At 63.6% G+C, this 55,456-nt stretch carries 59 protein-coding genes and 1 riboswitch (2 of these 60 running past the window's edge); of the genes, 35 read left to right on the plus strand and 24 right to left on the minus strand.

What is annotated here, in order from left to right:
- From ACZ1JY_RS03870 to ACZ1JY_RS03885, 4 genes are all read right to left on the minus strand, one after another.
- Positions 1-169: the 5' portion of an NAD(P) transhydrogenase subunit alpha part 2 gene (locus tag ACZ1JY_RS03870; RefSeq protein ID WP_011445494.1), read on the minus strand. 116 nt of this gene lie to the left of the window's left edge; 169 of the gene's 285 nt are visible here — the first part of the coding sequence; its start codon is at positions 167-169; the stop codon falls past the left edge of the window.
- Between the two features lie 18 nt (positions 170-187).
- Positions 188-940, minus strand: a complete 753-nt coding sequence (locus ACZ1JY_RS03875) for a hypothetical protein (RefSeq protein WP_465130421.1) — start codon at positions 938-940, stop codon at positions 188-190.
- Between the two features lie 62 nt (positions 941-1,002).
- Positions 1,003-2,118, minus strand: a complete 1,116-nt coding sequence (locus ACZ1JY_RS03880; RefSeq protein WP_465130864.1) for an NAD(P) transhydrogenase subunit alpha — start codon at positions 2,116-2,118, stop codon at positions 1,003-1,005.
- Positions 2,119-2,137: 19 nt separating this feature from the next.
- A complete protein-coding gene (locus ACZ1JY_RS03885; RefSeq protein ID WP_118073712.1) occupies positions 2,138-2,260 on the minus strand; it encodes an aa3-type cytochrome c oxidase subunit IV in 123 nt (40 codons plus the stop codon).
- 168 nt (positions 2,261-2,428) lie between these two features.
- Here ACZ1JY_RS03885 and ACZ1JY_RS03890 point away from each other — a divergent pair, with 168 nt between their 5' ends.
- Complete coding sequence (locus ACZ1JY_RS03890; protein ID WP_118073711.1) at positions 2,429-3,847, plus strand: sigma-54-dependent transcriptional regulator; 1,419 nt, start codon at positions 2,429-2,431, stop codon at positions 3,845-3,847.
- Positions 3,848-3,866: 19 nt separating this feature from the next.
- Positions 3,867-4,634 carry an SDR family NAD(P)-dependent oxidoreductase gene (locus tag ACZ1JY_RS03895; protein ID WP_465130422.1) on the plus strand — a complete coding sequence of 256 codons (768 nt, stop codon included), beginning with the start codon at positions 3,867-3,869 and terminating at the stop codon, positions 4,632-4,634.
- Here the strand turns inward: ACZ1JY_RS03895 and folP are convergent.
- From folP to ACZ1JY_RS03910, 3 genes are all read right to left on the minus strand, one after another.
- On the minus strand, positions 4,631-5,737 hold the full coding sequence (gene folP / locus ACZ1JY_RS03900) for a dihydropteroate synthase (protein ID WP_465130423.1): 1,107 nt from the start codon (positions 5,735-5,737) through the stop codon (positions 4,631-4,633). The two genes, ACZ1JY_RS03895 and folP, sit on opposite strands and share 4 nt — an antisense overlap.
- Positions 5,737-6,879, minus strand: a complete 1,143-nt coding sequence (locus ACZ1JY_RS03905) for a DNA methyltransferase (protein WP_465130424.1) — start codon at positions 6,877-6,879, stop codon at positions 5,737-5,739. Before ACZ1JY_RS03905 ends, folP begins: the two co-directional genes overlap by 1 nt.
- Positions 6,880-7,086: 207 nt before the next feature.
- Positions 7,087-7,677, minus strand: coding sequence for a ribonuclease HII (locus ACZ1JY_RS03910; protein WP_118073708.1), 591 nt, complete (start codon positions 7,675-7,677; stop codon positions 7,087-7,089).
- A 49-nt stretch (positions 7,678-7,726) separates the two neighbouring features.
- Here ACZ1JY_RS03910 and ACZ1JY_RS03915 point away from each other — a divergent pair, with 49 nt between their 5' ends.
- Positions 7,727-8,860, plus strand: a complete 1,134-nt coding sequence (locus tag ACZ1JY_RS03915) for a PQQ-dependent sugar dehydrogenase (RefSeq protein WP_465130425.1) — start codon at positions 7,727-7,729, stop codon at positions 8,858-8,860.
- Between the two features lie 89 nt (positions 8,861-8,949).
- Here ACZ1JY_RS03915 and ACZ1JY_RS03920 read toward each other — a convergent pair whose 3' ends face one another.
- Complete coding sequence (locus tag ACZ1JY_RS03920; protein ID WP_465130426.1) at positions 8,950-9,129, minus strand: hypothetical protein; 180 nt, start codon at positions 9,127-9,129, stop codon at positions 8,950-8,952.
- A gap of 376 nt (positions 9,130-9,505) precedes the next feature.
- Complete coding sequence (locus ACZ1JY_RS03925; protein WP_465130427.1) at positions 9,506-11,824, minus strand: S8 family peptidase; 2,319 nt, start codon at positions 11,822-11,824, stop codon at positions 9,506-9,508.
- A 95-nt stretch (positions 11,825-11,919) separates the two neighbouring features.
- Here ACZ1JY_RS03925 and ACZ1JY_RS03930 point away from each other — a divergent pair, with 95 nt between their 5' ends.
- The 7 genes from ACZ1JY_RS03930 to ACZ1JY_RS03960 all read left to right on the plus strand — a co-directional run bounded on the left by ACZ1JY_RS03930 (position 11,920) and on the right by ACZ1JY_RS03960 (position 15,803).
- Positions 11,920-12,609, plus strand: a complete 690-nt coding sequence (locus ACZ1JY_RS03930; protein WP_465130428.1) for a pyrimidine 5'-nucleotidase — start codon at positions 11,920-11,922, stop codon at positions 12,607-12,609.
- 46 nt (positions 12,610-12,655) lie between these two features.
- Positions 12,656-13,507: a 2,3,4,5-tetrahydropyridine-2,6-dicarboxylate N-succinyltransferase gene (dapD, locus tag ACZ1JY_RS03935; RefSeq protein ID WP_168904493.1), complete on the plus strand. Its 852-nt coding sequence runs from the start codon at positions 12,656-12,658 to the stop codon at positions 13,505-13,507.
- Between the two features lie 110 nt (positions 13,508-13,617).
- Positions 13,618-13,776 carry a hypothetical protein gene (locus tag ACZ1JY_RS03940; RefSeq protein ID WP_162896020.1) on the plus strand — a complete coding sequence of 53 codons (159 nt, stop codon included), beginning with the start codon at positions 13,618-13,620 and terminating at the stop codon, positions 13,774-13,776.
- Positions 13,777-13,794: 18 nt separating this feature from the next.
- Positions 13,795-14,148 (plus strand): hypothetical protein, encoded by a 354-nt coding sequence (locus ACZ1JY_RS03945; protein WP_465130429.1) that lies wholly within the window; start codon positions 13,795-13,797, stop codon positions 14,146-14,148.
- Positions 14,149-14,210: 62 nt separating this feature from the next.
- Positions 14,211-14,645, plus strand: coding sequence for a cupin domain-containing protein (locus ACZ1JY_RS03950; protein ID WP_465130865.1), 435 nt, complete (start codon positions 14,211-14,213; stop codon positions 14,643-14,645).
- Positions 14,642-15,046 (plus strand): DoxX family protein, encoded by a 405-nt coding sequence (locus tag ACZ1JY_RS03955; protein WP_465130430.1) that lies wholly within the window; start codon positions 14,642-14,644, stop codon positions 15,044-15,046. The genes ACZ1JY_RS03950 and ACZ1JY_RS03955 overlap by 4 nt, the downstream gene beginning before the upstream one ends.
- Positions 15,047-15,050: 4 nt before the next feature.
- The gene (locus tag ACZ1JY_RS03960) at positions 15,051-15,803 is read left to right on the plus strand and encodes a sulfite exporter TauE/SafE family protein (protein ID WP_465130431.1); all 753 of its coding nucleotides are present in this window, start codon (positions 15,051-15,053) and stop codon (positions 15,801-15,803) included.
- Here the strand turns inward: ACZ1JY_RS03960 and ACZ1JY_RS03965 are convergent.
- A complete protein-coding gene (locus ACZ1JY_RS03965) occupies positions 15,796-16,398 on the minus strand; it encodes a GNAT family N-acetyltransferase (protein WP_162896019.1) in 603 nt (200 codons plus the stop codon). The two genes, ACZ1JY_RS03960 and ACZ1JY_RS03965, sit on opposite strands and share 8 nt — an antisense overlap.
- A gap of 79 nt (positions 16,399-16,477) precedes the next feature.
- Between ACZ1JY_RS03965 and ACZ1JY_RS03970 the strand changes: the two genes are divergently transcribed.
- The 4 genes from ACZ1JY_RS03970 (at position 16,478) to ACZ1JY_RS03985 (ending at position 18,359) form a co-directional block, all read left to right on the plus strand.
- Positions 16,478-16,783 (plus strand): alkylphosphonate utilization protein, encoded by a 306-nt coding sequence (locus ACZ1JY_RS03970; protein WP_118074748.1) that lies wholly within the window; start codon positions 16,478-16,480, stop codon positions 16,781-16,783.
- Positions 16,784-17,068: 285 nt separating this feature from the next.
- Positions 17,069-17,359: a hypothetical protein gene (locus ACZ1JY_RS03975; RefSeq protein WP_039332377.1), complete on the plus strand. Its 291-nt coding sequence runs from the start codon at positions 17,069-17,071 to the stop codon at positions 17,357-17,359.
- A gap of 208 nt (positions 17,360-17,567) precedes the next feature.
- Complete coding sequence (locus ACZ1JY_RS03980; RefSeq protein ID WP_118073699.1) at positions 17,568-17,882, plus strand: hypothetical protein; 315 nt, start codon at positions 17,568-17,570, stop codon at positions 17,880-17,882.
- An 81-nt stretch (positions 17,883-17,963) separates the two neighbouring features.
- Positions 17,964-18,359 (plus strand): hypothetical protein, encoded by a 396-nt coding sequence (locus ACZ1JY_RS03985; RefSeq protein ID WP_118073698.1) that lies wholly within the window; start codon positions 17,964-17,966, stop codon positions 18,357-18,359.
- On the opposite strand, the gene ACZ1JY_RS03990 is transcribed toward ACZ1JY_RS03985, so the two are convergent.
- The 3 genes from ACZ1JY_RS03990 to ACZ1JY_RS04000 all read right to left on the minus strand — a co-directional run bounded on the left by ACZ1JY_RS03990 (position 18,337) and on the right by ACZ1JY_RS04000 (position 19,462).
- Positions 18,337-18,501, minus strand: coding sequence for a hypothetical protein (locus ACZ1JY_RS03990; protein WP_162896017.1), 165 nt, complete (start codon positions 18,499-18,501; stop codon positions 18,337-18,339). The two genes, ACZ1JY_RS03985 and ACZ1JY_RS03990, sit on opposite strands and share 23 nt — an antisense overlap.
- Before the next feature lie 288 nt (positions 18,502-18,789).
- Positions 18,790-19,185: a YybH family protein gene (locus ACZ1JY_RS03995; RefSeq protein WP_465130432.1), complete on the minus strand. Its 396-nt coding sequence runs from the start codon at positions 19,183-19,185 to the stop codon at positions 18,790-18,792.
- A gap of 70 nt (positions 19,186-19,255) precedes the next feature.
- Positions 19,256-19,462 (minus strand): cold-shock protein, encoded by a 207-nt coding sequence (locus ACZ1JY_RS04000; protein ID WP_118073696.1) that lies wholly within the window; start codon positions 19,460-19,462, stop codon positions 19,256-19,258.
- A 409-nt stretch (positions 19,463-19,871) separates the two neighbouring features.
- Between ACZ1JY_RS04000 and ACZ1JY_RS04005 the strand changes: the two genes are divergently transcribed.
- Positions 19,872-20,339 (plus strand): YaiI/YqxD family protein, encoded by a 468-nt coding sequence (locus ACZ1JY_RS04005; protein WP_465130433.1) that lies wholly within the window; start codon positions 19,872-19,874, stop codon positions 20,337-20,339.
- A gap of 51 nt (positions 20,340-20,390) precedes the next feature.
- Here ACZ1JY_RS04005 and ACZ1JY_RS04010 read toward each other — a convergent pair whose 3' ends face one another.
- The gene (locus tag ACZ1JY_RS04010) at positions 20,391-20,855 is read right to left on the minus strand and encodes a glycine zipper 2TM domain-containing protein (protein ID WP_168904500.1); all 465 of its coding nucleotides are present in this window, start codon (positions 20,853-20,855) and stop codon (positions 20,391-20,393) included.
- Positions 20,856-20,900: 45 nt separating this feature from the next.
- Here ACZ1JY_RS04010 and ACZ1JY_RS04015 point away from each other — a divergent pair, with 45 nt between their 5' ends.
- Positions 20,901-21,623: a DUF2726 domain-containing protein gene (locus ACZ1JY_RS04015; RefSeq protein ID WP_465130434.1), complete on the plus strand. Its 723-nt coding sequence runs from the start codon at positions 20,901-20,903 to the stop codon at positions 21,621-21,623.
- Between the two features lie 75 nt (positions 21,624-21,698).
- On the opposite strand, the gene thiC is transcribed toward ACZ1JY_RS04015, so the two are convergent.
- Positions 21,699-23,582, minus strand: coding sequence for a phosphomethylpyrimidine synthase ThiC (gene thiC, locus ACZ1JY_RS04020; protein ID WP_118073694.1), 1,884 nt, complete (start codon positions 23,580-23,582; stop codon positions 21,699-21,701).
- Between the two features lie 47 nt (positions 23,583-23,629).
- Positions 23,630-23,737: riboswitch (TPP riboswitch) on the minus strand.
- A gap of 142 nt (positions 23,738-23,879) precedes the next feature.
- On the opposite strand from thiC, the gene ACZ1JY_RS04025 reads away from it, so the two are divergent.
- The 3 genes from ACZ1JY_RS04025 (at position 23,880) to ACZ1JY_RS04035 (ending at position 28,778) form a co-directional block, all read left to right on the plus strand.
- Entirely contained in the window at positions 23,880-25,970 is a 2,091-nt protein-coding gene (locus ACZ1JY_RS04025; RefSeq protein WP_465130435.1) for a TonB-dependent siderophore receptor, read from the plus strand.
- A complete protein-coding gene (locus ACZ1JY_RS04030; protein ID WP_465130436.1) occupies positions 25,970-27,253 on the plus strand; it encodes a PepSY-associated TM helix domain-containing protein in 1,284 nt (427 codons plus the stop codon). The genes ACZ1JY_RS04025 and ACZ1JY_RS04030 overlap by 1 nt, the downstream gene beginning before the upstream one ends.
- An 85-nt stretch (positions 27,254-27,338) precedes the next feature.
- Complete coding sequence (locus ACZ1JY_RS04035; protein WP_465130437.1) at positions 27,339-28,778, plus strand: flavin-containing monooxygenase; 1,440 nt, start codon at positions 27,339-27,341, stop codon at positions 28,776-28,778.
- Between the two features lie 36 nt (positions 28,779-28,814).
- On the opposite strand, the gene ACZ1JY_RS04040 is transcribed toward ACZ1JY_RS04035, so the two are convergent.
- The gene (locus ACZ1JY_RS04040) at positions 28,815-30,332 is read right to left on the minus strand and encodes a flavin-containing monooxygenase (protein ID WP_465130438.1); all 1,518 of its coding nucleotides are present in this window, start codon (positions 30,330-30,332) and stop codon (positions 28,815-28,817) included.
- Between the two features lie 140 nt (positions 30,333-30,472).
- Positions 30,473-31,066 (minus strand): DUF2585 domain-containing protein, encoded by a 594-nt coding sequence (locus ACZ1JY_RS04045; protein WP_465130439.1) that lies wholly within the window; start codon positions 31,064-31,066, stop codon positions 30,473-30,475.
- A gap of 104 nt (positions 31,067-31,170) precedes the next feature.
- Between ACZ1JY_RS04045 and crtY the strand changes: the two genes are divergently transcribed.
- The 6 genes from crtY to ACZ1JY_RS04075 all read left to right on the plus strand — a co-directional run bounded on the left by crtY (position 31,171) and on the right by ACZ1JY_RS04075 (position 37,092).
- Entirely contained in the window at positions 31,171-32,367 is a 1,197-nt protein-coding gene (crtY, locus tag ACZ1JY_RS04050; RefSeq protein WP_465130440.1) for a lycopene beta-cyclase CrtY, read from the plus strand.
- Complete coding sequence (locus ACZ1JY_RS04055; protein WP_168904508.1) at positions 32,364-33,842, plus strand: phytoene desaturase; 1,479 nt, start codon at positions 32,364-32,366, stop codon at positions 33,840-33,842. Before crtY ends, ACZ1JY_RS04055 begins: the two co-directional genes overlap by 4 nt.
- Positions 33,843-33,856: 14 nt before the next feature.
- Entirely contained in the window at positions 33,857-34,438 is a 582-nt protein-coding gene (locus ACZ1JY_RS04060; protein ID WP_465130866.1) for an LOG family protein, read from the plus strand.
- A 3-nt stretch (positions 34,439-34,441) separates the two neighbouring features.
- On the plus strand, positions 34,442-35,407 hold the full coding sequence (locus ACZ1JY_RS04065; protein WP_465130441.1) for a phytoene/squalene synthase family protein: 966 nt from the start codon (positions 34,442-34,444) through the stop codon (positions 35,405-35,407).
- 90 nt (positions 35,408-35,497) lie between these two features.
- Complete coding sequence (locus ACZ1JY_RS04070; RefSeq protein ID WP_465130442.1) at positions 35,498-36,346, plus strand: cytochrome b/b6 domain-containing protein; 849 nt, start codon at positions 35,498-35,500, stop codon at positions 36,344-36,346.
- Positions 36,343-37,092, plus strand: coding sequence for a molybdopterin-binding protein (locus ACZ1JY_RS04075; protein ID WP_465130443.1), 750 nt, complete (start codon positions 36,343-36,345; stop codon positions 37,090-37,092). The genes ACZ1JY_RS04070 and ACZ1JY_RS04075 overlap by 4 nt, the downstream gene beginning before the upstream one ends.
- On the opposite strand, the gene ACZ1JY_RS04080 is transcribed toward ACZ1JY_RS04075, so the two are convergent.
- From ACZ1JY_RS04080 to pgi, 3 genes are all read right to left on the minus strand, one after another.
- A complete protein-coding gene (locus tag ACZ1JY_RS04080) occupies positions 37,089-38,105 on the minus strand; it encodes an NAD-dependent epimerase/dehydratase family protein (protein ID WP_465130444.1) in 1,017 nt (338 codons plus the stop codon). The two genes, ACZ1JY_RS04075 and ACZ1JY_RS04080, sit on opposite strands and share 4 nt — an antisense overlap.
- A 175-nt stretch (positions 38,106-38,280) precedes the next feature.
- Complete coding sequence (gorA, locus tag ACZ1JY_RS04085) at positions 38,281-39,651, minus strand: glutathione-disulfide reductase (RefSeq protein ID WP_465130445.1); 1,371 nt, start codon at positions 39,649-39,651, stop codon at positions 38,281-38,283.
- An 88-nt stretch (positions 39,652-39,739) separates the two neighbouring features.
- Positions 39,740-41,263 (minus strand): glucose-6-phosphate isomerase, encoded by a 1,524-nt coding sequence (pgi, locus tag ACZ1JY_RS04090; RefSeq protein WP_465130446.1) that lies wholly within the window; start codon positions 41,261-41,263, stop codon positions 39,740-39,742.
- A gap of 168 nt (positions 41,264-41,431) precedes the next feature.
- Between pgi and lepB the strand changes: the two genes are divergently transcribed.
- From lepB to ACZ1JY_RS04115, 5 genes are all read left to right on the plus strand, one after another.
- Entirely contained in the window at positions 41,432-42,292 is an 861-nt protein-coding gene (lepB, locus tag ACZ1JY_RS04095; protein ID WP_240344610.1) for a signal peptidase I, read from the plus strand.
- Complete coding sequence (gene rnc / locus ACZ1JY_RS04100; RefSeq protein ID WP_465130867.1) at positions 42,265-42,963, plus strand: ribonuclease III; 699 nt, start codon at positions 42,265-42,267, stop codon at positions 42,961-42,963. The genes lepB and rnc overlap by 28 nt, the downstream gene beginning before the upstream one ends.
- Before the next feature lie 61 nt (positions 42,964-43,024).
- Positions 43,025-43,930, plus strand: a complete 906-nt coding sequence (era, locus tag ACZ1JY_RS04105) for a GTPase Era (protein ID WP_465130447.1) — start codon at positions 43,025-43,027, stop codon at positions 43,928-43,930.
- On the plus strand, positions 43,918-44,742 hold the full coding sequence (locus tag ACZ1JY_RS04110) for an SGNH/GDSL hydrolase family protein (protein WP_465130448.1): 825 nt from the start codon (positions 43,918-43,920) through the stop codon (positions 44,740-44,742). The genes era and ACZ1JY_RS04110 overlap by 13 nt, the downstream gene beginning before the upstream one ends.
- A gap of 185 nt (positions 44,743-44,927) precedes the next feature.
- Complete coding sequence (locus tag ACZ1JY_RS04115) at positions 44,928-46,478, plus strand: ArnT family glycosyltransferase (protein WP_465130449.1); 1,551 nt, start codon at positions 44,928-44,930, stop codon at positions 46,476-46,478.
- A 19-nt stretch (positions 46,479-46,497) separates the two neighbouring features.
- Here the strand turns inward: ACZ1JY_RS04115 and topA are convergent, their stop codons facing one another.
- The 3 genes from topA to plsY form a co-directional block, all read right to left on the minus strand.
- A complete protein-coding gene (gene topA / locus ACZ1JY_RS04120) occupies positions 46,498-49,113 on the minus strand; it encodes a type I DNA topoisomerase (protein ID WP_465130450.1) in 2,616 nt (871 codons plus the stop codon).
- A gap of 87 nt (positions 49,114-49,200) precedes the next feature.
- Positions 49,201-50,316, minus strand: a complete 1,116-nt coding sequence (gene dprA, locus ACZ1JY_RS04125; protein WP_465130451.1) for a DNA-processing protein DprA — start codon at positions 50,314-50,316, stop codon at positions 49,201-49,203.
- A complete protein-coding gene (gene plsY, locus ACZ1JY_RS04130; RefSeq protein WP_465130868.1) occupies positions 50,313-50,882 on the minus strand; it encodes a glycerol-3-phosphate 1-O-acyltransferase PlsY in 570 nt (189 codons plus the stop codon). The genes dprA and plsY overlap by 4 nt, the downstream gene beginning before the upstream one ends.
- 94 nt (positions 50,883-50,976) lie before the next feature.
- On the opposite strand from plsY, the gene murI reads away from it, so the two are divergent.
- The 5 genes from murI to ACZ1JY_RS04155 all read left to right on the plus strand — a co-directional run bounded on the left by murI (position 50,977) and on the right by ACZ1JY_RS04155 (position 55,316).
- Positions 50,977-51,789 (plus strand): glutamate racemase, encoded by an 813-nt coding sequence (murI, locus tag ACZ1JY_RS04135; RefSeq protein ID WP_465130452.1) that lies wholly within the window; start codon positions 50,977-50,979, stop codon positions 51,787-51,789.
- A 47-nt stretch (positions 51,790-51,836) separates the two neighbouring features.
- On the plus strand, positions 51,837-52,733 hold the full coding sequence (locus ACZ1JY_RS04140; protein ID WP_465130453.1) for an MBL fold metallo-hydrolase: 897 nt from the start codon (positions 51,837-51,839) through the stop codon (positions 52,731-52,733).
- Positions 52,734-52,873: 140 nt separating this feature from the next.
- Positions 52,874-54,094, plus strand: coding sequence for a 5-aminolevulinate synthase (hemA, locus tag ACZ1JY_RS04145; RefSeq protein WP_118073676.1), 1,221 nt, complete (start codon positions 52,874-52,876; stop codon positions 54,092-54,094).
- A gap of 117 nt (positions 54,095-54,211) precedes the next feature.
- Positions 54,212-54,895, plus strand: coding sequence for a nitroreductase (locus ACZ1JY_RS04150; RefSeq protein WP_118074741.1), 684 nt, complete (start codon positions 54,212-54,214; stop codon positions 54,893-54,895).
- Between the two features lie 37 nt (positions 54,896-54,932).
- The gene (locus tag ACZ1JY_RS04155; protein WP_206065720.1) at positions 54,933-55,316 is read left to right on the plus strand and encodes a YkvA family protein; all 384 of its coding nucleotides are present in this window, start codon (positions 54,933-54,935) and stop codon (positions 55,314-55,316) included.
- 57 nt (positions 55,317-55,373) lie between these two features.
- Here ACZ1JY_RS04155 and ACZ1JY_RS04160 read toward each other — a convergent pair whose 3' ends face one another.
- Positions 55,374-55,456 carry the final stretch of a type III PLP-dependent enzyme gene (locus ACZ1JY_RS04160; RefSeq protein ID WP_465130454.1) on the minus strand. 1,141 nt of this gene lie beyond the right edge of the window, so only the last 83 of its 1,224 coding nucleotides appear in the window; its start codon lies off the right edge, out of view — the gene reads right to left on this strand; it ends in the stop codon at positions 55,374-55,376.

The following is a 55,456-nucleotide window of genomic DNA, read 5'->3' on the forward strand; positions in this document are numbered from 1 at the left end:
GGCTACCCGCAGCCGCCGACGCGACCAGCGCGCCGACCACAATCACCGAGGAAATCGCATTGGTCACCGCCATCAGCGGCGTATGCAGGGCCGGCGTGACCGACCAGACGACGTAGTACCCGACAAAGCAGGCGAGCACGAAAATGCTCAGGATCGATATGAAGTCCATGTCAGGCCCCCCAAAAGCTTACTCGAAATACATGCCACGCATAAGTCTCGCGCCCATAAGACGTGGCACGACATCGAACCGCACTGCCAGTTCACGTTCCGGAGCAGCAATCTTCAACTCGTACTTAGGTTTGGTCATAGACCCAACAGACTTTCGGATTACTTGAAAGCCTGGATCGAGGCAGGAAAATATGTCCCCATCGCTCTGGGCCCTCTGTTGTTTCATTTCCAAGCATTGCGTTGAAAACGTGTGCTCATTCTCAATAACGACACTAAACCGAACGGTGCCGTCTCTCGGGGCAGTAAAACTAAAGTCAAGCTGCGGGCGTTCGGGCGCCCGCATACGGTCAACTTCTTTGAGTTGCGTCGGGCTGATGACTCCAACGGCCGGCGGAATATTGCTGTTCATCGCAAACCACATCTGGTCACCCGCCATGAATGATCGGCCGCGACTGCGAGTGAAATATGAGTCGAGTTTTCCATCCCCATCGGCATCGCGCAGGCAGACGCGGTCTTTCCTCGCAACGTAAGCTGCAGGCGCGACGCTCTGACTACACACCATGAATTCGTGGCCTAACATGGCATAAAGCGGAGAGTGCGCAGGGAGTAGTCTCAGGCCGGCAAGGGTAATGATATCTTCGTCCGACTCAAACATTCTTCGGGGCACAGGTTTAACAACGATGTGCTGGCTTGTTCCTGGGGTCAGTGCCTTCTCATCAATGCTGCCTACTGGGATAACCCAATCGATTTGCAGATCGTCGATAGCAGCCATGGCGCTGGCGGACCGAAAAAGTGCCGCTAATCCAAGGACCGTGGCTAAGGCGATCCGGACGTTCAACCCAACAACCTCTCGTTGACCACCTTGCCGCCCTGCGTCAGGCGGATGGCGTTGCCGATTTCCTCGTCCAGAACAGGCTTGCCCTGCTCCTTGTCCCAGAAGGCCGAGAGGAAGTTGTAGAGATTGCGGCTGAACAGCGCCGAAGCATCCGCCGGCAGGTGCGCAGGCGTGTTCGAATAGCCGACGATCTTGACGCCGTGCTTCTCGACCACCTGATCCGCCACCGAACCCTCGACATTCCCGCCCTGCGCCACGGCAAGGTCGAAGATGACCGAACCCGGCTTCATCGTGGCGATCTGCGCATCAGAGATCAGGCGCGGTGCGGCACGGCCCGGGATCAGCGCAGTCGTGATGACGATGTCCTGCTTGGCGATGTGCGCGCTCACCAGTTCGGCCTGGGCCTTCTGGTATTCCTCGCTCATTTCCGTGGCATAGCCACCGGCGCCTTCGCCTTCGATCCCGGCGACGTTCTCCACGAAGATCGGCTTGGCGCCAAGCGACTGGATCTGCTCCTTGGTGGCCGAACGCACGTCAGTCGCCGAAACTTGCGCACCCAAACGGCGCGCCGTGGCGATGGCCTGAAGCCCGGCAACGCCGACGCCCATGACGAAGCACTTGGCAGCAGAGACCGTGCCCGCCGCCGTCATCATCATTGGAAACGCGCGGCCATAAAGGTTGGCGGCGACCAGCACCGCCTTGTAACCGGCGAGGTTCGACTGCGAGGACAGGATGTCCATGCTCTGCGCGCGGGTGATACGCGGCATGAACTCCATGGCGAGGGCTTCAAAACCGGCCGCAGCGTACGCATCAACCCGCGCGCGCTTACCGAAGGGATCGAGCCCGGCAACAATCCATGCGCCCGGATTGGCGCCAGCCAGCAGCTCAGGCTCCGGACCCTGCACGCCTAGCACGATGTCCGCGCCCTGCACCGCATTGTCCGTCACCTCGGCTCCTGCCGCACGGTATTCATCGTCAGAGATCGAGGCGGTAATACCCGCCCCGGTCTCGACAGCCACCGTAGCCCCGAGGGCAATGAATTTCTTGCAGGTCTCCGGCGATGCCGAAACCCTGCTCTCCCCTGTCGCACGTTCCCGAAGGACGGCGATCTTTATTGCCCCCGCCACGGCGCTCTTACTGGATCACCAGGACGACCACGAAAACCAGCACGCAAATTGCTGGCGTGGCCCACTTTACCATGTTCACGAAGCCTTCGTAGGTCGACTTTGCAGCCTTGATGTCGTTTGCCGGAGCCATTTTCTTCCCCAAGAACCATGCGCCACTGGGGCGCGACGTGCATGCTCTAGCGGTGGCCGTCCCTGCGCTCAAGTGCGGAGCGGTCCTATCGCGCTTAATCGGGTCTTTACCCTATGACCTTAGACCGACGCTCCTGACGTATTTGCGGGGGAGTCAAAAGACTAGGTCATGCAGGAGCCCGAACAGCGCCTTCTCATGCTGATTGATGACGAACCCGCCCAGTGCCGCCTGATCTCGGCGCTGGCTTCGCGGGAGGGATGGCGCACGATCATCGCCCGCGATTCGGAAAGCGCAATCGCCACGCTCGGCACTCGCCAGGGCATGCAACTCGGCGCCATCATTCTCGACCAATGGGTTCCCGGCGACGATGCCTGCGCGCTGATCGCTGAATTGAAGGCACGCCGCCCTGCCCTTCCGATCCTGATGCTCACCACCAGCAACTCGCCACTGCTCGCGGTCGAGGCCATGCGCGCGGGCGCCACCGATTACCTGATCAAGCCGGTTGCGCCGGAACGCCTGCTCCAGGCCCTGCGCAGTGCAACTTCGCGCGAAACTGACGCCAGCGAACTGCAGCCCCTCACAGAGAAGTTCGGCACAGCGCTGGACTTCGATTCGATGATTGGTGCAACTCCAGCCTTCCGTGCCGCGCTGGCCGTAGCCGCGAAGGCAGCGCGGACCCATGGCAGTATCCTGATCGAAGGCGAAAGCGGCACGGGCAAGGAAATGCTGGTCCGCGCCATGCACGCCGCCAGCCCGCGCAGCCGCACCGCGCTCAAGACCATCAACATCGGCGGCATGCCTGCCAATCAGGTCGAATCTGCCTTGTTCGGACACGAAAAGGGCGCCTTCGCCGGAGCGTTTGAACGTCACGTAGGACTGCTCCAGCACGCCGATGGCGGCACCCTGGTGATCGACGAGGTCGATCGCCTGCCCGATACCGTGCAGGAGCGCATGATCCGCTTCCTCGAACGGGGCGACGTCCAGCCCATCGGCGCGCGTCATTCTTTCCGCGTCGATGTGCGAGTGATCGCCTGCGCCAATGCCGGCCTGCGCGACCTCGTCGAGACCCGCGACTTCCGCGCTGAACTCCACGCCTTGCTCAGCCAGACACAAGTCCTGCTGCCCGCCCTGCGCGAGCGCGCCGCCGATATTCCGGCGCTTGCAAGGCATTTCCTGACCCGCATCGGTGAACAGCCGGGCCTCAGGCCGCTGGGCATTACCGATGGCGCACTGGCACTGCTGTCGGCATACGATTGGCCCGGCAACGTCCGCCAGTTGCAAGCCACCCTGTTCCGCGCCGCCGTGTTCTGCGATGGCGAGGCCCTTACGGCACAGGACTTCCCCAGCCTTTCAAGCTTGATCGGGGAATCCAGCCGCCGTGCACCGAACGTCACCGATGGTGCCGGCATCACGTTATTCGCACCCGATGGCAACCTGCGACCACTCGAAGAGATCGAGGCCGATGTCATTCGCCTTGCCATCGGCCATTACCGGGGCCGCATGACCGAAGTTGCCCGCCGCTTGGGCATCGGCAGGTCCACCCTTTACCGCAAGCTTTCGGAACTGGGCATCGACAACGCCGCCTGACCCGCGCTAGCCTGCGGGCATGACGGGAACCACGGAATTTGCAGGGCGCGTCGCGCTCGTGACCGGCGCGGCATCTGGCATCGGGGCAAGCGCTGCCCGCTGGCTCGATGCGCAAGGTATCGAAGAACTCGTTCTGGTCGACATCGATCGTCCGGCGCTCGATCGCTTGGGTCTGGCCTGCAAGGCACGCCCCTTCGGCGGCGATGTCTCCGATCCGTCGCTGTGGAAACTGCTCGAGCGCGAAGTGCCGCGGATCGACTACGCCGTGCTCAATGCCGGCATTGCCAGCAATGGCGAAATCACGGACCTCGATATCACGGCGTGGCGCAAGACCCTCTCGGTCAATCTTGACGGGACGTTTCTCTCGCTGCGAACCGCCTTGCGCGCCATGAAGAAGGCCGAGAGCGGAGCCGTCGTGCTGACGGCGTCGGTGTCCGGTATAAAGGCGGCTGCCGGAACCGCTGCCTATTCAGCTTCGAAAGCGGCCACGATCCAGCTCGCCAAGGTCGCCGCTGCAGAAGCCGCTAGGTATGGTGTTCGCGTGAATGCCATCGCACCGGGCGGCGTCGACACCGGCATCTGGGACCGTGCCGAATGGTTTGCCCCCCTTGTAGAACAGCACGGTGGCCGAGCCGAAGCGCTTGCCGGAATGGCGAAGGATGCAACGCCGCTGGGCCGCTTCGCCAGTGCCGATGAAGTCGCCGCGCAGATCGGCTTCCTGCTGTCCGACGCGGCTGCCACCATCACCGGCACTTGCCTGGTCAGCGATGGCGGCGTTTCACTCTAGACGGCTTGCGCGAAGTCCGTCAGGGCCGCGTCACGCAAGCCGCGCCATACGTGTAGCGCCTGGACCGTTTCTGCAACGTCGTGCACCCGCACCATCTGGCAGCCCGCATCCATTGCTTTGAGCGCCAGCATCACCGAACCCGGCATGCGCTGATGCGCCGGCACCTCATTCGACAGCGCCCCGATCATCCGCTTGCGGCTCGCCCCGAACAGGATCGGCTGGCCGAGCGCATGGAACATTGGCAGGGCATTGATCAGCGCAAGGTTCTCGGCCAGCGACTTGCCAAAGCCTATGCCCGGATCCAGCAGCACCTTCTCCCGCGCGATCCCCGCCGCCACGGCTGCATCACGACGTTCGCGCAAGGCATCGAAGACATCGAGCACAACATCGTCATAATCGCCATCGGCGTGCAGATCGCCATCAGTGCCCGGCGCATGCATCAACACCACCGGCATACCTGACCGCGCCACGATCTCTGCGGTACGCGCGTCGTGACGCATGGCCGAAACATCGTTGACGATGTGCGCTCCTGCCGCCAGCGCTGCCTCGATCACCGTGGAGCGTCGGCTGTCTATGGAAATCGCCGCACCCGCTGCCGCCAGTTGCTCGATCACCGGCACAACGCGCTTGACCTCGTCGCCCTCCCACACCGCCGCTGCGCCGGGGCGGGTGGATTCACCGCCAACGTCGATCAGCGCCGCTCCGGCTGCCAGCATCGCGTGGGCATGATCCAGCGCGGCATCCGGCTTGTCGAGGAATTGGCCGCCATCGGAAAAGCTGTCCGGCGTGACGTTGAGAATGCCCATCACCACCGGTTGATCGATGCGCAGCGTCCGCTGCCCGCAGACCAGCGGCGCGTGCGTGCGGCGCAGGTTGTCCCACAGCTCCAAAGCATCGGCGGCAAGTGCATCGGGCAAAGTCGCAATCGCCGCCTGAATCTCGCCCGCGCCAAACCGCTGTCGCGAAACAACCTTGCCGCCCTTACGCACGATCAGGGCGAAGCGGCTGGCGTAGACCAACCCGCCACCCAACCTGATCGCCTCGCCCTCCTCCGCCTGCGGACTATCGCACAGCGCAATCGGGCGAATGTAGACGCTTTGCATCAGTCCTCGACAGCCAGCAGATAGAGTTGCCGCAGCGCATCGATCGGCTTGACCTCGCCCTCATGTTCAACATGCCAGAAGGTCCAGCCATTGCACGAAGGCGCACCCTGCAGCTTCGCGCCCAGGCCATGGATCGATCCGGTCTCGGCACCTGCCTGGAGCGAACCGTCCGCGCGCACCACCGCCTCGAACTTCGCCTTCTTCGCCGTCAGGCGTGTACCCGGCGCGAGCATGCCGCTCTCGACCAGCGCTCCAAACGCCACCTTGGGCGCACTGCGCTTGGACTGCATCGTGGTCAGAGCAGATTCGTCCAGCGGCAACGCCAGTTCGATCCGCTCCTGCGCGACCTCGATGTAATCGTCCTCGCGCTCGCAGCCGATCCAGTCGCGGCCAAGGCGCTTGGCCACCGCGCCGGTGGTGCCGGTGCCGAAGAACGGGTCCAGCACCACGTCACCCTTGTTGGTCGTCGCCAGCATCACGCGATAGAGCAGCGCCTCGGGCTTCTGCGTCGGGTGCGCCTTGGTACCATTGCGGCGCAGGCGTTCCGGCCCGGAACAGATCGGCAGAACCCAGTCCGAGCGCATCTGCAACTCGTCGTTCAGCGTCTTCATCGCGCGATAGTTGAAGGTGTACTTCGACTTCTCGCTTTTCGACGCCCAGATCAGCGTCTCGTGCGCATTGGTAAAGCGCGTGCCCTTGAAGTTGGGCATCGGGTTGGCTTTGCGCCAGATGATGTCGTTGAGGATCCAGAAGCCCAGGTCCTGCAGGATCGTGCCGACGCGGAAGATGTTGTGATAGCTGCCGATCACCCAGATCGAACCATCAGGCTTGAGCAGACGCCGGGCCTCGGTCAGCCATTCGCGGGTAAACTGGTCGTAGACCGCAAAGCTTGAAAACTTGTCCCAGTCGTTGGTCACCGCATCGACATGGCTGCCATCAGGCCGTGCCAGATCGCCGCCCAATTGCAGGTTATAGGGCGGATCGGCAAAGATCATGTCGATCGAGGCGTCGGGCAGCTTGCGCATCTCCGAAATGCAGTCGCCACGCAGGATCTGGTTCACCGGAAGCGCGACATCCGCCTTCAGCACCTTTGCCGGCGCCGCACGCAATGCCTTCGCGCGTTCCTTGACTGCAACTGCCATATCTAGTCCCTGACCCCTTGTGGATAAGGCCACCGTTTGAGTCATCAGGGACTCGCAGTCAAGCGGCGACTCGCCAGATTCCGGCGAGTCGCGCGGGGTTCAGGATGAGAACGAAAAGAGTCTATTTCGATATCTAGAGTCTTGGGACGGGCGCAGGACTCAATATCTGGTAGTGTGCCCAAGCGGACTCACCGCCGAATTTTTTCGTCAGAGCAACTGCAACTGCGCCACCGGAGCAAAGCTGCGCCGGTGCAGCGGCGTCGGCCCATGCTCGCGCAGGGCCGCGAGATGCTCGGGCGTACCATACCCGGCATTGCGCTCCCAGCCGTAGTGCGGATGCGCAAGAGCCGCTTCGCGCATGATCCGGTCACGGTGTTCCTTGGCGATGATCGAGGCGGCTGAAATGCACGGTTCCAGCGCATCGCCGCCGACGATCGGCCGTGCCGGCCAGCACCATTCCGGGCGACGCCCGTGAGGCGTCAGGTTGCCGTCCACCAGCACCTCGCCCACGCCCTCGTCATGCGCGATCTGCTCGCACAGCGCCTGCACCGCCAGCGTCATCGCCAGCATGGTCGCGCCGAAGATGTTGAGCCGATCGATCTCCTCCGGCTCGACCACGCCCACGGCCCACCGGCAGCGCCGCTTGATCTTCTCTTCCAGTTCCGCCCGCCGCGCCGCGCTCAGCTTCTTGGAGTCATCCAGACCCGAAGGCCGCGGCTTGCACAAGACCACCGCCGCCGCCACCACTGGCCCGGCCAGAGGCCCGCGCCCCGCTTCGTCCACACCGATGGTGACCATGGACGAAAAGGAGGTGGCACAACTGGCGTTCAGAGGCATTGTGGGCTGCATGACGAATCCGATCCTGCGCTCGCTATCGCCTCTCGCCCTGCTCCTCGCAAGCTGCGGCTCATCAATTTCCGCCCAGGACGCCGAAACGGCCAAAGCGGGCATCGCGATCGCCGATGTCGCCACGTTCGACGAGCCTTGGGCGATGACCTTCCTTCCCGGCACCAACCAGGCCCTGATCACCGAGAAGAAGGGCAAGCTCAAGCTCTGGACCGAAGGCACAAGCAAGACCGTCGACGTCTCCGGCACGCCCACAGTCGATTACGGCGGACAGGGCGGCTTCGGCGATGTCGTCGCCGCGCCCGATTTCGCACAGAGCGGCATGGTCTATCTCAGCTGGGTCGAAGCGGGTGAGAAAGACACGCGAGGCGCGGTCGTCGCCCGCGCCAGGCTGGTCATGGGCGAAGCGCCCCGCCTTGAAGGGCTGAGCGTAATCTGGCGGCAATTTCCCAAGGTCACCGGGCGCGGCCACTATTCGCATCGCATCGCCTTTTCGCCCGATGGCAAATACCTGTTCATCACCTCTGGAGACCGGCAGAAGTTCACGCCCGCGCAGGACTTGAACGCGAACCTCGGCAAGGTCCTCCGCCTCCTGCCCGATGGCACTCCTGCCCCGGGCAACCCGTTTGCGGGCAAGGGCGGCGTTTCGGCACAGATCTGGTCCTACGGCCACCGCAACCTGCTCGGCCTCGCCTTCTCACCCGATGGCCGGTTGTGGGACATCGAACACGGCCCGGCCGGCGGTGACGAGATCAACCACGTCGAGCCCGGTAAGAACTACGGCTGGCCATTGGTGTCAGACGGCGACCACTACGACGGCAAGCCGATCCCGCGCAACAAGACGCGCCCCGACCTCGCCCAGCCCGCAATCAGCTGGAACCCCGTCATCGCGCCGGGCGACATGATCTTCTACACCGGCAAAGCCTTCCCCCAATGGCAAGGCCAGGCCCTGATCGCCGGCATGGGTTCAGGCGGCATCGTCCGCGTGAAGATCGACGGCGAGAAAGCCACCGAACTCGAACGCATAGACCTCGGCAACCGCATCCGCGAGATCGAGCAGGCACCGGATGGGACGGTTTACGTGCTGGAGGATGGTGAGGGAGCGAAGTTGCGGCATGTGGTGCCGAAGGGGTGACTATATGTGGCGGCTTTGAACTTTATATGGCAATTGAATACACCAATAACTAAAGCCCCCCGGCGGACATTAGGAAGCGAGAGCATCTTTCAGTAGAGCGGACCGATGGCGAGTGCTAATAAATCCCTGAAGCACAGGGTCTTCGCTGCGACAGCTTTCTTAGCTTTGCTGGGGGCAATCCCGCTTGTATTTACCGGCATGACTGTCGTTGAACACAGCAGGCGATCAGCCATTCTATCTAGCGGCAACCGGGTGAATGCGTTGGTCATTGGATCAGACGACCGCGGCACCAAAAAGCTGTGCAAGGTCCGATACGTGTATGAAATTGGCCCGACAACTTTCAGTGGAGCGGTTTTAAGCTGCGATTTGATGCGTCGGTATCCCGTAGGAAGCAATCTTCCCGTGAGATACGACTTGAATGATCCTTCGCGACCGCTAGCGGAAGAGGAAACTACTTGGCCTGCCTATAGCATAGTGCCAATTCTTCTACTCATTCCATGGTCGATCGTGGCAATCATCATAGTGGTGAGCCTCATTAAGGAGGCCTTGGCGCAGCGACGAAAGCGAGAGCGACAACGCAACGGATAGGTCACCTAACCACCGCGTGCCTGTCGCGCTTTGGGTGGGTGGGTCCCATTGCCGGCCTCAAAACCCCCGCGACCACCGCACCGCAACCCCGCCATCACCCCCCGCACCGGCAAAATGCCCCGGCTCCTTGCGGAAGAACACGTTGGCCGAGGCATCGCCGCCCCACAGCGCCGTCGACCACGCCAGTTCCGCATCGAGTTCCCGCCCCTTCGGCGCCAGCGACAGCGGCACGCGGGCGAAAGTGGCGCTCTGCGTCGCGTAATCCCACGCCACTGGAAGGTTCAGATCCAGCCCACCGCGCTCCACCCGCAAGGGTTGCGAGACGCGCAAGGCCAGACGGTCACCGACCACCAGAACGCCTTCACGCGAAAGATCGACGCTCCATGATGACGATACCAATCGCGAACCGCCAGTCGCCACCGCCCCGCTGTCGATCCGAGTAAAGCTTAGACTGCCCGTCGCGCCCAACGCCCAGCCTTTCCCGAAGCGCCAGCCAAGACCCGGCGAAACCGTCGCCGTCGTCGCCCCGCCGCCGCCCAGCGCATCGGCAAAGCGCGCGCCCAGCACCGTGCGCTCCTCACGCATCAGGCCAAGGCCGAGCCGCCAATCCAACGCGCCACCCTGCCCGCCATCCAGCGCCAAGCCAAACTGCGTCATCCGGTCCTCGCGCCGCTCACGCAAAGGATCGGGCCGCACCAGCACGCTACGCTCCGCCGAAACCGTCAGCCCCAGGCTGCCCAACAGATAACGCGCCGCCAAGCCCATCTCGGGCCGGGTGAACACGCTACTCGCCATGCCGGCGACAAGGAATTGCGGCTCCCACCGCTGCTGCAATCGCGCGGTCAGGCTCTCGGCACTCACCTTCCACCCCAGCGCCAGATCGAGCGACCGGTCGAGCCGCGTGACCACCGAAGACGCCAGCACTCGCGCCTGCTGCCCCTCACTCGGTGCCAGCCGCAACGGCACCGCGCCGAACCGCCGGTCAACCGTGAACGCCAGCGCAAATCCCGAAGCATCCATCGCCACCGGCCTGCCCCCACCTGCCAGCGCTTCATGCAATGGCAATCGCGACTGCCCGGCGCGCAAACCCGCCGCAAGGTTCAATTTGTAAGCCCGCTGGTATCCATCCAGCATCACCGCGCCGAGCGATGCCCCGCTCAACGCATCCCCCATCGCCCCGCTGCTCGTTCCCGTCAGCCCGCCAAGCGACACCGCCACTTGCGTCCCTGCCAGCCCGGTCGAGCCCTGCGGCGAAAAGGCTCGCGCAATATCCAGAATACCGCGGCCATAAACAGCATCGGTGCCCGTGGCCCCCGCATCTCGCGCGGTGCGCAGCAACAGATCCACGATCTGCGTTCCGGTCAGGTTCGGGAAGGCCTGCGCAAGCAGCGCCACCGCGCCCGAAACCTGTGGCGCGGCAAAGCTCGTGCCGCTCACCACTGTCACGAATGTCCCCTGCGCATTCGTCTCGGTCTTGATCTGGCTCCCCTCATAGACGCAGCACACCTCTTCGCCCTGGGCCATCAGTACGGATGCCGCAGAGCTTCCCGGCCTGTTGCTGAAGGCCGAAGCCACGCCGCTGGCATTGACCGAGCCGACAATGATGACATTGCCGCCACCCGCCTGGAGCAGCGATTGCGCGAAAGGATCGGGATTGTTCGGGTCGATCGCCGGATCGGTGCTGTCGCCATCGTTCCCTGCCGAAACGACAACCACGACGCCGGCCGATGCGGCCCTCGCAACCGCTGACCGCAATGTCGTGTTGGCCGGGTCGCCGCCCAGCGAAAGATTGATGACCTTTGCGCCCGCGGCGACCGCTGCATTGATGCCCGCCGCGATCGCGCTGTCGGCAAAAGTGCAGCCGTCCGACGCAGCACATGACCCCGGCGTATCGGCCCGCAGCATCTGGATGGTTGCGCCCCATGCGGTCCCGACGATCCCGGAATTGTTCCGGGCTGCTGCCGCTGTCAGGGCAACCTGCGTGCCGTGGTCGTCATCTGCGTTGTTCAACCCGCGCGATTGCACCACGTCGGTCGATGATGACGCGATGCGTCCGGCAAATTCGGAATTGGACGTATTGATGCCGGAATCGACGATCGCAATCGTCGTCCCCGCCCCGCTCGCTCCTGATTGCCATGCCGTGATCGCGCCATGCAACGAAGGCCCATCCGACCGGCGATATTCCGCCGTATCGAAATTGACCGGAGTGGGAGTGGGTGTGGGAGTTGGGGCAGGCGTCGGAACTGGTGTCGGCGTGGGCGTCGGGGCTGGCGCAGGCGCAGGCGTGCTCGAGACACTGCCGCCCCCTCCGCATCCCGCCAAGGCAGCAGCCAGCACTGCCACTGCGGCATGACCAAACCAGCGAATTTCCGACATCACCGCACCCCGGCTCCGGTAGCTTTGCCCAAGTCTTGCTGATAACCCCATGGCCGTAAATGCCGAATGACACAGTTCCGGATTGGAATACGCAAATGCCCTTCGATCCCACGATTGTTGACTGCTGGATCTTCGATCTCGACAACACGCTCTATCCCCCGTCGACCCGCCTGTTCGACCAGATCGATGAGCGTATGGGCCTGTTCATCCAGCAATTGCTCGGTTGCGACGCCATGGAAGCGCGGCGCGTCCAGAAGCTCTACTTCCACGATCACGGCACCACGTTGTCCGGGCTGATGCATTACCACGCCACCGATCCGTACGAATTTCTCGGCTTCGTCCACGATATCGACATGAGCCCGCTTTCCGCCGCACCACGCCTTGCAAATCGTCTCGCCGCGCTCCCCGGCCGCAAGATCGTCTTCACCAATGGCGATGACGCCTATGCCGCCAAGGTGCTGGCCGGGCTCGATCTTTCGGGCAGCTTCGATGGCATGTGGGATATCCACGCCATGGCCTACAAGCCCAAGCCCGAACCCTCCGCCTACACGGGCATGATCACAGCATTGGGCATCAATCCCGAGACTTCGGTCTTCGTCGAGGACATGGCACGCAACCTCGCCCCGGCCAAGGCGCTCGGCATGCAGACCGTCTGGCTCGATCTCGCCACCGACTGGGGCGATCGCGCCAAGGACGACGCCGCGATCGACGTGGTCACCGATGACGTCGTCGCGTGGCTCGATCATACGATTGCGGCGCTTGCCGATCCGGCATCGCTCGGCTAGTCGCCACGCAATTTTGTTCCATACTGATCCGCCACGGAGAAACGCCATGACCGCCCAAGTCGAAACCGGGCAACTGCAAGCTGCCATCGAAGCCGCCTGGGAAGACCGCGCCAATGTCACCCCCGCCAGCGATGCCGTGCGCGAGGTGGTCGAGGCCGCGCTCGAACTGCTCGACAGCGGCAAGGCTCGCGCTGCCGAGAAGGTTGACGGCGAATGGCAGGTCAACCAGTGGCTTAAGAAGGCCGTGCTGCTCTCGTTCCGCCTCAATGACAATGCCGTGATCGAAGCCGGCTCGGGCGGCGCCCCTGCGTTCGACAAGGTGCCCTCGAAGTTCGCCGGCTGGGGCGAGAACCGCTTCCGTGACGCCGGTTTCCGCGTAGTCCCCGGTGCCGTGGCGCGCAAGGGCGCACACATCGCCAAGGGCGTGGTGCTGATGCCAAGCTTCGTCAACATCGGCGCCTTCGTCGATGAAGGCACCATGGTCGATACCTGGGCCACCGTCGGCTCCTGCGCGCAGATCGGCAAGAACGTCCATATCTCGGGCGGCGCCGGCATCGGCGGCGTGCTCGAACCGCTGCAGGCAGGTCCCGTCATCATCGAGGACGGCGCGTTTATCGGCGCGCGTTCGGAAGTGGCCGAAGGCGTGATCGTCGGCGAAGGCGCCGTGCTCTCGATGGGCGTCTACCTCGGCGCTTCCACCAAGATTGTCGACCGCGCCACGGGCGAAGTCCACATCGGCCGCGTGCCGCCCTATGCCGTCGTCGTGCCCGGCGCGATGCCCGGCAAGCCGCTGCCCGATGGAACACCCGGCCCGTCGCTCTACTGCGCCGTCATCGTCAAGACGGTCGACGCGCAGACTCGCAGCAAGACCGGGATCAACGAACTCCTGCGCGACTGATTCACCTCGATCAAGGTCCGTTCCGGTCATGTCCATGCGGACATTGCCGGAACAGGGCGGTTCCCTGCGCGTAGAGTCCCCAAGCACGGTTCTACCGAAGGAGAAGCGCCATGGAACGACGCGGCGAAGAAACGCACATCACCACCGACGAGGCTCGCGGCGGCGAAGGCCTCAACGTGGTACGCTGGGTCCTGCTGATCAGCCTGGTCCTTGCAATCGGTGCATTGACGGTAATCTGGGTTACCGGGGCGCTTACGACGCCCCAATAAAAGCAAACTGGGGGCGGCATGACTTTGGGCTGGAAGCTGGACAGAAGCCAGCGCGAAGCCCTGCTTGCCGCCCTTCCGCCGCGCTATGCGCGGACTGTGGCCGATCACGTCACCCTGTCGGTCTCGGGCACCGACCTTCCTGAAGCCATAACCACCGCCGAAATCATTGGCCATATCGACGACGGCGCGGGCGTCGAGGCCTACGTCGTGGCAATCGACGGGTCGACCATTCGTCCCGATGGCGGCACATGGCATATCACCTGGTCGCTCGGCGAAAATAGGGCAGCGAAGGAAAGCAATAGCGCGATTGCTGCGCATGGCTGGGCAACCGTCGCCCCCATCCCCTTGCTGCTCACCCCTGCGCACTGGTGAGCAAGACCCTCGATCGCACCGCAATGATTGACACGAGCCTTGCCTCGGGCAACCGTTCCGCCATGCCCACTGCGCAATCCATCATTGCCGCGCTCGATCTCGCGCCGCATCCCGAAGGCGGCTGGTTTCGCGAAACGTGGCGCGCGTCCGCCGCGCCGGGCCAGCGCGCGACAAGCACGGCTATCCTGTTCCTGCTTCCCACCGGCGAACGCTCGCACTGGCACAAGGTCGACGCGGACGAAATCTGGCTATGGCAAGCGGGCGATGCCCTGGCGCTCCATCTCGCACCTCACGACGCAAGCACTCCCATAACGCGCGTGCTCGGGCCGGATCTTGCCACGCAATATCTGCAAGGGATCGTGCCGGCCGGGCAGTGGCAGGCTGCCGAACCGCTCGCGGGCGATCACGGCTACGTGCTTGTCTCGTGCATTGTCGCGCCGGGATTTGATTTTAAAGGGTTCACCCTTGCCCCGTCCGGCTGGGAACCCGGCGCATGATCCGCACTGCTGCTCGCCTGACGCTGGCACTGTTCTACTTTGCGGCGGGCGTGATCCATATCGTATCGCCTCGCCCGTTTCTGCTCATCATGCCGGCATGGGTCCCAGCCCCCGAAGCCGTAGTGCTGTGGACCGGCATTGCCGAACTGCTCGGCGCCATCGGCCTGGCGCAAGGGCTGTCCCTGCCGATCCGCCGGGCTGCGGCCATCGGTCTCGCCCTCTATGCGGTGTGCGTCTTCCCCGCCAACATCAACCATTTCGCGCTCGACATGGCCAAGCCTGATCACGGCGCGGGCCTTGGCTACCACGTGCCACGCATGTTTGCGCAGCCGGTGCTCGTCTGGCTTGCGCTGTGGACCGGCGGCGTCATCGAATGGCCATGGAAGCCACGGACCCGATAGACACATGCTCCTTTCCGATCCTGCAACCCTCGCCGCCTGCGCGCTGGCTGTCATTCTCGTCGGCATGGCCAAGGGCGGGTTTTCCGGTCTTGGAGCCCTTGGCACGCCCGTCGCTGCCCTGGCTCTTCCGCCATCGACCGCCGCCGCCATTCTCCTGCCCATTCTCATCGTTCAGGACGTCGTCAGCGTCTGGTCCTTCCGCCATGCCTGGGACAAATGGATCGTCGGCTGGATGCTGCCGGGAGCCATGGTCGGCATTGCCATCGGCTGGGCCCTTGCGGCCAGCATCGACGAGAAGGCGCTGATGGGCGTGCTCGGCGGCATCACGCTCATGTTCGGCCTTTACCGCTTGTGGATCGAGCGTGGTAACCGCGTGGCCGCAGCGTCTGCATCGCCGGGCTGGGTCGGGGCGCTGTTCGGCATGGCCACCGGCTTCACCAGCCAGGTCGCCCACGCGGGAGGTCCGCCATTCCAGATGTGGGTCACGCCGCGAAAGCTTCCGCACCTGACCTATGCGGGAACCAACGCAATCCTGTTTGCCGCGATCAATTGGCTCAAGGTGCCAAGCTATGTCATGCTCGGGGCCTTCACCCATGAAGTGGTAGTGACCGCCGCTCTGCTCGTTCCCTTGGCAATTATCACCACGCTGATCTCTGTCCGGGTGGTCCGCGCGCTCAAGCCTGATCGGTTCTACACCATCATCTACCTGCTCATGGTCATGCTTGGCGGCAAGCTGATGGTCGATGCCTTCACCTGAACGGCACAGGCCTCGCCATGGTCCAGAACGTCGGGCCCTTCCTGGCGACGGGCCATGTGTCGATCAGTTCGAAGCCCATGGACCGATAAAGCCCGACATTGCTCTCGGTCGCTGTTTCCAGAACCGCCGGTAGTCCCGCAGCGTCGGCTTCGGCAAGGCCAGCCCGGATGGCAAGGCCGCCAAGGCCCTGCCCCTGCCGGTCGGGCCTGACACCGGCCATGCGCAGATAAAATTGGCGCTCCCCCTTCGGCAAGTGCTTGCCGATCATCCGGTCAGCACGCTCTGCCCGCAGCACAGCCGTGCCGAGCATCGCGATAAAACGCACCAGCGCCGGCGGCGTCAGCGGTGCATGCTCATGAACGCTCCCCGGTGGCCGCCACAGGGTGACGACTTCACATCCTGCCGTTCCCAGCACCATGCCGTGCCGCAGGTGATCGTGGAACATCCACCGGATCAGCTGCGGCATCCGACGCTCTCGGGCCTGATGGTCAGCGAACATCCAGTTCATCGCCGGGTCCTGACGGAACGCAGCAGTCAATGTCTCGGTCGCTGCGTCAGCATCGTCAGGTCCAAGGCGAACGATTGTCCGATCCAAGCATATCCTCCCTCGAATGCCGCTTTTGCTGGCAAGCAGCGCCCCCGCGTGCCACGGGGATGCGCGAATGGAGGGAAAGATGAGCGAAGACGAAGACTATGTCTACGACGAGGACAGCGGCGAATGGTTGCCCGCGTCTGAACTCGCGGCAAAGCGTGAAGCTGCCAGCACTGTCGAGGTTCGCGACGCTGTCGGCAATCTCCTTGCTGACGGAGACCAGGTTACACTGATCAAGGATCTCGACGTCAAGGGCGCCGGGCAAACCTTGAAGCAAGGCACGCTGATCAAGTCGATCCGGCTGACGGGCGACCCGCAGGAGATCGATTGCAAGTACCCCGGCATCAAGGGACTGGTCCTCCGGGCCGAGTTCGTTCGCAAACGCTGACAGCCCAAGGCGCGGGTCGGCAAGTTGCGACCCCGCCTGCGGCGCTATCGAGTCGATGCAGCGCCCGCGACGAATCGTTATGCATGCTTACGTATGAACGGGCAGCTTGGTCCGCTGCCATCGTGGGTAAGATTCAGATTTATCACAGAATTTTGAATAGTTGCAAATCCTGCAACTGACCGGACGGCAAATACAATTGCCGCACTGCACACGATTAGTATGCTGCACCGCAACAAGATAAGGGTGCTGAAGGCAATCTTTCCTTATCTTCCAGGAGATATTGCCATGATCAAGACTATCCTCGCTGCCGCTGCTGCCGTCCTCGTCGCCACCCCCGTGTTCGCTGCCGAACCGGAAACCGGCTCGTTCACCTATCAGGGTGTGAAGTACGATTACACCGCCGAACAGCAGGGCGACGTCAAGGTTCTCAAGGGCTCGGCCTATGCCGGCAAGGTTCCGTTCGAACTGAAGGTCACGAAGCGCACCGTCACCGGCCGCTTCAACGGCCGTCCGGTCACCTTCGACGTCAAGGACGTGAAGAAGATCTCGAGCAAGGCCGCTGCCAGCAACGATTGACTGCCCCGCAACACGGGACTGCCCAGAAGTTCGGCGCAAAGTCGCCAGCTTGCAAGCAGCGCCTCACCCGTGAGCAAGGCCAGCTTCATGCTGCACCGCTGATCCCAGCAAAGGGCGCTTCCTACCGGAGGCGCCCTTTCTGCTGAAAATAACCCGATGATAAGTATTTCTGCGTAGCTTCATCTGTAGACCGAAGGGGGAGGAACAGATGTTTGCCATTGCTCGCGCCATTGTGCGCCGCCCGCTGCCCGCCATTTGCGTGGTCGGTATCATTGGCTTCCTGGCATTGGGGCAAGCCGAAAAGCAAAAGCCCGCCGATCCGTGGAATGCAAAGCCGACCGCCGCACAAGCCGACGCGGGTTCGGAAGGCTCGCTCATCGGCAAGGCCGTCGGCTCCGCTGCCGATTATGTCGAGCAGGCAGACAGCACCGGCACGGTCGCCAAGGTGCGTGGAACGGTCGAGACTTCGGCAAGCAGTTGGGAAGGCTCCGCCGATAAGGTAGGCAAGGCGACCGGTAACTGACGCTCCGAACCAAGGTCAGGGCGGAACCTCGGCCACACTCCGGCATTCCTTCCCACAGGGAGGGATGCAGGAGCCGGGTTCGTGTTGTTCGATCGTTTTGCCACCGTCATGATCGCCATTGGCGCCGGACTGGGCCTCGCTGCCACCAGCACTATCCCGACGCACTTGCCGGAGCCAGAGCGGTCATATCCCGCAGCGCGGCAGGATGCCTATCCTGAAATCACAGCCGTTACCTACGAGAGCTATCCGATCGCGCAGGTCCCGATCTTCCATCGCCCCATGCGCGTCGCCTATTGGGAACGCCCTTGGGAGGAGCCAGTCGAGGTGCCGGCTGACATCGCCGATGCAGAATACCCGGTGGATGAATACGCGCCTGATCCTCAGATCGCTGAAGACGAAGACATACAGCAACCAACTCAGGCCGACGCGGAAACGCGCGATTCACCTATCGAGCTTACGCTCGCATCCCACCCATAAGCCGCACGTCCAGCCCCGATCCGGGCTCGGCCGCTCCATGGCGCGAAACGATCTCGGCCAACCTTGTTGCAATCACCGCATCGTCCGCGTCCCGATCGAGCGGGTAACGCGCAATGACCATGCCGTCGTCAACGCTCGTCACGCACACAAAGCGGATGGGGGATTGTGTTGCCAGTGCATCCAGGTCGACGCCATCTGCCAGCGTCCACGATTTCCCACCGACGGAGCGAATTGGCCTTTCGCAATGGCGGCACAGTGCGGACCAGGCGCCCTCGCCATCCCGTCTGCGACCAGCCGCGGGCTGATGCTGGCGTGTGTACCAGCACTGGGTGAGAGTTTGAGACGTGGCGGGCCGGATCAGCATGGCCCGAATTTCAGGTCACCTTGGTAAACATCCGCCAAATCGCCAGATCAGGACTCTACCGGGGGATCAGCTGAGCGTCACGAAGATCTCGGCGATCAGCACCCAGGCTTCGCCAGATTTCCGCCACTTGGCGGCAAAAGTCCCGGCAGCCATAACTTCGCCGGATTCCCGAACGGTTCCGCTCCAGCGCCCATGTTCCATGGCGATCGGCTCTACTCCCGACGACATCACGCTCTCGGTGTTGCGCACGTAGACGGATCGGGGGGCTTGAGCGAACTCGCGCTTCCAGGCTGCCAGTTGCGCCTTTCGCCCGGAAATGACTGCACTGTCGCTGCCGGTGATCAGCACCACATCGGGCGAGAGGATTGGCGCGATCGCGGCAAGGTCCCCCTCCGCCAGCGCGCGGTTGAACGCGGCGCGGCGGAGGCGGACTTGCAGTTCGGCATCGGCAGGGTTGGTCATCGCGTTGCGATGGCAGGGCTCACGCTATTTGCAAAGCCCCGGTGCGTGTCGATGCCGAAGCTGGTTTCGGTCAGGCCGAAACGAGGTTCACAGCCGATGCCTTGCCATTCCGGCCGGTCTCGACTTCGTAGCTGACGCGCTGGTCCTTATCGAGCGTCGCCATGCCGGCAGCCTGGACGGCCGAGATGTGCACGAAGCTGTCAGCGCCGCCGTTGTCAGGCTGAATGAAGCCGTAGCCCTTTTCGGTGTTGAAGAATTTTACGGTGCCTACTGGCATGGGATGTTCCTTTCAAGAACGAGGGTTGCCCGGAAACGGAAGTGCCGCCGGGCCGTGCGTGGTTCGTCAATTGAAAGGAAATCGTCGTCGAAGGCCCCGCGAGAACCGAAGCGCCAGCGTGGTAGTCAATACCGAAGTCCGTCGCAAAATTCGACGTCAGCAAAAGCGCAGTAGCAGGCTTGCCATCGTTTGGCGAACGTAATCGGACGATGGTCAAGATTCCTGCCAGCAGCTAGGCGGCGTGGACAAATTCCACAGCGCCACGGCTGGAGGCAAAAACCGCCAGTTCAAGGAGGCGAGGAAGCGCAATATCGGGAATATTGTGCGACGAGCCGACGCTGAAATGGAGGTTTTTGGTCCAGCCCCGCAGGGCGTTGTGGAATTTGTCCACGCCGCCTAGAGCCCGCCAATGATTGAGACCACTTCCGAAACCGTGCGCATTCTGGTCGATGGAGATGCCTGTCCGGTTAAGGAAGAGATCTACAAGGTCGCCTTTCGCCGCAGCGTAGCCGTCGTCGTGGTCAGCAATTCCCCCTTCCGCATACCCGCGCATCCGCTCGTGCGCCGCGTTGTCGTCAACGATGGCTTCGATGCCGCAGACGACTGGATTGCGCAGGAAGCCGGACCGAAATCCGTGGTGGTCACCGCCGACATCCTCCTGGCCGACCGGTGCCTCAAGGCAGGCGGGACAGTGCTTTCTCCCGCGGGCAAACCCTTCACCACCAGTTCGATCGGCAGCCAGATCGCCACCCGTGCGATCATGGCTGACCTGCGCGCCGGTGGCGACGTGATCGGAGGCCCCGCCCCCTTCTCCAAAGCCGATCGCTCGCGCTTTCTCTCCGCTCTCGACGAAGCGTTGGCAAGATTGTCGCGATAGCAAAACGCCGGGTCTGCGAAAGACCCGGCGCCAAGCTGGTTACGCCATCAATTACCTGCAGCGCACGTTGCTGCGGTTGTCGCTCCGGTTGCGGCTGTCGATAGCCGCACCGATCGCCGCGCCACCGATCGCGCCGATGATCGCGCCCAGCGGCTTGCTGTCGCCCTCGGCGATGATCGCTCCTGCCGCTGCGCCACCAAGGCCGCCGACGATCAGGCCGGTCGAACCATCGGACCTGCGGCAGTAATAGCGCCCGTCGCGCCCGCGATAGACCCGGTCATCGTAGGACAGCTGGCGTTCGCGATAACGCGCATTGTCGCGGTAATAGCGGTCGGCGTAGTAGCCGCCATAGCGGGGATCGGGGTTGTTGTAATCATATCGGCCATACTGCTCGTAATAGCCTTGGTCGTAATAGCCATCTGCATAGCCAGGACGATCATAATATCCATTGCTGGTGCATGCTGCGGTCAAAGTCGTCGCAGCAACCGCAGCGAGCATAACGCGGGCCTTGAACATGGCCTTCTCCATCGCTTCCCGAGGGCACACGGAACTGGCGCCCAGTTGCTTAGCCAATGGTTTATGAAGACTGCAGTTCCCCTGCCTGCATTAAGAATCCGATTACTGTCTTTGTCTTATCGCTTTGCCATGCCATCCGAAATCATCAGTCTGATAGACAAGCCGCACCTTCTTGCCCTTCTCCTCGCAATTGGCGCCGCCATTGGCATCGCGGTCGAGCGCTTTGCCGAGGGCCTCAAGCGCGCCGAACGTCGGGCCTTCTGGCGCGGTCGGAATTCGGCGGGGGCCAGGCAGAAGACGCGCCTGCATCAGGCGCCAGCTCTCAAGGACAAAACCCAGACCGAAGTTGCCGCAGACCAGCTCCGCCGTGTCATGGAAGCCGATTTCAAGAGCAGGCCGCTCTTGAACCAGTCGGAAAGGCGCTTGCTGGCTGTGCTGGACAAGACCTTGAGCGAAGAGAAGCCCAACTGGCGCGCCATGGGCCAGGTATCACTCGGGGAGATCCTGATCAGCGATGACAAGGATGCCTATTGGGCCATCAATTCCAAGCGTGTCGATCTGCTCATCGTCGACGACAGCTGCCGCCCTGTCCATGCCGTGGAATTTCAAGGCACCGGTCATCACCTCGGTGCCGAAACCGCAGCACGAGACGCCGTGAAGAAGGAAGCCCTGCGGCGGGCAGGCATTGGCTATCTCGAGGTGATGAGCAACCAGACGCCGGCACAGGTCAGGCTATTATTGCAAGGCCTGTTGCGCCCGCCCACCTGAGCGGTTTTCGCATCAAACATCAGATCCGGCTTGCCACATCGGCGATGAAGCAAGCCGGATCAGTGTCTTCAACCCTCAGTCGTGCTCGCGCCCACCCGCGCCGATGTAAAGCTCGCGGCCCATCTCGTCGTACTTCGCGCTCATGGCCTTCATGCCGGCTTCCGCCTCGGCTTCGTCAGCCGCGACGAAAGTTTCGATCGGCTGGTTCTGCTTGGCGGCGAATTCGCGCACTTCCTGGCTGATCTTCATCGAGCAGAACTTCGGCCCGCACATCGAGCAGAAGTGTGCAGACTTCGCGCCTTCGGCCGGAAGCGTCTGGTCGTGATACTGCTCTGCGGTATCGGGATCGAGCGAGAGGTTGAACTGGTCGCGCCAACGGAACTCGAAGCGCGCCTTGCTCAGCGCATCGTCACGCACCTGCGCCGCGGGGTGGCCCTTGGCGAGGTCCGCCGCGTGGGCGGCCAGCTTGTAAGTCACCACGCCGACCTTTACGTCGTCGCGGTCCGGCAGGCCAAGGTGTTCCTTGGGCGTGACGTAGCAGAGCATCGCCGTGCCGTACCAGCCGATCTGGGCCGCGCCGATGCCGCTGGTGATATGGTCGTATCCCGGCGCGATGTCGGTGACGAGCGGCCCGAGCGTATAGAACGGCGCTTCGCCGCATGCTTCGAGCTGCTTGGTCATGTTCTCCTTGATCTTGTGCATCGGCACGTGGCCGGGGCCTTCGATCATCACCTGCACGTCCTGCGCCCAGGCACGCTTGGTCAACTCGCCCAGCGTATAGAGCTCGGCAAACTGCGCCTCATCATTGGCGTCATAGATGGAACCCGGACGCAGGCCATCGCCGAGCGAATAGGCCACGTCATAGGCCTTCATGATCTCGGTGATCTCGTCGAAGTTCTCGTAGAGGAACGATTCCTTGTGATGCGCCAGGCACCACTTGGCCATGATCGAGCCACCACGGCTGACGATGCCGGTCATGCGCTTGGCCGCCAGGGGGATGTAGGGCAGGCGCACGCCGGCGTGGATCGTGAAGTAGTCCACGCCCTGTTCTGCCTGCTCGATCAGGGTATCGCGGAAGATCTCCCAAGTCAGGTCCTCGGCAATGCCGCCAACCTTTTCCAGCGCCTGATAGATCGGCACCGTGCCGATCGGAACCGGCGAGTTGCGCAGGATCCACTCGCGCGTGTCATGGATATTGCGGCCGGTCGAAAGGTCCATCACGGTGTCCGCCCCCCAGCGGATCGACCAGACCATCTTGTCGACTTCGCTGGCAACGTCCGATGCCACTGCCGAATTGCCGATGTTGGCGTTGATCTTGACGAGGAAGTTGCGCCCGATCGCCATCGGCTCGCTTTCGGGGTGGTTGATGTTCGAAGGAATGATCGCGCGCCCCCGCGCCACTTCATCACGCACGAATTCCGGCGTCACGTAATCCGGGATCGAGGCACCCCAGTCCTGCCCGTCACGGATCAGCGCTTCCTTGGCCTGCTTGCGGCCAAGGTTCTCGCGGATCGCCACATATTCCATCTCGGGCGTGATGATGCCCTGCCGCGCATAGTGCATCTGGCTGACGTTCTGCCCGGCCTTGGCCCGCAGCGGCCGCTTCACCACGTTCGGGAACGGCGGAACACCTGCCGACCGGTCCGGTCCCTTCAGGCCGTTGTCCTCCGGCTTGACCGCACGGCCCTCATAGGCCTCGACATCGCCGCGACCGACGATCCAGTCGTGGCGCAGCTTGGGCAGGCCGGCGGCAATATCGATCATGACGTTGCTGTCAGTATAAGGACCGGACGTGTCGTAGACGCGCACCGGCGGCTCCCCGCTCGAAGGCTCCAGCGAAATCTCGCGCATCGCCACGGTCAGGCCGGGAAAGCGCGCGCTTTCCACGTGGATCTTGCGGCTGCCACGGATCGGCCCGGTGGTGACGCCGATTTCCAGCTTGGAGTTGATGTCGGCCATTCAAGCGCTCCTCTCGTCAGGCATCGGGAGCGCGGGTGCCATGGCTTTGCCAGCAGCACTGCCCTTCCCTCCGCCCGTGCTAACGGGTTCAGGTTCGACGGGTCGGGCTGCGTGACCAGCCCCTCTCAGCCACACTGGCTCCCCGGGGTATGGCGGCACTTCTAATGCGGTCTGGCGACACTGGCAACCAGCCAATCCAAGAGGGTTCATTCGTCTTTAATGCGAATGATTCTTACTTGCATTGACTCTTGCGAATGAATCGCACTAAGGCCCGCCCATCATAGACGGGAGCCTAACGTGTCGAATCGCTTGCATTTTCTTTCCGCCACATCCCTTGCCGCGCTGGTCCTAGGCGCGCACCCGGCCTGTGCCGATGAGGCCGAAGACAACCAGAATCGCATCACCGTGATCGGTGAAAAGGCTGAAGGCGTGGCAAGCGGCGCAACCGGCCTCCCCCTCGCCATCATCGATACGCCCCAATCGGTGACCGTCATCGACCGCACCCTGCTCGATGACTTCGCCTTTGATGAGGTCAACGATGTCCTGCGCTATGTCACCGGCGTAAACGTCGACGAGGCCGAGACGGACCGCACTTATTACAACGCCCGCGGCTTCGACATCACCGAAGCCATGGTGGACGGTATCCAGTTGCCCAACATCTGGGGGCCTTCCATCGGTTCGCTCGATACCGTGATGTGGGATTCGATCGAGGTCGTGAGAGGCGCAAACGCCCTTCTTTCGGGCGTCGGCAATCCCTCCGGCACGATCAACTACCGCCGCCGCCATTACACCGGGCAGCGCCGCGTAACCGGCGAATTGACCGCCGCCTCGTGGAACCGGGTCCGCGGCGAAGTCGACATCGAAATGCCGCTGACCTCTGACGGCAACTGGGGCGTCCGCCTTGTCGGCGCGGCGCAGAACGCGGATTCCTATCTGCGCGACTACCGCTCGAACCGCACCGCGCTGCAGGCGGTGGTCGATGGCCGCGTTGCCGAAAATCTCGCACTGTCATTTGGCTACGCCCGCCAGCAGGGCACCTCGCGCGGGGTGCTGTGGGGCGCGCTTCCTCTGCTCGACAGCGAAGGTAACCAGCTCGACTGGGATTTCTCCACCTCCACCACGCAGGACTGGACCTACTGGAAGAGCAAGGACCAGACCGCATTCGCCGAGGCCACTTGGTCCTTCGCTCCCGGCTGGAGCGTCAAGACCCACCTCACCCGCCGCATCAATGACGAACCATCACGCCTGTTCTACGTCTACGGCACACCCGATGCACAAACCGGCCTCGGCCTCATGGGCAATCCCGGCGGCTACCTGTCCACCGCTCGCGGCTGGATCTGGGACAATCGCCTCGATGGCAGCTTCAAGCTCTTCGGCCGCGACCACAAGCTGACCCTGGGCATCCAGCGCACCGCAGCGAAGTTCGGTTACCTGACCTACCCCGTCCCCGGCACCGATCCGGCCTGGGGCGCCTTGCCACCGCTGCAATCAGGCTGGGACGGCAGCGAAGTTCCGCTGCCCGCCTTCGGGGCCCCCGTTGAAAGCGCCCGCATCTCGGACAAGCAATGGCGCATCCGCGCCGCCACCGATCTGGAACTGACCAACCGCCTCAGCCTGATCCTCGGCGCCAACTACATCGACGTGAAAACCACCGGCTTCACATTCGGCGTCAGCGCCGCCCGCAGCGAGAGCGCAATCAGCCCCTTCCTCGGCGCAACATTCAAGGTGCTGCCCGGCGTCAACCTCTACGCCAGCTATTCCGACATCTTCAATCCGCAGAAGGAACTCGGCACAAACCTCAAGCCGGTCGGCTCGGCCAAAGGCAAGAGCTGGGAAGCCGGCCTGAAGGGGGAAACCGCAAACAAGGCACTGTTCGGTTCGCTCTCGCTGTTCCGCTCGGAACAGTCGAACCTTGCCGAATCCTCCGGCTACGACGCCAATCTCGGCCAGACCCTCTACACCGGCATCTTCGTGCGCAGCCAGGGCGTCGAGGCGGAAGTGGGCGGCCGCATCGCCCCCGGCCTGACCGTGCAGGGCGGCGTCACCCACCTCTCGCTCGAAGGGCGCAATGGCGATCCCGTCCGCACCTATGTGCCGCGCACCACCGCCAACCTGCTGCTCCGCTGGGAGCCGGTCGAGAAGGTCCAGCTTGGCGCGGCCATGCGCTGGCAGGACGCGATCCATTCAACCAACGCCCTCGGCACGATCCGTCAGGACGACTACGCCACCCTGCAACTGCAGGCAGGATACAAGCTCAATGACAATGTCAGCTTCAACCTCAACGTCGCCAATGTGACCAATCACAAGCATCTTGCCAGCCTGTACTGGGACCAGTCGTTCAACGCAGCCCCGCGCAGCGTCACCGGTTCGGTCAGGATGACCTTCTGATGGCCACCACCGCGCAGCACGCCATTCCCTCGCCCCGGCGCCTCGCGCTGCCGGGGCGCGCATTCTGGGTCGTGGTCCACCGCTGGGCGGGCCTGACCCTCGCACTCTTTCTGGCGGTCGCAGGCCTGACAGGCTCGCTCCTGCCATGGATCGAGGAACTGGAAGCCGCCACCGCGCCGGAACTGCACAACTCCGGCTGGACCGGCACGCCCGACCCCCTGCGCGTGCGCGAGGACGTGCTTGCCCGCTACCCCGGTGCCGCGCTCGATTTCCTGCCGCTCTCGGTCGAACCCGGCAAGGCCCTGCGCCTGCACCTTCACTGGCTCGATCCGAAGACCGGGCTCGAGCGCGAACACGGCCCCGGCGTGCCCGAATGGGACGATCTGTTTCTCAATCCCGTGACCGGGCAGGAGCAAGGCCGCCGCGAATGGGGCAACATTGCACAAGGGCAGAAAAACCTGATGCCCTTCCTCTATCGCCTCCACTATTCGCTCGCACTCGGCACCATCGGCACGCTCGCTTTCGGGATCGCCGCGCTGATCTGGACGCTGGATTGCTTCGTCGGCTTCTACCTCACGCTCCCACCCAAAGCGCCGAAGCCCGCCCGCACGCCGTTCCTCGAACGCTGGCGCCCGAGCTGGCGCATCCGCTGGAAGTCCACGCCCTACAAGCTCAACTTCGATCTGCACCGCGCCGGAGGCCTCTGGCTCTGGCCGCTTCTACTGGTCTTTGCCTGGTCGAGCGTGTCGTTCAACCTGCCGCAGGTCCATGTGCCGGTGATGCAGGCACTGGGCGCGCAGGACGCCCGGCTTGTGCTGCTCGAAAACACCCTGCCCGCCCCGCGCAATGCCCCTGCCCTCGATTTCCGCGCCGCCACCGCCCGCGGCAAGGCGCTCGCCGAAGAGGTCGCCTACAAGCAGGGCCTCGTTCCTTTGCAGGAAGGCGAAACCTGGATCTGGCACGTGCCCACCAGCGGGATGTACGTATACGGCTTCACCACCGCGGCCGACATCGGCCACCACGGTGGCGGCACCCGCGTTGCGTTCGACAGCAATACCGGCGAACTCAAGGCGGTCGACTGGCCCAGCGGCGTCAACGGCACCAACACCTTCAACAACTGGCTGACGGCGCTGCACATGGCCCAGGTCTTCGGCCTGCCCTACCGCGTGTTCGTCAGCCTGCTCGGCCTGATGGTAACGATGCTTTCCGTGACCGGCGTGGTCATCTGGCTCAGGAAGCGTTCCGCCCGCGCGGGCCGTCCGATCCGCCAACGGAATACTTGACCGATCACCCGGCTGGCTGGACTTAATCACCCGATTAAGGATATCCCTGCTTCAGGCACGCAAGGCCGGACAATGGAGCAGGATCATGGCCCAGACTGGAACGGTCGCACCACCGCATGTCGTGCCTGTCGCAGGGCCCAAGGTCGCCACCAACAATGGGCTGGGCCGGCTCCCGCGCGTATGCATCATCGGCGCAGGCTGCTCCGGTTTCACCACCGCCAAGCGCCTGCAGGATAATGGCATTCCCTTCGTCGTGTACGAAGCGTCCGATGACATCGGCGGAAACTGGTACTTCAACAATCCCAACGGCATGTCGGCCTGCTACCAGAGCCTGCACATCGACACGTCGAAATGGCGGCTGGCGTTCGAGGATTACCCGGTCCCGGCGGAATGGCCCGACTACCCCCACCACGCCCAGCTTCTCCAATATTTCCATGACTATGTCGGTCACTTCGGTCTGCGCCCGCACATCCGGTTCAAGACCCGCGTGGAAAAGGCGACACGGCGTTCCGGAGGCGGTTGGGAGATCCGCCTGTCCACCGGCGAGACCGAGCGCTTCGATGCTCTGGTCGTCGCCAACGGCCATCACTGGGCCGCGCGCATTCCCGATTATCCCGGCCAATTCTCCGGCCCCCAGATCCACAGCCACGGCTATCGCAGTCCTTTCGATCCGGTCGACTGCGTCGGCAAGCGCGTGCTCGTTGTCGGAATGGGCAACAGCGCGATGGACATCGCTTCTGAACTGTCGCAGCGCCCGATCGCCTCGCGCCTGTTCGTCTCCACCCGGCGCGGGGTCTGGGTCCTGCCGAAATACTACCGCGGCCAGCCGCTCGACAAGAACCCGGCACCGTCGTGGATGCCCAAGCGGCTGCGCAACTGGCTGGCCACTCGCATGATCAAGAAGCTGGTCGGCCGGATGAGCCAGTACGGCCTGCCAGAACCCGAAATCGGCCCCTTCGAAAGCCACGGGACCGTCTCCGGCGAGTTCCTGCTCCGTGCGGGCTCAGGCGACCTGACCATGAAGCCCGGCATCGAGAGGCTCGACGGGGACAGCGTCATATTCACCGACGGAACGCGCGAACAGGTTGACGTTATCGTCTGGGCTACCGGCTATGACATCCGCTTCCCTTTTTTCGACGATCCTGCACTTACCGCCGATGCCGAAAATCGCCCGCCCCCCCTTTTCAAGCGCATCATGAAGCCCGAAGTGCCCGACTTGTTCTATGTCGGCCTGGCCCAGCCCTTGCCGACGCTGGTCAATTTCGCCGAGCAGCAGTCAAAGCTCGTCGCAGCCTATCTTGCGGGTGACTATGCTCCGCCCACGCCTGCCGAAATGCACCGCATCATCGCCAGCGACGAAGCCTACCACACCGGCCAGTATTACGCGTCGCGCCGGCATACGATCCAGCTGGATTTCGACCACTACGTCCGCACCCTCAAGAAGGAACTCGAGGCTGGCGCGAAGCGCGCAAATGCGTTGGGGAACACCTTGCCGGTCCCGCCTCGACAAGCAGAACCGGACTGAGTTCTCCCGCCCCTGCGGGAAGCGCGCTTGCTTTAGCTACTCCGCCGCTTCCGCCAAAGGCGCATCCCGCCGCACCCCATCGTAGACGAACTCCTGCCCGTCCAGATCGATCGCTGGAATGGCCTCGCGCTCCAGCCAGTAGCTCTGGTTGTGACGCCATACTTCATTACCGCCGCGCCGCGGCAGCTTGTCCATGTCGCGCATCAGGTAGCCGGGATTGAAGTTGTCCTCTTCGATCCACGGCAGCACGTCCATGCCGGCATCCTCGTCGCGGAAAGCAACTTCCACCTTGCGCACGCCTTTTTCGTCCATGTGGTTGATCAGGCGGCAAACGAAATCGCCCAGCATGTCCACGCGCAGCGTCCAGCTCGCGCGGAAATAGCCGAAGACCCAGACCATGTTGGGCACGCCTGTGAACATCATGCCGCGATAGGTTACGGTATCGCCCCAGTTCACGGCCTTGCCATCCACCTCGAACGGTATGTCGCCCAGAACCTTCAGGTGGAATCCGGTGCAGGCAACGATGATGTCTGCCTCCAGCAGCTCGCCACCCTTTGTCAGCACGCCAGTCTCGGTAAATCGATCGATAGTGTCGGTCACGACCTTGACCTTGCCCTCCGACGCCGCCCGGAACAGGTCGCCATCCGGGCAGAACGCCAGCCGCTGCTGCCACGGCCGGTATCTCGGCGTGAAGTGCGGCTCGAACGCAAAGTCCTCGCCGGCATAGGCGCGCGCCGCCATCTTCAGTTCCTCGAACACCACGTCGGGTTCCTCGACGCAGCGTTTGTCCATCAGCGCCTGGTCATGCATGATCTGCGCACGCACCACGCGGTGGATTGTCGGCTCGTCGATGCCGATCTGGCGCAAGCGGTCGGCCAATTCGTTCTGGTTCGGATGGCAATAGAAATAGGTGGGCGAGCGCTGCAGCATCGTCACCTGCGCCTTTTCGGCAAAGGCCGGAACTACGGTCGCCGCCGTCGCGCCCGATCCGATCACCAGGACGCGCTTGCCTTCCCAGTCGGTCGCCGGGTCCCACAGCTGGGCGTGGACGAACAGACCCTTGAAGTCCGAAACGCCCTGCCACTCCTTGGGAATGTAGGGAACCTGATGATCATAGTAGCCTTGGCACATCCACAGGAAGTTCGCGGTGAAGATCGCCGTGTCCCCGCCCTTGGTCCGAGCCTCCAGCGTCCAGCGATTGCTCGCACTGTCCCACTTGGCACTGGTGATCGTGTGGCCATAGCGGATGTGCTGGTCGATCCCGCCTTCCTCGATCACCTCGCCCATGTAGTCGAGGATCGCCTGCGCGCTGGCAATCGGCGCGCCGACCCAGGGCTTGAAGCGATAGCCGAAAGTGTAAAGGTCAGAGTCCGAACGGACGCCGGGGTACTTGTGGGTTTCCCACGTCCCGCCAAAAGTGTCCTTGCTCTCGATGACCGCATAGGTCTTGCCGGGGCACTGCTCCTGCAGATGCCAGGCCGAACCGATGCCGGAAATGCCTGCGCCCACGATCAATACGTCGAAGTCGCCGCCCGATGCTGCGTGCTCGCTCATCATGCCTCTCCATGGTCTGACGCCATATGCGGCCGTTCTCGGCTCGTCTGGAAAAGTGACATTGATGCGTATCAATTGGCAACCGACTGCCCCGGCGAATGAGGCATTCGGTCAAGAAAATCAGGCAGTCGGGGTTCCGATCAGCCCGCCGCCTGCCACTCCCTCACCGCCTCTACCGGCCAGGCCAGCATCAGCACGTTGAGCGTCAGGTTGTCGCGGATCATCGCCAGCGTGAACAGTTCGAACGCCACGGCCACTGCCGCCGTCACCAACGCCGGCATGCGGCTGGCAAAGACGAACCCCAGTGCCATGAAGCCCATGTCGCAGAAGGAATTGAGCACGCTGTCGCCCGAATAACCGAACGAGATCGTCACGGCACGATAGCGGTCGATGATGATCGGCGAATTCTCGAGGATCTCCCACGAACCCTCGACCAGCACCGCCAGGCCCAGCGCCCAGTGCGGAGAAATCGCGGTCAGCCCGGCCTTGCGCCATAGAAGGTGCGCTCCGCCGTAGAACAGGAAGCCGTGGATCACGTGGCTGAAACTGTACCAGTCCGAAATCTGCTGGCTGTTCTCCGCCGATTCCACCACGCCCTGCCACAGTCGGATCGTTCCGCACGGGCAGATCGGCGGCCGCGCCATGCCAAGCAGGATGATGACGATCCCAAGCGCGACGCCTGCAGCCGCAATCCACCCCGCCCTGCCGGGCCGCAATGAAACCATCCTCGCCATTTGCCGCTACTCCCCCCCCGATCCATGCCCTTTCTGACGGGTGAAGCTGACAGCGACAAGCCCATGGTTGCACCGGCAACCGCATCCCCCTAAGCGCTATGGTCATGAGCGTGCGACACTGCGACATCGCGATCCTCGGCGGAGGGCTGGCTGGCGGCCTCGTCGCTCTGGCCCTGCGCCAGGCCCGCCCCGAACTCGATCTCGTCCTCGTCGAACAGGGCGAAACGATCGGTGGCAACCACGTGTGGTCGTTCTTCGGGACCGACGTGAACAAGGCCGGGCGCGAACTGCTCGACGGCATGGTCGTTGCCGCCTGGCCCGAATACACCGTGCACTTCCCGCGCTACGAACGTCGCCTCAAGACCAGCTACTACTCGATCAGTTCCCACCGCTTCGACAAGGTCGTCCGCCAGCGCCTTGGCGAGGCATCGATCATGACCGGGGTCCGCGCTCTGGCCTGCAGCGCCACCAACGCCACCCTGTCCGACGGCACCCGGCTCGAGGCAAAAGGCGTGATCGACGCACGCGGCCTGCGTAACGTAACGGACCTCACCGGCGGCTGGCAGAAGTTCGTCGGCCGCCGCTTCCGCCTTTCTGCTCCCCACGGCCTCGACGCCCCGATCGTCAAGGACGCCACGGTCGAACAGATCGACGGCTACCGCTTTGTCTACTCGCTGCCCTTCGCCGCCGACGAAATCTTCGTCGAGGACACCTACTATTCCGATGGTCCCGCCCTCGATGCCGATGCCATCCGCGCCCGCATCGACGCTTATGTTGCCGCCAAAGGCTGGCATGTCGCCGAAGTGCTGGAAGAGGAACAGGGCGTTCTCCCCGTCGTCGCCGGCGGCAATTTCGATGCGTTCTGGCGCGCAAGCGGCGGCCCCGTCGCCCGTGCCGGCGTGCGCGCCGGGCTGTTCCAGGCCGTGACCAGCTACTCGCTGCCTGATGCGGTGAAATACGCCCTCGCCCTCGCCCGGCAGCAGGACCTGTCCGGCGAAGCTCTCGCCCAGTTCAGCGAATACTGGGCGCGCGAACACTGGGCGCAATCCGCCTACCTGCGCCAGCTCTCGGCCCTGCTTTTTGCGGGCGCCGAGCCGGACAAGCGCTACCGCGTTCTCGAACGCTTCTACAGCCTGCGCCACGGATTGATCGAACGGTTCTACGCGGGCAAGACCACCGTGTTCGACAAGGCCCGCATCCTCGCGGGCAAGCCACCGCTGCCGATCTTGAACGCCATCGGGGTGCTCACCGGCCTCGGCGCGCGGCCCAAGCCTCTTACCCTTGCAGGAACCCCACGATGAAGCGCGCTTGCGTAATCGGCTCCGGCTTCGGCGGCCTGGCCCTCGCCATCCGCCTCCAGTCCGGCGGCATCCAGACGACCGTGATCGAAGCGCGCGACAAGCCTGGCGGCCGCGCCTACCACTGGGAGAAGGACGGCTTCACCTTCGACGCCGGCCCCACCGTCGTCACCGATCCCGCCTGCCTGCAGGAACTCTGGGCCCTCAAGGGCCATCGCATGTCCGACGATGTCGAGCTTATGCCGGTCATGCCCTTCTACCGCCTCAACTGGCCCGACGGCACCAACTTCGATTATTCGAACGACGAGACCCAGCTCCGCGCCGAGATCGCCAAGCTAAATCCGGCTGACGTCGCGGGCTACGACGAGTTCCTGCAATACTCGGCAGGCGTCTTCGAGGAAGGCTACGTCAAGCTCGGCTCGGTCCCGTTCCTCGATTTCGCCTCGATGCTCAAGGCCGCCCCGGCGCTTGCCCGCTACCAGGCCTGGCGCTCCGTCTATTCGATGGTCTCGTCCTACGTGAAGGACGAACGCCTGCGCGAAGCCTTCAGCTTCCACACCCTGCTCGTCGGCGGCAACCCGATGAACACCAGCTCGATCTACGCCCTGATCCACAAGCTCGAGAAGGACGGCGGCGTGTGGTGGGCCAAGGGCGGCACCAACAAGCTGATCCAGGGCATGCTCACCCATTTCCAGCGCCTCGGCGGCGAAGTGCGCATGGGCGATCCGGTAACCCATATCGAAACGCTTGGCACCCGCGTCACCGGCGTCACGACGAAAAGCGGCTGGTCGGCCAAGTTCGATGCCGTGGCCTCCAACGGCGACATCGTCCATTCCTACCGCGACCTGATGCCTGACAATCCACATGCACAACGTCGCGCAAAGTCTTTGACCAAAAAGAAATTCTCACCCAGCCTCTTCGTTGTCCACTTCGGTGTCGAAGGCACCTGGCCGGGCATTCCGCACCACATGATTCTGTTCGGCCCGCGCTACAAAGGCCTGCTGGACGATATCTACAAGCACGGCGTCCTGCCCGAAGACTTCTCGATCTATCTCCACCACCCGACCGTGACCGACCCCTCTGTCGCGCCGGAAGGCATGAGCACCTTTTACGCGCTCGTTCCGGTGGCCAACATGGGCAAGCTCCCGGTCGACTGGGACGAGATCGGCCCGATCCTCGAAAAGCGCATCCTCGATGAAGTTGGCCGCCGCCTCATCCCGGACATCCATTCGCGTATCGTAACGAAGTTCCACTATGCCCCGTCGGACTTCAAGACTGACCTGTCCGCCCACCTCGGCAGCGCCTTCAGCCTCGAACCGCTGCTCACGCAGAGCGCCTGGTTCCGCGCGCACAACCGTGACGATGCCATTTCGAACATGTATCTGGTCGGCGCGGGAACCCATCCGGGCGCCGGGATTCCCGGAGTAGTCGGTTCGGCCAAGGCCACCGCCAAACTGATGCTGGAGGATCTTGCTTGACCGGCCGTACTTCGATCAGACGTCTCGCCGTCTATTGCGGCTCTGCCTCACCCGCCGACACCCGTTACGTAACCCTTGCCCGCCAGATCGGCGCCGAACTGGCCCGGCGCGGCATCGGCGTGGTCTATGGCGGCGGCAAGCTCGGCCTCATGGGCGCAGTCGCCTATGGCGCGCTCGATGCGGGCGGCGAGGTGATCGGCGTGATCCCCGAGGCCCTCGTCGGCGGCGAGGTTGCCAACCACGACTGTACCGAACTGCACGTCGTCCCTGGCATGCACGAGCGCAAGAAGGCTTTCACCGACCTGTCGGACGGTTTCCTCACCATCCCCGGGGGCGTGGGCACGATGGACGAGCTGTGGGAAGCGGTCAGCTGGGCGCAACTGGGCTACCACGCCAAGCCGGTGGGTCTGCTCAACGCCTATGGCTTCTATGACCACCTGCTCGCCTTCAACCGCCACATGATCGAAGTCGGCTTCATCCGCGAAGCCCATGCCGGAATCATCATCGCCGAACCCGATCTCGATATCCTGCTGGCGCGCATGGAAGCACACGTCCCGCACAAGCCGATCTTCGCGATGAAGGCCGAAGATCTCTGAGCAATGCAGGATCGCAGCGCACTCGTTAGTAACGCCCGCAAGTCAATCCTGAAGGGCTCGAAAAGCTTCGCCGCCGCCAGCCACCTGTTCGACCGCGAAACGCGCGAACGGGTCTGGCTGCTCTATGCCTGGTGTCGCCGCTGCGACGACATCGTCGATGCGCAAGACCATGGCGGCGCGCTTGGCATTCAGGAAGGTGCCGCCGAGCGGCTTGCCCTCGTTCGCGAAAAGACCGCCCTTGCCTTTGCCGGGCGCGAAAGCGGCGATCCGGCTTTCGACGCCCTCGGCCTTGTCGCCCGCGAAACCGGCCTGACGATCGAGATGGCCCGCGCCGTGATCGACGGCTTTGCGCTCGATGCCGCCGAGTGGCAGCCCCACAGCGAGGCTGACCTGATGCGCTATTGCTGGCATGTCGCCGGCGCCGTCGGCGTAATGATGGCTGTGGTCATGGGCGTTTCGCCAGATGACGAGGACACGCTCGATCGCGCCTGCGACCTTGGCCTTGCCTTTCAGCTCGCCAACATCGCCCGCGATATCGAGGAAGATGACGCGGCCGACCGCTGCTACATCCCGCTTGACTGGCTGTCCGAGCTCGACATCCCACCCGGCGAGCAGATGAAGCCGCACTATCGGCCCGCGCTAACCCGGCTGGTCGCGCGAATGTGCGAGACGGCGGAAATCCACGAATGCTCGGCCCGCATCGGCGCTGCCCGCCTCAAGGGCCGCCAACGCTGGGCCATTCTCGCCGCAGCCGGCATCTACGGCGAGATTGCGCGCGAGGTCGCCAAGCGCGGCGATCATGCCTGGGACCATCGCACCGTCGTTACTAACGCCCGCAAGCTCGGCTTTATCGGCAAGGCGGCATGGTCCGCGCTGCGCCCGGTCCCGCGTTCCTGCATCGCCCGCGCCAGCCAGCGCCGCTTCAGCCGTGCAGACCTGATAGCGCTGGCTGCCCGCAATCCTGCGTAAACGCTGCGTTTTCAACGTCATCGTTCCAAAGGCTTTTGCCCCGCCGGGGAATGTGTCAATCTCTGGCCGAACAGCAGCAGGAACCCCGCCGTGGATGCCGCGCCAGCAATCGTTACGTCACAGGAAACCGCTACCACGGTTGAAGCGCGGCCCCTGGTCTACCGCACGCGGTTGCCGGTCCGGATCTGGCACTGGACCAACGCGATCACGATCTTCGTAATGCTGATGAGCGGCGCGACGATCTTCAACGCGCACCCCCGGCTCTATTGGGGCAAGTATGGCGCGACCTTTGAAACACCGTGGCTCGAGATCGGGCGGCAAGGCCAGCAGGGCTTCTTGCGCCTCGGCTCGCTGCAAATCGATACGACCGGCTTTCTGGGTTGGACCGAGCATTCGACCAAGGCGTTCCCGCCTCTGGTCACCATCCCCAACTACTACAGCCTCGCCGAGGGGCGCCAATGGCATTTCTTCTTCGCGTGGGTGCTGGTTGCGTCGATTACCCTGTTCGTGATTTATGCATTGTTTTCCAGACACCTGTCACGCGATCTTGCTTTGACGCGTGAAGAGCGCAAGCTTTCGCATATCTGGCATGAAATCAAGGAACACGCCCGTCTGCGCTTCCCTACCGGTGAAGCGGCCAAGGCCTATAATCCCCTGCAAAAGCTTGCCTACCTCGGCGTGATCTTCGTGCTGATCCCCTTGGTCGTGCTGACCGGCATGACCATGTCGCCAACGCTCAACGCCGCCTTCCCCTGGCTGCTCGACATTTTCGGGGGGCGTCAGTCCGCCCGTTCGATACATTTCCTTTGTGCAACAGGCTTCTTGGCCTTTATCCTCATCCATCTTCTCATGGTTCTGCTCGCAGGGCCCTTCAACGAATTGCGCTCGATCATCACTGGCTGGTATCGACTGCCCGCCGAGCGGAGGCCAAAGCCATGACGATCATCACGCGGCGAGCCGCGCTCGTGGGCGCAGGTAGCCTGCTGCTCACCGGTTGCGACAAGATCACCACATCGCCAACGGTGCGCAAGGTGCTGACATTGGGTGAAAAAGCGACGCTATCCGGCCAGCGACTGGTCACCGATCGCAACGCGCTGGCGCCAGAGTTCACACGGGCGGACATATCACCGAAATTCCGCATGAACGGCAATCGCCTGCCCGCCTCGCCCGCGTATCAGGCCCACATGGCCAGCAACTTCGCCGACTGGAAGCTGGAGATCGGCGGCAAGGTCGCCCGCCCCTTCAGCCTCACCCTCGCCCAACTCAAGGCCGCGCCGCAGCGCACGCAGATCACCCGCCACGACTGCGTCGAGGGGTGGAGCGCGATCGGGGAATGGACCGGTGTTCCGCTTGCCCTGCTGCTGCATCAGGCGCAGGTTTCTCCATCTGCTCAATACATTGTCTTTCATTGTGCAGATGATTTCTCAGGTAAGCCGTACTACGAAAGCATCGACATGATCGATGCCCTGCACCCGCAGACGATCCTCGCCCACACCATGAACCGCCAGCCCCTGCCCGTCGGCCACGGCGCCCCGATCCGTCTGCGCGTCGAACGCGCTCTTGGCTACAAGCAGGCCAAGTATGTGATGAGGATCGAAGCGGTCGAGACCCTCGCCGGCCTCTACGGCGGCGGAGGCGGCTACTGGGAAGATCATTCCGGCTACCAGTGGTTCGCTGGCATCTAGACCTTCACCACGCCTCGCTCGATCAGGCTCCGCGCACAGTCGAGGATAGAGACCTCCACCGACCGCATCGTCCAACCCAGCCGCTCCTGCGCATGGGCCGAACTTGCACCGCGCACATTGCCGAGTTCTCCCGTTACCTGACGGATCACCGGATTGAACAACGCCACCGTCCGCACCAGCCAGTCGGGCAGCCTGCGCGTCGGCACCTTGCGCGCCTGTGGCCCGAGGTGTTCCTTCAACACATTTGCCACGTCGGCAATCTTGAGGAACGGTCCCGACGCAATGAACCGTTCGCCCGCCAGGCCCGGCGTGGTCAGCGCCCTCACGTGCAGGTCCGCAACGTCACGCACGTCGACGATCCCGAACCCAAGGTCCGGGCAGCCCGGCAAAGCGCCTGAAAGCAATTGCCTGACCACTTCGATCGATGGCGAAAAGTCATTGCTCCACACCGGCCCCAGCACGGCCGCCGGGTTGACCGAGACGAACTCCATCCCCCCGCCGGCGGCGGCCACCCAGTCCCGCGCCGCGCGCTCGGCAATGGTCTTGGACTTCACATAGGCATAGACATCCTCGCCCTCGAGATTGGTCCAATCCTTCTCGGTGAACTCGAACACCCCCTTGCCATGGCCATAGGCAATCGCGGCGACGGACGAGGTCTGCACGAAGCGCGTAACCCCCGCATCGCGAGCGTAACGTAACGCCCGCAGCACGCCCTCGCGCGCCGGTACGATCAGGTCATCTTCCTGCTTCGGCGCAGTCGTGGTGAATGGCGAGGCGACATGGGCGACATGGCTGCACCCCGCCATCGCCTCCGCCCATCCGGCATCGGCGGTCAGGTCCGCGGCAAAGAACCGCAGCGTCTCGGCACTCCCGCCAAGCAGGGGCCGCAACTGCGCCTCGCGGGATAGCGGGCGGACGGTGGCGTGAACGGTCCACCCCTCGGCCAGAAGCCGGCGGATGAGGAACCCGGCAATGTAGCCGCTGCCACCCGATACGAGGATCGTGCCCGCCATATTTTCCGCTCTCCCCAACCGGCGATCTGGCGAGAGGTTAGCGCGGAGATGTCCGGTTGCAAATCGCTACCGTTCAGCCTGCGGAAGCACGCCCTGCGTTCGGCAGAGTTGCAGGGGAGTCATGGGGGAGTTGCCCGTTTGCCTGCGAGAGTTGGAAAACGGGCAATTCTCCAGATTATCGCATCAAAACAAGCTCTTCAGCCATCGAGGGGTGCAACGCCACCGTCGCATCGAAATCCGCCTTGGTCAGCCCCGCCTTCACCGCGATGGCTGCTGCCTGCAGGATTTCCGGGCTGTCCGGCCCGATCATGTGGATGCCCAGCACCTTCTCGGTCGAGGCATCGACGATCATCTTGTAAAGCCCCCGCTCGGGCCGATGGCCAAAGATGTTCTTCATCGGGCGGAAGTCGGACGAGTAGACCTTGATATTGCTACCAAAAGCCTGGCGCGCCTGGCTTTCCGTCAGGCCCACGCCGGCCAGCGGCGGCTGCGAGAACACTGCGCTCGGGATCGCATCGTAGCTCACCGAAGTGTCCTTGCCACCGAACACGCGGTCGGCAAAGGCCTGGCCCTCGCGGATCGCGATCGGCGTCAGCTGCACGCGGTTCGTTACGTCACCCACGGCATAGATGCTGTCACACGCGGTCTTGCCATGATCGTCCACCGGGATCTCGCCCGCCGAACCCAATGTAATTCCAGCGTTTTCCAGGCCAAGCCCGTCAGTCTTGGGGCGGCGCCCGGTCGCCACCAGAACCACGTCGGCGTGGATCGGATCGGGTTGCTTGCCAAGGTAGACGTCGAACGAACCATCCTCGCGCTTCTCCACGCGGTCGAACGGGCAATTGAACTTGTACTCGATCCCGCGTGCCATGGTGATCTGCAGCAGGCGGTCCCGGAGGGATTCATCGTACCCGCGCAAGATCGTCTCGCTGCGGTTTACCACCGTTACGTGACAGCCCAAAGCGTTGAAAATGCCCGCGAACTCCATCGCGATATAGCCGGCGCCGGAGATCACGACGCGCTTTGGCAGCTTCTCGAGATGGAACACCTCGTTCGAGGTAATGCAATGCTCGTTACCCTCGAATTCCGGCATGACCGGCCAGGCGCCGGTTGCGATCAGGATATACTTCGCGCTGATTTCCTTGCCCGAAGCCAGCCGCACGGTGTTCGGCCCCGCCACCTCGGCGCGCTCGAGGAAACGCTCTACCTTGTTGTTTTCAAGCGTGTTCGTGTACGCGGTGTTGAGCCGGTCGACATCCTTCAGAACCGCGTTACGTAACGTCGGCCAGTCGAACGTCATCTTCTCGACCGTCCAGCCATAGTTGGCCGCGTCCTGCAGCTCCTCGGCGAAATGCGATCCGTAGACCAGCAACTTCTTGGGCACGCAGCCGCGGATCACGCAGGTCCCGCCGACGCGGTATTCCTCCGCCACCGCCACCCGCGCGCCATGGCTCGCGGCGATGCGGCTGGCGCGCACACCGCCCGATCCTGCACCAATCACGAAGAGATCGTAGTCGAAGTCCTGCCCAGAGTCCTGCTCAGCCATATGCGCTCCTGTTGGTGAAGGCGCATATGGCCTCTGGTCTCGCCCAAGACCAGAGGCATTTAGCGGATATTGTTAGCCTGACGAACTATCAGCCGCCAATTCCTGCAGCTGAGAGAAGGGCTTCCGTAGACGGATCAAAGCCGGCGCCGCCGCCCGCCTCGATCTGCTTGGCAATCGCCTTGCCGAGTTCGACGCCGAACTGGTCGAAGGGATTGATTCCCAGCATTGCCGCCGAAACGAACGTGCGGTGTTCGTGGAACGCGATCAGCGCGCCGAGGGTGGCGGGGTTGAGGTCCTCGCACAGGATCGTCGCCGAAGGACGGTCTCCGGGGTAGGCACGCGCGCCATCGTCAGATGCCTTGCCCGCCATCAGCGCCGCCCCTTGCGCAAAGCAGTTCGACAGCAGTATCTCGTGATGGGCCGGATCGAGGTCATGCCCGGGCGTCTTGACCGCAAGAAAGTCCACCGGGATCAGGTGCGTGCCCTGGTGGAGTAACTGGAACACCGCATGCTGGGCATCGGTACCCACCCCGCCCCACGTCACCGGCGCACTGGCGCGCGTCAACGGAGACCCGTCGGCCAGAACGCTCTTGCCGTTCGATTCCATTTCGAGTTGCTGGAGGTAGTCGGGCAGAAGTTTCAGCCGCTCGTCATAGGCGAATACCGCGCGCGTCTGGCAGCCGCGTACCTGCGTGTAGTAGAGATCGGCGAAAGCCGCGCGGACGATGACGTTCGCGGCGAGGTCGGCGTCGATGAAATGCCGGTCAATCGCCGCGGCCCCATCGAGAAACTCGGCAAATCCTTCCCAGCCCAGCGCCATGGCCACCGGAAAACCGATCGAGGACCATAGCGAGTAGCGCCCGCCGACCGTCTCGGAAAAAGGCAGCACGCGGGTTTCATCCACGCCCCATTCGACGGCCTTCTCGGGCGAGGCGGTCAGCGCGATCACGCGCCCATAGGGATCGGCAACACCGCCCTCACGCAACCACTCCAGCGCCGAATGCGCGTTGGTCATCGTTTCGGTCGTGGTGAAGGTCTTGGAGGCAACCGCGATCAGCGTCGTTTCCGGGTGGCACGCCTTCATCGCTGCTTCAAGCGCACAGCCATCGATATTCGACACGACATGAACCGCAACCTTTGCGCCTTCGCGGGTCAGCGCGTCGATTGCCAGCGCCGGGCCGAGCGCGGAGCCGCCGATGCCGATGTGGATCAGGCTCTTCACTTCGCCGAGCGCCCCTTCATGGATCGCTTCGACGAGCATACGCATCCGGGCGTGCAACGCCTCGGCTTCCTCGACGCTGGCGTCCTTGCCGATCCCGCGCTGCGCCGTGTGCTCGGCCGCGCGTCCTTCGGTGTTGTTGATCTTTTCGCCCGAGATCAGCGCATTTCGCTGCCCTTCAAGGTCCATCGCGGCGGCAACCGAGCCGAACAGGGCTTCGACTTCCGGCGAAAGGTGCGTCTTGGACCAGTCGAAGATCACCGGCCCGCCCGGCAGATCGAGCGTGGCCGAATAGCGTGACAGCCGCGCGGTATCCGAAAACAGGGTCTTCAGGGTTGGCCGTGGCAACTTCTCGAGTGCCGTCCAAAACTGCTGTGCCTCGCCTGCCGACATGTCCAACCTCATCCTTTCGCAACTGCGTAAAAGCCCTAATGCCCTCTCGGGGACGCCGCGCCAAGCGCGCTGTTCATCGGCGCGCAAGCTGCGCAGACGTATTTCGCCCGCTGTATTACACAAACAACACACTTGACGAAGGGCCTTGCTGGCAACATGACCGCGACGATGAACGACACGCCCGAAGCCAGCAGCCCCTCCCCGGTCGATCCGGCGACGCCTGCGCCCGCGCCGACCAAGCTGAAGAAGGAAAAGAAGGAGGACAGCTTCCCCGTCTTCCTGATCAAACTGGTCATCGTCGTTGCAATTTTCCGCAGCTTCATCTTCTCGCCGTTCAACATCCCTTCGGAATCGATGTTGCCGCGGCTGGAGAACGGCGACTATCTCCTCGCCGCCAAATGGCCCTACGGCTACAGCAGCTATTCGTTGCCGTTCAGCGCGCCCCTGCTGCCCAAGCGCATTTTTGCCAGCCAGCCCGAGCGTGGCGATGTTGCGATCTTCAAGGCGCCGCCCGGCAATGATGTCGACTACATCAAGCGTGTGATCGGCCTGCCTGGCGATACCGTGCAGATGATCGACGGCGTTCTGCACCTGAATGGCCAGGCCGTACCCAAGGTGCGGGTCGAGGATTTCGTCATCCCCGTCAGCCCGAACACCGATTGCCTCTCTGCCGAATTCGTCGTGACCGAGGCCGATGGCAGCCAGACCTGCCATTACCCGCAATTCCGCGAGACGCTGCCGAACGGCAAGACCTACAACGTGCTCGACCTTGGCCAGCGTGATGCCGACAACACCGTGCCGGTCGTTGTGCCGGAGGGGCAGTTGTTCATGATGGGCGACAATCGCGACAACTCGATGGACAGCCGCTTCCCGGCGATGGAAGGCGGCGGCATCGGTCTCGTCCCGCAGGAAAATCTCGTTGGCCGTGCCACGATCATGATGTGGTCCACCGATGGCAGCGCCAATTGGTTCCTGCCCTGGACCTGGTTCACCGCGGCGCGCTGGAACCGTATCGGGGGCACGTTCTGAGCGCGCTTTCGCCTGAAACGCTGGGCTACCTCACGGATCTGACCGGGAGCGCACCGACGCGCGTCGACCTCTGGATCGAAGCCCTCACTCATGGCTCGATGGGTGAGGCCCGCGACTACCAGCGCCTCGAGTTTCTTGGCGACAGGGTGCTTGGTCTTGTCATTGCCGAGTGGCTTCATGAAAAGAGCGATGCCGCCGAAGGCAAGCTCTCTCAGCGGCTCAATGCCCTGGTCAGCCGCGAAACCTGCGCCGATGTCGCGCGCCATATCGCCCTCCCCCCTCACATCCGGCTCGGCAAGCAGGCGCGCGATGATGGCGGGACGCAAAGCGACAATATCCTGGGCGACGTGATGGAGGCGCTGATCGGCGCTCTCTTCGTGGAGCGCGGATTTGAAGCCGCACGCGCCTTCGTTCGCAAGGTTTGGGACAAGCCGATGGCCACGGGCACCGGCCAGCGCAAGCATCCCAAGGCTGCCCTGCAGGAATGGGCGGCGGGCAACCGGCGCAAGCCCCCGGTCTACACCCTGGTCGCGCGCGAAGGTCCGGACCATGCCGCGAAGTTCACGGTTGCGGTAGAGGTCAAGGGCGTCGGCACGGCCAGCGCCACCGGCAGCAGCAAGCAGGAGGCCGAGACCTCCGCCGCCCGCACCTTCATGCAGGATTTCGGCTAAATCTGGCGGTGCGCGCCCATTTGGCCTACAGTGGCCGCAACTCATCTGAAGAACTGGAATAATGACCGAAAAATGTGGCCTCGTGGCCGTCCTCGGCGCACCTAATGCCGGCAAGTCCACCCTCGTCAACGCTCTCGTCGGCCAGAAGGTGGCGATCGTTTCGGCCAAGGCGCAGACGACGCGCGCGCGCCTCATGGGCATTGCGCTGGAGGATATCGGCGAGGACAAGGCGCAGATCATTCTTGCCGATACGCCCGGCCTGTTCGAACCCCGCCGCCGCCTTGATCGCGCCATGGTCAGCGCGGCATGGGACGGTGCGCACGAAGCCGACGCGATCCTGCTGGTGGTCGACGCGCGCAAGAAGAAGCGCGACTATCTCGAACCCATTCTCGAGACGCTGAAAGGGCGGCCGGAACGCAAGCTTCTGGTGCTGAACAAGGTGGATTCGACGCCGAAGGAACCGCTCTTGGTCATGGCCGAAGTGCTGACGCAAGAGGCCGAGTTCGACGAGGTATTCTTCGTTTCTGCGCTCACCGGCGATGGCGTGCCCGAACTCAAGCAGCGTCTCGCAACGCTCATGCCCGAAGGCGCGTGGCACTATCCCGAGGACCAGGTATCTGACGCCAGCGAGCGCCTGATGGCTGCGGAAATTACCCGCGAGCAGCTCTACCGGCAGCTTCACGATGAACTTCCCTATGACAGCACGGTGCGGCCGGAGAAGTATCTCACCCGCAAGGATGGTTCGATCGAAATCCACCAGCAGATCGTGATCGCCCGCGAAACCCAGCGCGCGATCGTGCTGGGCAAGGGTGGCGCGAAGATCAAGGCCATCGGCGAAGCGGCGCGAAAGGAGCTTTCGCAACTGCTGGATGCCAGGGTCCACCTGTTCCTGCACGTAAAGGTGGACGAGCGCTGGGCCGACGCCAAGGAGATCTACGAGGAAATCGGGCTGGAATGGGTCAAGTGATGCGCTGGGGCATGGCGGCACTCGCGCTTGCCGCTTCACCGGTCCTCGCCAAGCCTGCGCCCTTGCCTGAAGGTGCGCGTTACGTGGCGCTGGGCAGCTCGTTCGCGGCCGGCCCCGGAGTCGGACCGACAACGCCGGGCACGCCGCCACGCTGTGGCCGGGGCACACTGAATTACCCCAACCTGCTCGCGGCAAGGCTCAAGCTCTCGCTGGTTGACGCCACCTGCAGCGGCGCGACGACCGAACACGTGCTCGGCCCTTGGAAGGAAGTCCCGGCGCAGATCGAAAGCGTCACCGCCGAAACCCGGCTTGTCACCATCACCATCGGCGGCAACGACGTGAACTTTGTAGGCAATATCTTTGCCGCTGCCTGCGAGCAGGCGACCACGCCCGATGCGCGCTGCCAGAAGTGGCGCGACATCGGCGAGGACGTGTGGAAGGCCGACGAAGAGCGCATGCGCCGCATCGTCCGAGAAGTGCGCCAGCGGGCACCGGAGGCGCGCGTGGTGTTTGTCGACTACATCACCGTCCTGCCACCCAAGGGCACCTGCACTTCAGTTGCGATCAGTGTCGAACGGATGAAGCAGAGCCGCGCGGCGGCAAAGCGACTGGCCAAGCTTACCGCCAGGGTCGCGCATGAGGAAGGCGCGGAAGTCTTCCGTTTTTCAGCGATGTCCAAAAGCCACGCGCCTTGTTCGGTCGATCCCTGGAGCAACGGCCTCACCGCGCCGTCGGGAGACGGCATCCCGATCCACCCCAATCGCGCCGGCCATGCCGCCGCAGCCGAGGGTCTGGCCCGGTTTCTGGACTAAGCCACCGCCGTTACTAACGGCTCGTCGGTCGTAGAGGGCGGCCTGTCGCCCTTCTCTAGCTTTGTTGCACTGCAGCACGGAATTGGCGTCGACAATTGACGTTTGCTCCCTAGCGTCGCCCGCGCGAAGGGAACGGGCAGCTCGCCCGTTAACGTCCCGGGTGCAATGGTGGACGGAGTGCGAGCATGAACGAAACTGGCGGCGTCTTGGCAGCGGCCACGGTAGGCGCGCTGCCCGGCCGGCTTGTCCCGTCCGCCATCAGGCACTTGCGCCGGCCGAAGGTTTTGCCCGGCTGGCTGGTCGAGGCGGCTGGGTTCGCCCTGATTTTCCTCGTCACCCGCAGCTTCCTCTTCGGCAACCCGGTCGTCCACATCGACGAGCAGTTCTACCTGTTCGTCGCCGAACGCATGCGCGATGGCGCAGTGCCCTATGTCGACATCTGGGACCGCAAGCCGATCGGCCTGTTCCTGCTCTACGAGGCGCTGGTTTCGCTCCCGTTCGATCCCGTGATCGCCTACCAGATTGGCGCAGGTATCAGCTTCACCTTGACGGCCATGGTCTTGACCCGTCTGGCGCGCGAAATTGCTTCTCCTCAGGCCGCGTGGCTGGCTGGCGCCGCCTATGTCCTGTTCATGCCGGTTTTCAATGCCGGCATGGGACAGGCCCCGGTGTTCTACAACCTGCTCGTCGCCATGGCAGCGTGGGGCGTGGTCGACAGCGTCAAGCGTCCGGAGCACCCCCCGCTGATCTGGCGCGGCTGCCTGGTCATGCTGTTGCTGGGACTTGCCATCCAAATCAAGTACACGGTGATCTTCGAAGGTGCTGCGTTCGGCCTGATCCTGCTGGCACGCGGCTTTGCCGATGTGTGGTCCTTCAAGCGCTTGGCTGCAACCGGCCTGCTCTGGATTGGCGTCGCGCTTGCCCCGACTGCCGCCGCTGCGCTCTGGTATGCGCACATCGGGCAGCTCGATGCCTTCGTCTACGCCAACTTCGTTTCAATCTTCGAACGCGATTCCGACGGCTGGAAAGCCTATTGGCGCCTGACCAAGGAAGTTCTGGTGCTGACCCCGTTCTGGCTGGCGATCTTCCTCGCGCCCAGGCTCTCCGTCAGTGCAGGGGACGAGCAGGCGGGCAGCAGGCGCGTCATCGTCGTTTGGTGCCTCGCTGCCGTCGGTGGATTTCTGCTGTTCGGCACATGGTACGATCACTACGTCGCGCCGGTGTTGATGCCGCTTGCGGTGCTTGCTGCTCCTGCGCTCGCCCGCACGGGACCGGGAGAACAATGGTATGGCCGGCTGCTTCTCGGCTTCGGGGCGTTCGCCGGGATCGTTGTGATGGTCTACCAGTACCGGCAGCACGGCTCCACCAGAGAGTATGAGGCGATGGATACTGCCATCAGGCAGGAGCTGCGCGGCGGCTGCCTGTTCATCTTCGAGGGCGAACTGGCGTTCTATCGCACGACCAATACCTGCCTGCCCACGACGCGCATTTTCCCGAACCACCTCAACACCTATGTCGAGGCACCGGCGGTGGGCGTTGACCCGCATCAGGAGATGGCCCGCATCCTGGCAAGCCGGCCGGACGTGATCCTGACCCGAGCAGCACACGAAAAACCCTACCTGCCCAACCTTGATACCCGCCGGATGATGGCCGAGGGTCTTGCGCGCAGCTACGAACGCTACGCGGCCCTCCGCCTCGGCAACAAGGAATACTGGCTCTACCGGCCGCGCCGCTAAGGCACGGCCGGTAGCCCGCTTACTCGGCGCTCTTCGCAGCCTTCTTTGCCGGTGCTTTCTTTGCCGCCGGCTTCTTGGCTGCTGGCTTCTCGGCCGCTTCCTTCTTTGGTGCCGCTTTCTTTGCCGGAGCTTTCTTGGCCGGAGCCTTCTTCGCGCCCTTCTTGCCCTTGGCCGGACCCTTGGCCGCCCGCTCGTCGATCAGGGTGATCGCTTCTTCCAGCGTCAGGGCTTCGGGCTGCTTGTCCTTGGGCAGGGTCGCGTTGGTGGTTCCGTCTGTCACGTAAGGCCCATACCGCCCAGCCATGAGCTTGATTTCGCCCCCTGACGTCGGGTGCGGCCCGAAAACCTTGAGCGGTTCCGCTGCCGTCCTGCCGCCACGAGCGCCAGCGCCTGCCGCTGCGGCGGCAAGGTGCATCACGGCAGCGTTCATGCCGGTTTCGAACACCTCGCTGGTCGATTTGAGGCGCGCGTACTTGCCCTCATGCGCCAGGTAAGGCCCGTAACGACCGATGCTGGCGGTGATCGGCTTGCCGGTTTCGGGATGCATGCCAACCTCGCGCGGCAAGGAAAGCAGCTTCAGCGCCCACTCAAGATCGAGTTCGCCGATATCCTTGGGGATCGACGCACGCTTGGCCTCCTTGCCTTCGCCCAACTGGATGTAGGGACCAAAGCGGCCAGCCTTGCGCACAACCTCGAGCCCGCTTTCCGGGTCCTTGCCCAGCACGCCGTCCCCGCCGCCATCGCCGTCAGCTTCGCCGGGCTGGGCAAACTTGCGGGTATACTTGCATTCCGGATAGTTCGAGCAGGCGACAAAAGCCCCGTAACGGCCACCGCGCAGCGAAAGGCGTCCCGCCTCGCACTTGGGGCACAAACGGGGATCGCTGCCATCTTCGCGCGGCGGGAAGAGGTAGTCGGACAGGAATTCGTCAAGCTCGGCGGTCACCTCGCTCGGCTTCTTCTCCATCACCTCGTCGGACTTGGGCTTGAAGTCGCGCCAGAACTCGGCAAGCACCTTCTTCCACTCGGCACGCCCGCCCGACACATCGTCAAGCTCCTCTTCCATGCCTGCAGTGAACTCGTAGGCCACATAACGGGTAAAGAACCGCTCAAGAAACGATGTCAGGAGTCGCCCGGACTCTTCTGCAAAGAAACGGTTTTTCTCCGTCCGAACGTAGTTGCGATCTTTCAGCACCTGCAGCGTTGCCGCATATGTCGAAGGCCGCCCGATGCCCAGTTCCTCAAGGCGTTTGACCAGGCTCGCTTCGGAATAGCGCGGCGGCGGCTGGGTGAAGTGCTGCGTGGCGTCGACCCCGCGCTTGGCAGGCGTATCGCCCTTGCTCAGCGAGGGCAGCAGGCTGCCGTCCTCGTCGTCGCCATCGGCCTTCTGGTCGCGCCCTTCCTCATAGACGGCGAGGAAGCCGGGGAACTTCACCACCTGCCCGGTCGCCCGCAGCTCGTGCTTGCCAGTGCCATCGCGCAGCGTCACGCTGGTGCGCTCGATATTTGCCGAGGCCATCTGGCTGGCCATCGCGCGCTTGTAGATCAGGTCATAGAGCCGCGCCTCGTCCCCCGAACCGTAGCGATCCTTGCTGAAATCCGTCGGCCGGATAGCTTCATGTGCTTCCTGAGCATTCTTCGCCTTCGTCTCGTAATGACGCGGTTTTTCGGGAAGGTAATGCCCATCGTAGCGGTCGGAGATCGCCTTGCGCGCCGCCGAAATCGCGCTCGGGTCCATCTGCACGCCATCGGTACGCATGTAGGTGATCGCGCCCGCTTCATAGAGCGTCTGCGCCACGCGCATGGTATGGCTGGCAGAGAAGCCGAGCTTGCGCGCGGCTTCCTGCTGCAACGTCGAAGTGGTGAACGGCGGATAGGGGTTGCGCCGCGTGGGCTTTGTCTCGACTTCTTCGACGCGGAAGGTCCCGGCATCGACCACGGCCTTGGCCTTCATCGCGGCGCCTTCGTCACCCAGTGTCAGCTTGTCGAGCTTCTGACCATCGAACTTGACGAGCCGTGCGGCAAATTCGGTTCCGCCCTGCTCAAGCCGGGCAATGACCGACCAGTATTCCTGCGCCTTGAAGACCTCGATCTCGCGCTCCCGCTCGACGATGAGGCGCAGGGCCACGGACTGCACGCGCCCGGCGGACTTCGCGCCGGGCAGCTTGCGCCACAACACCGGCGAAAGCGTGAAGCCGAACAGGTAATCGAGCGCGCGGCGGGCGAGATAGGCGTCGATCAGGTCCTGGTCGAGTTCGCGCGGGCGCTTCATCGCATCGGTCACCGTCTGCTTGGTGATCGCGTTGAAGGTGACGCGCTCGACTTCCTTAGGAAGCGCCTTACGTTTCTTCAGCAACTCCCTGACATGCCAAGAAATTGCTTCACCTTCACGATCAGGGTCGGTCGCCAGAATGAGGCGATCGGCATCCTTGGCCGCATCGGTGATGGCCTTCACGCGGGACTGCTTGTCCCCGTAAAGTTCCCAATCCATCGCGAAGTCCTCGTCCGGACGGACCGAGCCGTCCTTTACCGGGAGATCGCGGATATGACCGTAGGAGGCGAGAACCTTGAAGCCGGGGCCGAGGTACTTCTCGATGGTCTTGGCCTTGGCCGGGGATTCAACAATGACAAGCTGCATGGCGATGAAAAGCAGTCCTTACGTGTACGTACGCGCGAGGGTGGGGAAATGCGGCGCGGTTCGTCAAGCGGCTGGTTGACCTGTCGTTCAGGACAGGAGGCTGACCCTTCCGGCTGCGTGACGGTGCAGACGACCTGCCAGTTCCAGTTCGAGCAAGGCCATCTGCACCGACCCCGCGCTTGCTCCGCTCTGCCGGATCAGCTCGTCGACGCCAATCGGGGCCAGCGTCAACAGGCCGGCGATGTCTGCCGCTTCGTCTCCCCCTGCCGCGCCATAGTCTGGCGCATGCTCGCGGAAGGTTGACCGCGGCTGGCCGGTAAAGCCTGTGAGCAGTTCCACCACGTCTTCCGGCCGCTGCACCAGAATCGCGCCTTCGCGGATGAGCTGGTTGCAACCATGCGAGCGGCTGTCGAGCGGTGAGCCGGGAATGGCCATGACCTCGCGCCCGGCCTCGGCCGCAAGGCGTGCGGTGATCAGCGATCCGGACTTGGGCGCGGCCTCCACCACAAGCGTGCCGGTGGCGAGGCCGGCAATGATGCGGTTGCGGTGCGGGAAGTGCCGCGCGAGGGGTTCGGTACCCGGCGGCATTTCGGCAATCAGCAGCCCTTCGCAGGCGACTTGCTCCTGCAGGTCCACGTTTTCGGGCGGATAGGTGATGTCGATCCCGCTGGCGATCACCCCGACGGTGCCTCCGCCGGTCGCCATGCCCGCCAGCGCTCCGCGATGCGCGGCAGCATCGATCCCGCGTGCCAGCCCCGAGACAACGGCATAACCCTGGCCGGCCAGCGCCGTCGCGAAATCGCGCGAGAGCTTCACAGCGGCGGCCGAGGCATTGCGTGCGCCAACCACGGCAACCGAGGATCGCCGCAGCAAGGCGGTATCGCCGCGCACCGTCAGGATCGGCGGGGGGCTTTCGAGCTCGGCCAGCAGCGCCGGATAGTCAGGCCCGTCATGGAAGAGATAGCGGGCACCGGCCTTGCGGACCGCGGCAATTTCCCGCTCCACGCGGTCCGCGGCAGCCGGCCGATACGGTGCCCCGCCGCGCGCTGCCAGATCAGGCAGGGCATCGAGTGCGGCACTGGCCGTCCCGAAGCGGCGCAGCAACTGGTAGTAGCTGACCGGCCCGATATTGGGCGAACGCAGCAAGCGGATGCGGGCGAAGGCCTCGTCGCGAGAGAGCGTGGCTTCAGCCGCAGCGCTCACTTCTTTCTGCCGACCCTGGGCTCGGTCCCGGCGCGCAGACGGGCAATGTTCTCGCGGTGCAGGAACAGGACAAGCAACGCCAGCAGCGCCAGCACCGGAACGTAAGCCGTGTAGCCCAGAAGCAGCGCTGCAACCGGAGCAGCGAGCGCGGCGCTCATCCCTCCCAGCGAGGAGATACGGCTGGCGAACAGCACGCCGAGCCAGACCACCGCATAAGCGAGGCCGATCGGCCAGGCGAGCCCCAGCGATACGCCCATCATCGTCGCAACGCCCTTGCCGCCCTTGAACTTGAGCCAGACCGGGAAGCAATGGCCAAGCACAGCCGCCAGCGCTGCCAGCGGTTCGCTTCCCGGCCAGAAGTGCCGCGCCAGCAGGACCGCAGCCAGCCCCTTGCCCATGTCGAGCAGGAGCGTTGCAACGGCGACGCCCTTCTTGCCGGTGCGCAGCACGTTCGTCGCCCCGATGTTCCCCGAACCGATGGCGCGCAGATCGCCGCCCCCGGTCAATCGTGTCAGGACGAGGCCGAAGGGCACGGAGCCGAGCAGATAGCCGACGAGCAGGGGCATGAGCGTTTCCACGCCCCGCTCATATCCTGTCCCTTCACAAAAGCGAAAGAGGCCACTTTCCATTTTGTCGCCATTCCCGATACAAGCCCGGCAGATGACCGCTTCTCACCAACCCGATGCCGCCGCGCCGCTGCTCCTTTTCGATTCGGGCGTGGGCGGTCTGTCCGTGCTGAAAAAGGTGCGTGGCATCCTTCCCGGGGCGCCAGTGATCTACGTCGCCGACAATGCCGGCCTGCCCTATGGCGACAAGACCGAGGCCCAGATCGCGGCGCGGGTTTCCGGCTTGCTCGGCAGGCTGACCGAGCGTCTTCGGCCAAGGCTGGTGTGCATCGCCTGCAACACCGCGTCGACCATCGCGCTGGCCGCGGTGCGCGAGGTGCTCGAAGTGCCCATCGTCGGCACCGTGCCGGCAATCAAGCCCGCCGCAGCGATGACGAAGACCGGCGTTATCGGCCTGCTGGGCACGACTGCCACGATCCGGCAGGCCTACGTCGACCGGCTGGAGGCAGAATTCGCCAGCGACAAGCTGCTCCTGCGCCATGGCGCGCCCGAACTGGTCGCTGCTGCCGAGGCCAAGCTGCGCGGCGAGCCGGTCGATCCGGCGATCTACCAGCGCGCCGCGCAGGCCCTGCAGGAGATGCCCGGCGGCGATCGCATCGATACCGTCGTGCTTGCCTGCACGCATTTCCCGCTGGTGCAGGATGAGCTCGCCGAGGCTTTCGGGCAGGGCGTTCAGTTCGTCGATGGATCGGACGGCATCGCCCGCCGCATTGCCTCCCTCACGCAGGGCCAGTCATGGCATCGCGACCGCCCCGATCTTGCCCTGTTCACGCGCAACGGCGACGATGTGGCAGCCCTGCGCCAGGCACTGGCGCGGCACGGGCTCGATCGGATAGAGACGTTTTGACACAGGCACGACCGGGGGGACAGGTCTTGGGCAGGATTTCCAGGTTCATGATCGTGCTGCTGGCGGCGCTGGGATTCGCCTATTACTGGCTTCTGGTGAACGCCGGGCCGCAGGTGCCGGCCCGCAGGATTGACCTCGGCGCGCTGCGCAAGGCGGCCGATGCCATGCCGGGCGGCAAGCCCACGGCCATAACCTATGCCACCGTGGCGATGCGGGATGTTCCGGGCGCCGCGCTGGCTGCAGGCACCGGCCTGCGGCAGATCACCAGCGGCATCACGGCGTGGCAGATCGAGACGCCCAAAGGCGGCATCGTGATCGATCCGGGCATCTCGGAAGACGATGCCCACAGCATGGGCTTCGAGATCTACAGTCACCGGGCGCAGCAACTGGTTGACGGCTGGATGGATCGCGCCGCGATGATCCTGTTCACGCATGCGCACATCGATCACATCGGAGGATTCCTCGATCACCCCCGCTTCAAGAGCATCGAAGGCAAAGCTGTCGTTTCCGAAGGAATGATGGGCAATATCAATGCACTCTGGCGCGAAAATGCCCGGCTGCTGCACACCCCGCGCAAGTTTGCCGCAATCGAGGCGGTTGCCCCGGGCGTCGTGCTGATCCAGACGCCGGGGCACACCCCTGCTTCGGAAATGATCTATGTGCGTCTCGCCTCGGGCCGGGAGTACATCTTCGCCGGCGACACCGCCTCGCTCGCCGCCAATGTCGAGATTCCGACGCCGCGTTCGCGCCTCGTGGCAGACTGGCTGGCGCCTGAAGACCGGTCCGCAGTCATGGGCTGGCTCAAGGGGCTCAAGGCCCTGAAGAAGGCGAACGAGGATCTCGTTATCGTCCCATCGCACGACGCGGGATGGGTGATGACAAAGGGGCCGGAGTACGCGATCACGCCTGCGCCGGAACTACGTAAGGCCGAGACAACCAAATAGCTCCGACTTTCGGGCAGTTATGGCAAATGAGGCTGGCAATGCGTTTTGAACAGGCGTAGAAGCCGCCCATTCGCCGGTGGCCCAGCGGGATCGGGCCTCGGAAGCGCGGATGCGCTTTCGTTGCAGGAAGGAGCGGCGGGGTGAATTACGATCAGGTTTTTGATTCTGCGATCGAGCGTCTGCACTCCGAAGGCCGCTACCGCGTCTTCATCGATATCCTGCGCAACAAGGGCGCCTACCCCAATGCGCGCTGCTTCGCTGGCCACAATGGCCCGAAGCCGATCACGGTGTGGTGCTCGAACGATTATCTCGCCATGGGCCAGCACCCCAAGGTGATCGAAGCGATGGAAGAAGCGCTGCACAACGTCGGCGCCGGCTCGGGCGGCACCCGCAACATCGGCGGCAACACCCATTACCACATCCAGCTTGAGGAAGAGCTGGCCGACCTGCACGGCAAGGAAGGCGCACTGCTGTTCACCTCGGGCTACGTCTCGAATGACGCCACGCTGTCGACGCTGGCCAAGATCCTACCGGGCTGCGTGATCTTCTCGGACGAGCTGAACCACGCCTCGATGATCGCGGGAATCCGCAATTCGGGCGCCGAGAAGAAGGTGTTCCGTCACAACGACGTCGAACACCTCGAACAGCTTCTGGCCGAGACGGACCCCGCCCTGCCCAAGCTGATCGCCTTCGAATCGGTCTACTCGATGGACGGTGACGTCGCCCCCATCCACGCGATCTGCGACCTGGCGGAAAAGTACAACGCGCTGACCTACATTGACGAGGTTCACGCTGTCGGCATGTATGGCCCGCGCGGCGGCGGCATCACCGATCGTGACGAGGCGGCCCACCGCATCGACATCATCGAGGGCACGCTGGGCAAGGCCTTCGGCGTCATGGGCGGCTACATCGCGGCAGATCGCAAGATCATCGACGTGATCCGCTCCTATGCCCCCGGCTTCATCTTCACCACCTCGCTTTCCCCGGTGCTGGTCGCAGGCGTGCTCGCCTCGGTCCGCCACCTCAAGGCGTCGAGCGAGGAGCGCGAAGGCCAGCAGGCCGCAGCGGCCTACCTCAAGAAGGCCTTCGCCGATGCCGGGCTGCCGGTCATGGCGTCGACCACGCACATCGTGCCGCTGATGGTGGGTGACCCTGTCCGCGCCAAGAAGATCAGCGACATCCTGCTCGCCGAATACGGCGTCTACGTCCAGCCGATCAACTTCCCGACCGTCCCCCGCGGCACGGAGCGCCTGCGCTTCACGCCGGGGCCATCGCATACCGAGGCGATGATGGACGAGCTGACCGAGGCTCTGGTCGAGATCTGGCAGCGCATGGAAATGGAAATCCGGAAAGCCGCCTGATCTGCGCGCTTCTGCAAGTCAAAAAGCCCTCCCCAACCGGGAGGGCTTTTTCGTTGGGCTTGCCTTTCACGCACACCGCGCTACCCTTAACCGATCAATTAAATGTCGGGAGAGTGCATGTCGGTTCCGTCCTATGACGAAGTGGTCCTCGGCCGCCGGTCGATCCGCGGCTATCTCGACAAGCCGGTCCCGCGCGCGCTGATCGAGGAAATTCTGACCATGGCGATGCGCTCGCCCACCTCGATGAACACGCAGCCCTGGCACTTCCACGTCATCACCGGCGAGCCGCTGGAACGCATCCGCAAGGGCAACACCGAACGCATCCTCGCAGGCGAGCCTGACAGCCGCGAATTCCGCAAGGGCAGCCCCTTTGCCGGCGTTCACCGCGATCGTCAGGTAGAAGTTGCCAAGCAACTGTTCGGCGCCATGGGCATCGCCCGCGACGACGCGCCCGCTCGTCAGGACTGGGTGCTGCGCGGCTTCCGCCAGTTCGACGCGCCGGTCTGCGTGATCGTCACCTATGACCGCGAACTTTCGGGCAGCGACGATACCGCCTTCGATTGCGGCGCAGTCACCACCGCCCTCGTCAACGCTGCCTGGTCGCGCGGCCTCGGCTGTGTGATCAACTCGCAGGGCATCATGCAATCTCCGGTCGTGCGTGAGCACGCCGGCATCCCCGACGATCAGGTGATCATGAAGGCCGTCGCGCTCGGCTGGCCGGATCCCGCCTTTCCCGCCAACGCTGTCGTCAGCAACCGCAAGAGCGTGGACGAAGCGGCACGGTTCGTCGGGTTCGACTGAAGCTTGTAACAGCGCGCCGCGCCCTTACCTCGTGCAGATGGCGGCCAAGGCACTTCAGGATCTCAAGGCATGGGCCCGGCGCATCAAGCGCAACGTGGTCGCCCTGTGGCTCGCCGCGCGCGATCCGCGAGTGCCGATGGCAGCAAAAGTCGTTGCCGCAATCGTCGCAGCCTATGCCCTGTCACCGATCGACCTGATCCCGGATTTCATCCCCATCCTCGGCTACTTGGACGACGTGATCCTCGTGCCGCTCGGCATAGCGCTCGCCGTCAGGATGATTCCGGCACCGCTCATGGAAGACCTGCGCGAACGGGCAAGCTTGGTCGACAAGCCTCGCTCCACCGTCGGTCTGATCGCCATCGTGGCGCTCTGGGTGGTTTCTATCGCTGCGCTATATCACGCCGTCATCGCGCGGCACTGACGAGAAAGGCCCCACCTCGCGGCAGGGCCTTCGTTGTTTCCTCAATCGCGCCAGCAATCAGCGCAGGGATACCACGTTGTCCGAAACGCGCGGATCGCGGCGATCGCCCCGATACTGGCTCGACATCGGCTCGTCAGTCA

The sequence above is a fragment of the Novosphingobium sp. BL-A-41-Hi4B-X5A genome, assembly GCF_055521705.1.

Coding starts and splice junctions, on each gene's coding strand:
- ACZ1JY_RS03875 (WP_465130421.1), bottom strand. CDS start 940: ATGGCTGCTATCGACGATCTGCAAATCGATTGGGTTATCCCAGTAGGC.
- ACZ1JY_RS03885 (WP_118073712.1), bottom strand. CDS start 2,260: ATGGCTCCGGCAAACGACATCAAGGCTGCAAAGTCGACCTACGAAGGC.
- ACZ1JY_RS03890 (WP_118073711.1), top strand. CDS start 2,429: ATGCAGGAGCCCGAACAGCGCCTTCTCATGCTGATTGATGACGAACCC.
- ACZ1JY_RS03895 (WP_465130422.1), top strand. CDS start 3,867: ATGACGGGAACCACGGAATTTGCAGGGCGCGTCGCGCTCGTGACCGGC.
- folP (WP_465130423.1), bottom strand. CDS start 5,737: ATGCAAAGCGTCTACATTCGCCCGATTGCGCTGTGCGATAGTCCGCAG.
- ACZ1JY_RS03905 (WP_465130424.1), bottom strand. CDS start 6,879: ATGGCAGTTGCAGTCAAGGAACGCGCGAAGGCATTGCGTGCGGCGCCG.
- ACZ1JY_RS03910 (WP_118073708.1), bottom strand. CDS start 7,677: ATGGTCACCATCGGTGTGGACGAAGCGGGGCGCGGGCCTCTGGCCGGG.
- ACZ1JY_RS03915 (WP_465130425.1), top strand. CDS start 7,727: ATGACGAATCCGATCCTGCGCTCGCTATCGCCTCTCGCCCTGCTCCTC.
- ACZ1JY_RS03920 (WP_465130426.1), bottom strand. CDS start 9,129: ATGACCAACGCATTCACCCGGTTGCCGCTAGATAGAATGGCTGATCGC.
- ACZ1JY_RS03925 (WP_465130427.1), bottom strand. CDS start 11,824: ATGTCGGAAATTCGCTGGTTTGGTCATGCCGCAGTGGCAGTGCTGGCT.
- ACZ1JY_RS03930 (WP_465130428.1), top strand. CDS start 11,920: ATGCCCTTCGATCCCACGATTGTTGACTGCTGGATCTTCGATCTCGAC.
- dapD (WP_168904493.1), top strand. CDS start 12,656: ATGACCGCCCAAGTCGAAACCGGGCAACTGCAAGCTGCCATCGAAGCC.
- ACZ1JY_RS03940 (WP_162896020.1), top strand. CDS start 13,618: ATGGAACGACGCGGCGAAGAAACGCACATCACCACCGACGAGGCTCGC.
- ACZ1JY_RS03945 (WP_465130429.1), top strand. CDS start 13,795: ATGACTTTGGGCTGGAAGCTGGACAGAAGCCAGCGCGAAGCCCTGCTT.
- ACZ1JY_RS03950 (WP_465130865.1), top strand. CDS start 14,211: ATGCCCACTGCGCAATCCATCATTGCCGCGCTCGATCTCGCGCCGCAT.
- ACZ1JY_RS03955 (WP_465130430.1), top strand. CDS start 14,642: ATGATCCGCACTGCTGCTCGCCTGACGCTGGCACTGTTCTACTTTGCG.
- ACZ1JY_RS03960 (WP_465130431.1), top strand. CDS start 15,051: ATGCTCCTTTCCGATCCTGCAACCCTCGCCGCCTGCGCGCTGGCTGTC.
- ACZ1JY_RS03970 (WP_118074748.1), top strand. CDS start 16,478: ATGAGCGAAGACGAAGACTATGTCTACGACGAGGACAGCGGCGAATGG.
- ACZ1JY_RS03975 (WP_039332377.1), top strand. CDS start 17,069: ATGATCAAGACTATCCTCGCTGCCGCTGCTGCCGTCCTCGTCGCCACC.
- ACZ1JY_RS03980 (WP_118073699.1), top strand. CDS start 17,568: ATGTTTGCCATTGCTCGCGCCATTGTGCGCCGCCCGCTGCCCGCCATT.
- ACZ1JY_RS03995 (WP_465130432.1), bottom strand. CDS start 19,185: ATGACCAACCCTGCCGATGCCGAACTGCAAGTCCGCCTCCGCCGCGCC.
- ACZ1JY_RS04000 (WP_118073696.1), bottom strand. CDS start 19,462: ATGCCAGTAGGCACCGTAAAATTCTTCAACACCGAAAAGGGCTACGGC.
- ACZ1JY_RS04005 (WP_465130433.1), top strand. CDS start 19,872: ATGATTGAGACCACTTCCGAAACCGTGCGCATTCTGGTCGATGGAGAT.
- ACZ1JY_RS04010 (WP_168904500.1), bottom strand. CDS start 20,855: ATGTTCAAGGCCCGCGTTATGCTCGCTGCGGTTGCTGCGACGACTTTG.
- thiC (WP_118073694.1), bottom strand. CDS start 23,582: ATGGCCGACATCAACTCCAAGCTGGAAATCGGCGTCACCACCGGGCCG.
- ACZ1JY_RS04030 (WP_465130436.1), top strand. CDS start 25,970: ATGGCCACCACCGCGCAGCACGCCATTCCCTCGCCCCGGCGCCTCGCG.
- ACZ1JY_RS04035 (WP_465130437.1), top strand. CDS start 27,339: ATGGCCCAGACTGGAACGGTCGCACCACCGCATGTCGTGCCTGTCGCA.
- ACZ1JY_RS04040 (WP_465130438.1), bottom strand. CDS start 30,332: ATGAGCGAGCACGCAGCATCGGGCGGCGACTTCGACGTATTGATCGTG.
- ACZ1JY_RS04045 (WP_465130439.1), bottom strand. CDS start 31,066: ATGGCGAGGATGGTTTCATTGCGGCCCGGCAGGGCGGGGTGGATTGCG.
- crtY (WP_465130440.1), top strand. CDS start 31,171: ATGAGCGTGCGACACTGCGACATCGCGATCCTCGGCGGAGGGCTGGCT.
- ACZ1JY_RS04055 (WP_168904508.1), top strand. CDS start 32,364: ATGAAGCGCGCTTGCGTAATCGGCTCCGGCTTCGGCGGCCTGGCCCTC.
- ACZ1JY_RS04065 (WP_465130441.1), top strand. CDS start 34,442: ATGCAGGATCGCAGCGCACTCGTTAGTAACGCCCGCAAGTCAATCCTG.
- ACZ1JY_RS04075 (WP_465130443.1), top strand. CDS start 36,343: ATGACGATCATCACGCGGCGAGCCGCGCTCGTGGGCGCAGGTAGCCTG.
- ACZ1JY_RS04080 (WP_465130444.1), bottom strand. CDS start 38,105: ATGGCGGGCACGATCCTCGTATCGGGTGGCAGCGGCTACATTGCCGGG.
- gorA (WP_465130445.1), bottom strand. CDS start 39,651: ATGGCTGAGCAGGACTCTGGGCAGGACTTCGACTACGATCTCTTCGTG.
- pgi (WP_465130446.1), bottom strand. CDS start 41,263: ATGTCGGCAGGCGAGGCACAGCAGTTTTGGACGGCACTCGAGAAGTTG.
- lepB (WP_240344610.1), top strand. CDS start 41,432: ATGAACGACACGCCCGAAGCCAGCAGCCCCTCCCCGGTCGATCCGGCG.
- era (WP_465130447.1), top strand. CDS start 43,025: ATGACCGAAAAATGTGGCCTCGTGGCCGTCCTCGGCGCACCTAATGCC.
- ACZ1JY_RS04110 (WP_465130448.1), top strand. CDS start 43,918: ATGGGTCAAGTGATGCGCTGGGGCATGGCGGCACTCGCGCTTGCCGCT.
- ACZ1JY_RS04115 (WP_465130449.1), top strand. CDS start 44,928: ATGAACGAAACTGGCGGCGTCTTGGCAGCGGCCACGGTAGGCGCGCTG.
- topA (WP_465130450.1), bottom strand. CDS start 49,113: ATGCAGCTTGTCATTGTTGAATCCCCGGCCAAGGCCAAGACCATCGAG.
- plsY (WP_465130868.1), bottom strand. CDS start 50,882: ATGCCCCTGCTCGTCGGCTATCTGCTCGGCTCCGTGCCCTTCGGCCTC.
- murI (WP_465130452.1), top strand. CDS start 50,977: ATGACCGCTTCTCACCAACCCGATGCCGCCGCGCCGCTGCTCCTTTTC.
- ACZ1JY_RS04140 (WP_465130453.1), top strand. CDS start 51,837: ATGATCGTGCTGCTGGCGGCGCTGGGATTCGCCTATTACTGGCTTCTG.
- ACZ1JY_RS04150 (WP_118074741.1), top strand. CDS start 54,212: ATGTCGGTTCCGTCCTATGACGAAGTGGTCCTCGGCCGCCGGTCGATC.
- ACZ1JY_RS04155 (WP_206065720.1), top strand. CDS start 54,933: ATGGCGGCCAAGGCACTTCAGGATCTCAAGGCATGGGCCCGGCGCATC.